General features: G+C 42.4%; 45 protein-coding genes and 1 tRNA gene. 39 read left to right on the top strand and 7 right to left on the bottom strand.

From position 1 onward, the window contains the following. From WBM49_RS01735 to WBM49_RS01720, 4 genes are all read left to right on the top strand, one after another. On the top strand, positions 1-497 hold a 497-nt coding region (locus tag WBM49_RS01735), incomplete at its 5' end, for a DoxX family protein (protein ID WP_424370337.1). Positions 498-503: 6 nt separating this feature from the next. Continuing rightward, positions 504-1,088, top strand: a complete 585-nt coding sequence (locus tag WBM49_RS01730) for a phosphatase PAP2 family protein (RefSeq protein WP_424370336.1) — start codon at positions 504-506, stop codon at positions 1,086-1,088. A 6-nt stretch (positions 1,089-1,094) separates the two neighbouring features. Beyond that, the gene (locus WBM49_RS01725) at positions 1,095-2,762 is read left to right on the top strand and encodes a formate--tetrahydrofolate ligase (protein ID WP_424370335.1); all 1,668 of its coding nucleotides are present in this window, start codon (positions 1,095-1,097) and stop codon (positions 2,760-2,762) included. A gap of 15 nt (positions 2,763-2,777) precedes the next feature. Further along, positions 2,778-5,186 carry a penicillin acylase family protein gene (locus WBM49_RS01720; protein WP_424370334.1) on the top strand — a complete coding sequence of 803 codons (2,409 nt, stop codon included), beginning with the start codon at positions 2,778-2,780 and terminating at the stop codon, positions 5,184-5,186. A gap of 6 nt (positions 5,187-5,192) precedes the next feature. On the opposite strand, the gene gldA is transcribed toward WBM49_RS01720, so the two are convergent. Beyond that, positions 5,193-6,092: a gliding motility-associated ABC transporter ATP-binding subunit GldA gene (gene gldA, locus WBM49_RS01715; protein WP_424370333.1), complete on the bottom strand. Its 900-nt coding sequence runs from the start codon at positions 6,090-6,092 to the stop codon at positions 5,193-5,195. A 404-nt stretch (positions 6,093-6,496) separates the two neighbouring features. Here gldA and WBM49_RS01710 point away from each other — a divergent pair, with 404 nt between their 5' ends. The 5 genes from WBM49_RS01710 to WBM49_RS01690 all read left to right on the top strand — a co-directional run bounded on the left by WBM49_RS01710 (position 6,497) and on the right by WBM49_RS01690 (position 11,168). After that, complete coding sequence (locus tag WBM49_RS01710; protein ID WP_424370339.1) at positions 6,497-7,324, top strand: prephenate dehydratase; 828 nt, start codon at positions 6,497-6,499, stop codon at positions 7,322-7,324. Then, a complete protein-coding gene (locus WBM49_RS01705) occupies positions 7,321-8,478 on the top strand; it encodes a pyridoxal phosphate-dependent aminotransferase (protein ID WP_424370332.1) in 1,158 nt (385 codons plus the stop codon). Before WBM49_RS01710 ends, WBM49_RS01705 begins: the two co-directional genes overlap by 4 nt. After that, on the top strand, positions 8,475-9,335 hold the full coding sequence (locus WBM49_RS01700; RefSeq protein ID WP_424370331.1) for a prephenate dehydrogenase: 861 nt from the start codon (positions 8,475-8,477) through the stop codon (positions 9,333-9,335). Before WBM49_RS01705 ends, WBM49_RS01700 begins: the two co-directional genes overlap by 4 nt. A gap of 7 nt (positions 9,336-9,342) precedes the next feature. Continuing rightward, entirely contained in the window at positions 9,343-10,425 is a 1,083-nt protein-coding gene (locus WBM49_RS01695; RefSeq protein WP_424370330.1) for a chorismate mutase, read from the top strand. Positions 10,426-10,493: 68 nt separating this feature from the next. Next, the gene (locus WBM49_RS01690) at positions 10,494-11,168 is read left to right on the top strand and encodes a head GIN domain-containing protein (protein ID WP_424370329.1); all 675 of its coding nucleotides are present in this window, start codon (positions 10,494-10,496) and stop codon (positions 11,166-11,168) included. A gap of 65 nt (positions 11,169-11,233) precedes the next feature. On the opposite strand, the gene WBM49_RS01685 is transcribed toward WBM49_RS01690, so the two are convergent. Further along, the gene (locus WBM49_RS01685; protein ID WP_424370328.1) at positions 11,234-11,674 is read right to left on the bottom strand and encodes a hypothetical protein; all 441 of its coding nucleotides are present in this window, start codon (positions 11,672-11,674) and stop codon (positions 11,234-11,236) included. Between the two features lie 99 nt (positions 11,675-11,773). Between WBM49_RS01685 and rsgA the strand changes: the two genes are divergently transcribed. The 11 genes from rsgA to dnaG all read left to right on the top strand — a co-directional run bounded on the left by rsgA (position 11,774) and on the right by dnaG (position 22,975). Next, positions 11,774-12,718, top strand: coding sequence for a ribosome small subunit-dependent GTPase A (gene rsgA / locus WBM49_RS01680; protein ID WP_424370327.1), 945 nt, complete (start codon positions 11,774-11,776; stop codon positions 12,716-12,718). Positions 12,719-12,751: 33 nt separating this feature from the next. Then, on the top strand, positions 12,752-13,207 hold the full coding sequence (gene dtd / locus WBM49_RS01675; RefSeq protein WP_424370326.1) for a D-aminoacyl-tRNA deacylase: 456 nt from the start codon (positions 12,752-12,754) through the stop codon (positions 13,205-13,207). After that, on the top strand, positions 13,204-13,530 hold the full coding sequence (locus tag WBM49_RS01670; protein ID WP_424370325.1) for a nucleotide pyrophosphohydrolase: 327 nt from the start codon (positions 13,204-13,206) through the stop codon (positions 13,528-13,530). The genes dtd and WBM49_RS01670 overlap by 4 nt, the downstream gene beginning before the upstream one ends. 74 nt (positions 13,531-13,604) lie before the next feature. Continuing rightward, positions 13,605-14,855: a 3-phosphoshikimate 1-carboxyvinyltransferase gene (locus tag WBM49_RS01665; RefSeq protein WP_424370324.1), complete on the top strand. Its 1,251-nt coding sequence runs from the start codon at positions 13,605-13,607 to the stop codon at positions 14,853-14,855. Positions 14,856-15,017: 162 nt separating this feature from the next. Further along, positions 15,018-16,067 (top strand): tRNA preQ1(34) S-adenosylmethionine ribosyltransferase-isomerase QueA, encoded by a 1,050-nt coding sequence (gene queA, locus WBM49_RS01660; RefSeq protein ID WP_424370323.1) that lies wholly within the window; start codon positions 15,018-15,020, stop codon positions 16,065-16,067. 71 nt (positions 16,068-16,138) lie between these two features. Continuing rightward, positions 16,139-17,182 (top strand): 23S rRNA (adenine(2503)-C(2))-methyltransferase RlmN, encoded by a 1,044-nt coding sequence (gene rlmN, locus WBM49_RS01655; RefSeq protein WP_424370322.1) that lies wholly within the window; start codon positions 16,139-16,141, stop codon positions 17,180-17,182. 126 nt (positions 17,183-17,308) lie between these two features. Beyond that, positions 17,309-18,286 carry a polyprenyl synthetase family protein gene (locus tag WBM49_RS01650; RefSeq protein ID WP_424370321.1) on the top strand — a complete coding sequence of 326 codons (978 nt, stop codon included), beginning with the start codon at positions 17,309-17,311 and terminating at the stop codon, positions 18,284-18,286. A 98-nt stretch (positions 18,287-18,384) separates the two neighbouring features. Then, a complete protein-coding gene (locus tag WBM49_RS01645; RefSeq protein ID WP_424370320.1) occupies positions 18,385-18,948 on the top strand; it encodes an RNA polymerase sigma factor in 564 nt (187 codons plus the stop codon). 11 nt (positions 18,949-18,959) lie between these two features. Continuing rightward, on the top strand, positions 18,960-19,694 hold the full coding sequence (locus WBM49_RS01640; RefSeq protein ID WP_424370319.1) for a hypothetical protein: 735 nt from the start codon (positions 18,960-18,962) through the stop codon (positions 19,692-19,694). A 92-nt stretch (positions 19,695-19,786) separates the two neighbouring features. Continuing rightward, positions 19,787-20,872: a hypothetical protein gene (locus WBM49_RS01635; protein WP_424370318.1), complete on the top strand. Its 1,086-nt coding sequence runs from the start codon at positions 19,787-19,789 to the stop codon at positions 20,870-20,872. A 123-nt stretch (positions 20,873-20,995) separates the two neighbouring features. Continuing rightward, positions 20,996-22,975 carry a DNA primase gene (gene dnaG / locus WBM49_RS01630; protein WP_424370317.1) on the top strand — a complete coding sequence of 660 codons (1,980 nt, stop codon included), beginning with the start codon at positions 20,996-20,998 and terminating at the stop codon, positions 22,973-22,975. Positions 22,976-23,066: 91 nt separating this feature from the next. On the opposite strand, the gene WBM49_RS01625 is transcribed toward dnaG, so the two are convergent. Together WBM49_RS01625 and nadE are read right to left on the bottom strand one after the other, a co-directional pair. Beyond that, the gene (locus WBM49_RS01625; protein WP_424370316.1) at positions 23,067-23,696 is read right to left on the bottom strand and encodes a response regulator; all 630 of its coding nucleotides are present in this window, start codon (positions 23,694-23,696) and stop codon (positions 23,067-23,069) included. Positions 23,697-23,861: 165 nt separating this feature from the next. Further along, on the bottom strand, positions 23,862-24,650 hold the full coding sequence (gene nadE, locus WBM49_RS01620) for an NAD(+) synthase (RefSeq protein WP_424370315.1): 789 nt from the start codon (positions 24,648-24,650) through the stop codon (positions 23,862-23,864). A 94-nt stretch (positions 24,651-24,744) separates the two neighbouring features. Between nadE and gldB the strand changes: the two genes are divergently transcribed. After that, a complete protein-coding gene (gldB, locus tag WBM49_RS01615; protein ID WP_424370314.1) occupies positions 24,745-25,707 on the top strand; it encodes a gliding motility lipoprotein GldB in 963 nt (320 codons plus the stop codon). Positions 25,708-25,711: 4 nt separating this feature from the next. After that, positions 25,712-26,044 carry a gliding motility protein GldC gene (gene gldC, locus WBM49_RS01610; protein ID WP_424370313.1) on the top strand — a complete coding sequence of 111 codons (333 nt, stop codon included), beginning with the start codon at positions 25,712-25,714 and terminating at the stop codon, positions 26,042-26,044. A gap of 20 nt (positions 26,045-26,064) precedes the next feature. Here the strand turns inward: gldC and WBM49_RS01605 are convergent, their stop codons facing one another. Beyond that, positions 26,065-26,778 carry a pirin family protein gene (locus WBM49_RS01605; protein WP_424370312.1) on the bottom strand — a complete coding sequence of 238 codons (714 nt, stop codon included), beginning with the start codon at positions 26,776-26,778 and terminating at the stop codon, positions 26,065-26,067. Positions 26,779-26,884: 106 nt separating this feature from the next. Between WBM49_RS01605 and WBM49_RS01600 the strand changes: the two genes are divergently transcribed. After that, positions 26,885-27,259 carry a GTPase gene (locus WBM49_RS01600; RefSeq protein WP_424370311.1) on the top strand — a complete coding sequence of 125 codons (375 nt, stop codon included), beginning with the start codon at positions 26,885-26,887 and terminating at the stop codon, positions 27,257-27,259. 42 nt (positions 27,260-27,301) lie between these two features. On the opposite strand, the gene yihA is transcribed toward WBM49_RS01600, so the two are convergent. Both yihA and WBM49_RS01590 read right to left on the bottom strand, forming a co-directional pair. Next, positions 27,302-27,919 (bottom strand): ribosome biogenesis GTP-binding protein YihA/YsxC, encoded by a 618-nt coding sequence (yihA, locus tag WBM49_RS01595; protein ID WP_424370310.1) that lies wholly within the window; start codon positions 27,917-27,919, stop codon positions 27,302-27,304. A 12-nt stretch (positions 27,920-27,931) separates the two neighbouring features. After that, positions 27,932-28,696, bottom strand: coding sequence for an alpha/beta fold hydrolase (locus tag WBM49_RS01590; protein ID WP_424370309.1), 765 nt, complete (start codon positions 28,694-28,696; stop codon positions 27,932-27,934). Between the two features lie 265 nt (positions 28,697-28,961). Here WBM49_RS01590 and mraZ point away from each other — a divergent pair, with 265 nt between their 5' ends. The 16 genes from mraZ (at position 28,962) to WBM49_RS01510 (ending at position 45,310) form a co-directional block, all read left to right on the top strand. Beyond that, complete coding sequence (mraZ, locus tag WBM49_RS01585) at positions 28,962-29,426, top strand: division/cell wall cluster transcriptional repressor MraZ (RefSeq protein ID WP_424370308.1); 465 nt, start codon at positions 28,962-28,964, stop codon at positions 29,424-29,426. After that, on the top strand, positions 29,413-30,309 hold the full coding sequence (rsmH, locus tag WBM49_RS01580) for a 16S rRNA (cytosine(1402)-N(4))-methyltransferase RsmH (RefSeq protein ID WP_424370307.1): 897 nt from the start codon (positions 29,413-29,415) through the stop codon (positions 30,307-30,309). Before mraZ ends, rsmH begins: the two co-directional genes overlap by 14 nt. A 16-nt stretch (positions 30,310-30,325) precedes the next feature. Next, on the top strand, positions 30,326-30,646 hold the full coding sequence (locus WBM49_RS01575; RefSeq protein ID WP_424370306.1) for an FtsL-like putative cell division protein: 321 nt from the start codon (positions 30,326-30,328) through the stop codon (positions 30,644-30,646). Beyond that, complete coding sequence (locus tag WBM49_RS01570; protein ID WP_424370305.1) at positions 30,647-32,653, top strand: penicillin-binding protein; 2,007 nt, start codon at positions 30,647-30,649, stop codon at positions 32,651-32,653. After that, positions 32,650-34,113 (top strand): UDP-N-acetylmuramoyl-L-alanyl-D-glutamate--2,6-diaminopimelate ligase, encoded by a 1,464-nt coding sequence (locus tag WBM49_RS01565; RefSeq protein ID WP_424370304.1) that lies wholly within the window; start codon positions 32,650-32,652, stop codon positions 34,111-34,113. Before WBM49_RS01570 ends, WBM49_RS01565 begins: the two co-directional genes overlap by 4 nt. Positions 34,114-34,132: 19 nt before the next feature. Continuing rightward, positions 34,133-35,353, top strand: coding sequence for a phospho-N-acetylmuramoyl-pentapeptide-transferase (gene mraY, locus WBM49_RS01560; protein WP_424370303.1), 1,221 nt, complete (start codon positions 34,133-34,135; stop codon positions 35,351-35,353). Then, on the top strand, positions 35,354-36,688 hold the full coding sequence (gene murD, locus WBM49_RS01555; RefSeq protein ID WP_424370302.1) for a UDP-N-acetylmuramoyl-L-alanine--D-glutamate ligase: 1,335 nt from the start codon (positions 35,354-35,356) through the stop codon (positions 36,686-36,688). Position 36,689: 1 nt separating this feature from the next. Continuing rightward, positions 36,690-37,889, top strand: coding sequence for an FtsW/RodA/SpoVE family cell cycle protein (locus tag WBM49_RS01550; protein WP_424370338.1), 1,200 nt, complete (start codon positions 36,690-36,692; stop codon positions 37,887-37,889). After that, positions 37,876-38,976, top strand: a complete 1,101-nt coding sequence (murG, locus tag WBM49_RS01545) for an undecaprenyldiphospho-muramoylpentapeptide beta-N-acetylglucosaminyltransferase (protein ID WP_424370301.1) — start codon at positions 37,876-37,878, stop codon at positions 38,974-38,976. Before WBM49_RS01550 ends, murG begins: the two co-directional genes overlap by 14 nt. Beyond that, entirely contained in the window at positions 38,969-40,321 is a 1,353-nt protein-coding gene (gene murC, locus WBM49_RS01540; RefSeq protein ID WP_424370300.1) for a UDP-N-acetylmuramate--L-alanine ligase, read from the top strand. The genes murG and murC overlap by 8 nt, the downstream gene beginning before the upstream one ends. Positions 40,322-40,415: 94 nt before the next feature. Then, the gene (locus tag WBM49_RS01535) at positions 40,416-41,030 is read left to right on the top strand and encodes a cell division protein FtsQ/DivIB (protein ID WP_424370299.1); all 615 of its coding nucleotides are present in this window, start codon (positions 40,416-40,418) and stop codon (positions 41,028-41,030) included. Positions 41,031-41,036: 6 nt separating this feature from the next. Continuing rightward, complete coding sequence (gene ftsA / locus WBM49_RS01530) at positions 41,037-42,359, top strand: cell division protein FtsA (protein ID WP_424370298.1); 1,323 nt, start codon at positions 41,037-41,039, stop codon at positions 42,357-42,359. Between the two features lie 38 nt (positions 42,360-42,397). Then, positions 42,398-44,335 carry a cell division protein FtsZ gene (ftsZ, locus tag WBM49_RS01525; RefSeq protein ID WP_424370297.1) on the top strand — a complete coding sequence of 646 codons (1,938 nt, stop codon included), beginning with the start codon at positions 42,398-42,400 and terminating at the stop codon, positions 44,333-44,335. 99 nt (positions 44,336-44,434) lie between these two features. Further along, the gene (locus tag WBM49_RS01520; protein WP_424370296.1) at positions 44,435-44,884 is read left to right on the top strand and encodes a GatB/YqeY domain-containing protein; all 450 of its coding nucleotides are present in this window, start codon (positions 44,435-44,437) and stop codon (positions 44,882-44,884) included. 10 nt (positions 44,885-44,894) lie between these two features. Then, entirely contained in the window at positions 44,895-45,143 is a 249-nt protein-coding gene (locus WBM49_RS01515; RefSeq protein ID WP_424370295.1) for a hypothetical protein, read from the top strand. Positions 45,144-45,236: 93 nt separating this feature from the next. Next, positions 45,237-45,310, top strand: a tRNA-Arg gene (locus WBM49_RS01510). Positions 45,311-45,644 lie beyond the last annotated feature (334 nt).

Raw genomic sequence — 45,644 nt, 5'->3', positions numbered from 1 at the left:
ACATGAAAAAAATACTGAAATGGTACGCCTACGTTAACAAACCAGTAGTGCAGAAGTACGTTTGGGCCGATCTTTTACTTTTTATACCCCGGTTTGTGTGCGGAATGCTGCTGGCCATAGATTTTGGCGCCTCAAAGTTTGGGATGCCCTGGACTGATCCCGAATTGAATCTGGGCCTCTTTGAAGTAGTGTATTGGTTTCCGGAAGATGTAGCCCGGTTTGGAGGAATATTTGCTATGTTCCCCATCTCTTTTGCCTGGATAGCCGGTTTTAGTGAAACAATTGGCGGACTCATGCTTGCCTTGGGAATTAAAACAAGGATCGCAAGTTTTATGATTGTTTGTACCATGCTGGTGGCCATTTTTTTTCAACAAATGAACCAGGGCATTTGGAACATGCTTCCGGCCATGGGATTTCTGTGGGTAGGGCTATACAGTTTGATCAATGGCTGCGGACGATTTGGACTCGATTATCTGATAATAAAGAGAATGAAATAAGACACTATGAATAGGCGAGTCCTCCCCTTTTTTGTTTTCCTGTATTTTTTGGGAGTGACGTTCGCTCATTCTCAAGACGGTAATGCAGGAACGCATGAAAGATGGGAATACGTCCTGGAAGATACTGGAGATGTTTTACAAATAGCCCTGCCTCTTTCTGCAGGCCTGGCAACGATATTTCAAAAGGACTATGAAGGCACCAAACAAATGGCCTTTTCCTACGCCAGTACAATGGCAATTACCTATGCGCTGAAATACACCACTAAAAGGCAACGACCTGAAGGTAGAAATACGTATGACTCCTTTCCCTCCGGTCATACTTCCTCTGCATTTTCCGGGGCCTCTTTTATTCAAAGACGCTATGGGTGGAAATACGGCAAATACGCTTATATTCTGGCTGCATTGGTTGGGGTAAGCAGAATGGAAGGGCCGGATGGTTATCACGATATTTGGGATGTGTTGGGTGGAGCCGCCGTAGGTATTGGAAGCACCTATATATTTACTAAACCATATAAATATCAGAAAATAGAAGTAGGTTTTTCGGCTCGTAAGGATATGAAGCTACTCTCAGTACGATGGAACCTTAATTAATAAATTATGACAGACATACAGATCGCACAAAGCGTCAAAGAAAAACACATTCGAGAAATAGCAGCAGGCTTGAATATTTCGGAGGATCAATTAGAATATTACGGGTCTAACAAGGCAAAGTTACCGCTTGAACTTATAGATGAAGATTCGGTAGAAAAGGGAAATCTTGTCCTTGTTACAGCCATAACACCCACCCCGGCCGGTGAAGGAAAGACCACCACCTCTATAGGTCTGGGAGATGCCCTGAACCTTCGAAAGAAAAAAGCAGTGATTGTGTTGCGCGAGCCTAGCCTGGGACCTGTATTTGGCATTAAAGGTGGGGCCGCAGGGGGAGGCTGGAGTCAGGTGATTCCCATGGTGGATATCAACCTTCATTTTACGGGCGACTTTCATGCTATTGAGAAGGCAAATAATTTATTGGCTGCCCTCATAGACAATAACATTCAGAGTAAAACCCGCAACCTTGGCATAGACCCCAGAACCGTAATTTGGAAGCGTTGTATGGATATGAACGACCGCGGGTTGCGGAATATCATTGCGGCCCTGGGTGGTAAAGCCGGTGGAATTCCACGTGAAACCGGATTTAATATTACCGCCGCCTCTGAGATCATGGCCATCTTATGCCTGTGCAAAAACCTGGAGGACCTGCAGGAGAAATGTGGGAATATCTACGTAGGAGATACCTGGGAGGGAAAACCTGTATATGCAAGAGACCTAAACGCCCAGGGTGCCATGACCGTTTTGCTAAAAGATGCCATTAAGCCAAATTTAGTGCAGACCCTGGAAGGTAACCCGGCTATTATTCACGGCGGACCTTTCGCAAACATAGCACAGGGGACCAATTCTATCCTGGGCACAAAAATGGGCCTCAGTTTAGGCGATTTTGTGGTCACAGAAGCTGGTTTTGGGGCAGATTTGGGAGCAGAAAAATTCTTAAATATTAAATGCAGGCAAGCAGGCCTTTCGCCAAAAACTATTGTCCTTGTAGCCACCATCCGTGCCTTAAAATACCATGGAGGGAAACCCTTGGCAGAGCTCACTCAGGAAGATACAAAGGCCCTTAAAGCCGGGATGCCCAACCTGGAGCGCCATATTAAAAGTTTACAGACTTTTGGGATCCCGGTGGTAATATCGGTCAATGCATTTAGCAGTGATACCGAAGCAGAAAAACAACTAATTCTAGATCATTGTAAAAAACTAAATGTCCCCGCGGCGCTGAGCTATGGATGGGCCGAAGGAGGGAAAGGATGTACGGATCTGGCGGATCTGGTGATAAATGCTGCGGCAACATGCAAGACCAAGTTTGTGCCCAGTTATGATCTTTCGGATCCCATACGAACTAAACTAGAGAAGATTTGCCAAACTATTTACGGGGCCACCAATGTTATCCTATCCAATGTGGCAAATAATCAGATGAAGCGATTTGAACGTATGGGCTATGGAGAATTACCTATCTGTATCGCCAAAACTCAAAAAAGCCTCAGCGATGATGAGAAAAAACTGGGAAGGCCAGAGAATTTTGACATCAGTATTCGCGAATTCGAGATCGCTACCGGAGCAGGATTTATTATTCCCATTGCAGGAAATATTTTGAGGATGCCTGGACTGCCAGCAATCCCTTCCGCCGAAAACATTGCTATGGATAGGGATGGAACCATTTCCGGACTTTTTTAATAAAATAAAACACCTATGAATTTCAGATTTAATAGTGTAAGCACAGGGTTAATTATTGTAATAAACTTATTCATAAGCTCTTGTAAGACAAATACGGACCAGCAAGTTAGACTGGCAGGCCTTCAGGAACCGGTAGAAATTGTCAGGGATAGTTGGGGCATCAATCATATCTATGCAAAGAATGAACACGATCTTTTCTATGCACAGGGATATGCCGCTGCCAAAGACCGGCTATTTCAATTTGAGATCTGGAGAAGGCAGGCAACGGGTACAGTGGCTGAGATCCTGGGTGAACGGGAATTAAAACGGGATATTGGTACCAGGCTCTTTAAATTTCGGGGCGATCTCAATACTGAAATGAACCACTATCACGATAACGGAGCAAACATCATTACCGCTTACACAGAAGGGGTCAATGCCTATATTGAGGAAGCATTGCAGCAACCTGAAAATCTACCTATAGAATTCAAAATGTTAGGGATTACGCCTAAAAAGTGGACCCCGGACGTGGTTATTTCCAGGCATCAGGGGCTTTTGGGGAATATTGGCGCCGAACTGGAGATAGGAATGGCGGTGAATAAAATAGGGGTAGAGGCTGTGAAAGAGCTCTATTGGTTTCACCCCAAAGAACCCATCTTAGAGATAGATTCTGCCATTGATGGCTCCCTTCTCAATGATGAGATATTAGACGTCTACAGAGCGTACAGAAGGCCGGTGTATTTTGACAAAGAGGATGTAGTGCCAGCGTATCGGGGAACCCAGACCAGCACGGCACTACTATTTAATTCCGAAACACAAGAAGATTCATTATCCATAGGGAGCAATAACTGGGTAGTAAGTGGTGCGCTAACCAAGGATGGAAATACGATCATGGCAAATGATCCCCATAGGACCATTGCGGTCCCATCGTTGAGGTATATGGCTCATTTGGTGGCTCCCGGATGGAATGTCATTGGAGGAGGAGAACCCGAGATCCCCGGAATTTCAATAGGACACAATGAATACGGTACCTGGGGACTTACCGTGTTTAGTACAGACGGCGAAGACCTTTATGTATATGATCTCAACCCTGAGAACCTCAATGAATACCAGTACAAGGGAGGATGGGAAGCTATGGAGACAATCACTGAGACCATCCCGATCAAAGATAAAGAACCGAAAAAAATAACACTGAGATACACACGTCATGGCCCGGTTACTTTTATTGATAGTGTACATCATAAAGCATATGCCATTCGATGCGCCTGGCTAGAACCAGGAGGGTCTCCCTATTTGGCGTCGCTACGCATGGACCAGGCGAAAACCTGGGAAGAATTCCGGGAAGCCTGTAACTATAGTAATATTCCGGGAGAGAATATGATCTGGGCAGATAAACAAGGAACCATTGGATGGCAGGCAGTTGGCATTGCTCCAATACGAAAGAATTTTAGTGGGTTGGTACCGGTGCCGGGCGATGGCCGTTATGAATGGGAGGGGTACTTGCCCATAGTAGAAAAACCGCATGACGTAAATCCGCAAAGTGGGTTTATTGCCACCGCCAACCAGAATGTTACACCGGCCTCTTATGATCGTTGGGATGCTATTGGATATTCCTGGTCGGACCCCTATAGAGGTCAACGGGTGGAGGAGGTTTTAAAGGCAGGTACTAAATTCTCGATCGATGAGATGATGGCACTGCAGGTAGACTACCTGTCTGTTCCTGCCAGAATACTGGTCCCAATGTTGGCCAGACTTTCACTGGAAGGGAAGGCAGCCAAGGCACGCGATCTTCTGCTAAACTGGGATCATGAACTTTTACCCAATAGTATAGAAGCAGGTATCTACGTGGCTTTTGAAAGAGAATTAGAAAAGCAGGCAGAGGCAATGTTCATCCCTGAAGATGCAAAGGGAATAGTTTCTGGTATCCAGATGAAAAGAATTTTGGATTGGATGGAGCATCCGGAAGAGAAATTTGGTAAGAATGCCGCTGCGGCCAGAGACAGGTTACTTGTAAGCGCATTTAATACGTCTATCAGTACTCTGGAAAATACCCTGGGACAGGAGATAGAAGATTGGCAATACGGACAAGCAGATTATAAACATACCTATATGAAACATGCCTTAAGTGATGCCGTGGGGAAAGAGTGGGCAGATTCTTTAGATCTGGGTCCGCTTCCAAGAGGTGGCAACGGCTATACCCCGGGATCTACAGGGAACAATAATAGACAGAGCAGTGGTGCTTCCTTTAGGCTTATCGTCTCTACAGGAGATTGGGATACTGCCGTAGGGACCAATGGTCCTGGCCAGTCTGGCAACCCTGCAAGCCCATTTTACAGTAATTTGTTTAAACCCTGGGCAAAGGACCAATACTTCCCTGTTTTTTATTCCAGAGAAAAGATAGATTCGGTATCGGTGCAAACTGTACAATATCTTCCCAGAAGGTAGGGTTCCCTAGGGGGTGCTGGTAAGTTCGGTGAAAAGGCTTTCCAGGTTCTTATTCTTCCGGCTTAATTGAAGGGTTTTAAGTTGGTTGTCATGTGCAAAATCGAAGACAACAGGTCTCATGTCCTTGGTATGACTAAAGGTGATCTCATATACAAAGCCAACGGTATTCTTAACAAAGGTCACATGTGGAAGTTTTTGCAGAAAGGCTTCTTCTACCCGGTAGTCGAACTCCACTTCAATGATCTGTTCCTTTGCCTCCCTGAGATCAGATAATTTCTTATCGGCCACCAGACTTCCTTTATTTATGATGAGTACACGGTCGCAAACAGCTTCTACTTCCTTCATGATATGAGTAGAAAGCAGAATGGTCTTGTCTTTCCCTATCTCTCGGATCAACTTACGGATCTCCAAAAGTTGATTGGGATCCAAACCTGTGGTAGGTTCATCAAGGATAAGTACCTCCGGGTTGTGTAAGAGGGCCGCCGCCAGACCTACACGTTGTCTGTATCCCTTGGAGAGTTGGCCAATTTTCTTGTGAGCTTCCGGACTCAGACCAATTTGATCTAGTACCTCATCTATTCGATGTTTAGGCACCTGGTACACTTCAGCATTGAACTGCAGGTATTCCTTTACGTACATCTCCAGGTATAGCGGATTGTGCTCCGGCAAATAGCCAATACTCTTTTGAACCAACCGAGCTTCCGTTTCCACATGATATCCATTTACCAAAGCCATACCCTCATCGGCTTTTAGATAAGTGGTAAGGATCTTCATCAAAGTAGATTTTCCTGCCCCATTGGGCCCAAGGAAACCTACAATTTCACCTTTTGCAATGCTAAAAGACAGGTCGTTGAGGGCTACTTGCTGCCCGTATGTTTTAGTAAGATGCTCAACCGTTATAGACATATGATCCTTAATTCTGAAGTAAAAATACACATTGTGCCATAAAAAAGACGACTGGCAAAGAAGCTTTATTTCTTCTAAATTAAACAGATCAGAAAAGGTGTTAATGCTGCTATCTTATTTCCATTATTACAGAATCCTCAGTAAAAACAGATCTGAGAAAAAAAATTCGCAGTTATTTCTCAATATTCATCAACATTCAAAAAAATAAATCCATAAAGGCGCATTTTTCAATTTAATAATTACCTTAGCCTGAGGTTTTAAAGATCATGACAAACAATTATTTCTGGAGCGGTTTCTATTTTTACTTCTTTAACAAAAGAGGCAAGGGACTGTTATAGCTAATTGTGAAACGATAACTATAGAAGTCCCGTAGAAAACGGGACTTTTTTTTTGTGACCATTAAAGTGAAAAAAAGGATAGCCATACAGGGAATTCAGGGATCGAACCATCACCAGGTTGCTCGTGAGTATTTTGGTGACAACATAGAGCTGGTAGAGTGTATGTCTTTTCATGGCTTGGTAGACCAATTACTAGATGGTCGTGCAGATAAAGGGGTAATGGCCATCGAGAATTCTATCGCCGGCTCCATAATTCCCAATTACGCCCTGGTCTATGAAAATAACCTGCATATCATAGGGGAGTACTATCTGAATATACATCACAACTTAATGGCGTTAGAAGGTCAAACCCTTGCAGATATAAAAGAGGTCCGTTCACATCCCATGGCCCTGTTACAATGCCGTGAATACCTAAAAACTCAGGTGCATATTAAGATGGTGGAGGATGTGGATACCGCTGAAACGGCAAAGCGTATTCAGGATCAGCAATTAAAGGGAGTAGCGGCTATTGCTCCCGCCGCAGCGGCTGAATTGTTTAAATTGCAGATCATCGCACCCGAAATTCAGACCATAAAAAACAACGCCACCCGCTTTATCATAGTAAAAATAACAAATAAGGAACTACCGAAGGAAGAGATCAACAAAGCGTCCATACGGTTTATTACAGATCACAAAAGGGGTAGTTTGGCAACTGTGTTAAATGTTATGAGCGACTGTTATTTAAATCTGACCAAAATACAGAGTTTACCCATAATAGAGACGCCATGGAAGTACGCCTTTTTTGTAGATGTTACCTTCGATAAGTACGAGTACTTTGAAAAGGCAAAGTCGCTTCTCCGGATAATGTCGGAGGATTTTAAGGTTTTGGGAGAATATAAAAATGTGATGGTATGATTAAGACGGCAGAAAGGCTGACTACCATAGAAGAATACTACTTCTCCAGGAAACTAAGGGAAGTAAGAGGGCTTATGGCCAAAGGCAGGCCAATAATTAATATGGGAATTGGGAGTCCGGATCTATCTCCATCTAAGGAGGTGTTGCAGACAATGCAGAACGCCCTGAATGATCAGGGAGCCCACCAATATCAAAGTTATCAGGGCTTACCAGCCTTGAGGTTAGCAATTGCGGATTTTTATAAGGAAAAGTTTGGTGTCCTTGCAGATCCTGAGCATGAGATTCTGCCTCTTATGGGGTCTAAGGAAGGAATCATGCACATAAGCATGGCCTTTCTGAATCCGGGTGATGAGGTATTGATCCCCAATCCGGGATATCCAACCTATCAGGCGGTCACAAAATTAATTGGTGCAGTACCCCGCAGTTATGATCTTTTAGAAGAAAACAATTGGTTTCCGGATCTTGAGAAGCTGGCCTCTGAAGATCTTTCTAGCGTAAAACTAATGTGGGTAAGCTATCCTCATATGCCAACGGGGGCTACGGCTTCTTTTGAAAAATTGAGAGATTTAATAACCTTTGCCAAAAAGCATTCTATCCTATTGGTCAATGACAATCCATACAGCTTTGTATTAGGGAACCACCCTACCAGCATTCTGGAAATTGAAGGGGCCAAAGAGGTGGCGCTAGAATTGAATTCTTTGAGTAAGACCTTTAATATGGCAGGATGGCGAGTAGGCATGGTGCTTGGCAAAAAAGAACACATTGAGGCAGTTTTAAAGGTAAAAAGCAATATGGATTCCGGGATGTTTTACGGAATACAAAAAGGAGCGATTGCAGCCCTGCAGAGCGGTAAAGCCTGGTTTGAGGAATTAGATGCCGTATACAGGCAGCGAAGAAAGCGAATGTTTCAACTCGTAACTTTATTGCAATGCACCTTTGATCCGGACGCCGTAGGTATGTTTGTATGGGCAAAGTTGCCAAAAGGCTCAAAATCGTCAGAAGAATTCATAGATGAGATACTGCATACCAGGGATATTTTTATTGCCCCGGGCACCATTTTTGGAAGTAACGGAGAAGGATATATACGTTTTTCTCTTTGCGTAACTGCCGAAAAGATTGAAGAGGCAATAGCGCGTTTTAAAAAACAGGGATGAAAATAGGAATCATAGGAATCGGATTAATTGGAGGCTCATTTGCTAAGGACCTTAAAAAGGTGTACACCAGTGTACATATCATTGGGTTGGATGCAAATGAGGCACATCTGGAAACAGCCTTGGAGCTTGGAATTATAGATGCCAAAGGAGATGAGCGTTCAATAAAGGAAGTAGACATTCTATTTCTGACGATTCCTGTAGATGCTGCTGTTAATACCTTGCCGGGAATGCTCGATATCATTGAGGACGAAACCTTAATAATCGATGCCGGTTCTACCAAGGCATTGATCTGTTCAAATGTTAGGTCTCATCCAAAAAGAAGAAATTTTCTGGCTTGTCATCCCATAGCCGGTACAGAATTTTCAGGACCATCGGCGGCCATCGAAGGACTATTTGAAGGCAAGACCAATATCATTTGCGAAGTAGAGAAGACAGCCTTTAAATTACAGGAAAAGGCATTGGAGATCTTTCAGAAGTTGGGAATGCGTATCCGGTATATGAATCCGGAAGCACATGACAAACATATCGCCTATGTATCTCATTTATCGCACATAAGTTCATTTATGCTCGGGAAAACCGTGATCGAAAAGGAAAAAAATGAACGCGATATCTTTGACATGGCAGGGAGTGGTTTTGAAAGTACGGTGCGTCTCGCCAAGAGTTCCCCGGCGATGTGGACGCCCATATTTGATCAGAACAAAGAGAATGTCATTGAAACCCTCGAAGAATACATTCAGAATTTAGAGGCTTTTAAACAAAAGTTGAAAGATGACGATCTCGAAGGTATATTTAAAGACATGCAGGATACAAATAAAATCAAGGAAATATTAAAAGGAATACCCCTCAACAAATTATAAGGACATTATGGAAAATTCGAAGGATTTACGAAACTGGTTAGATAAAATGGAGCTCTCCCACCCTTTGGTGATCGCGGGTCCCTGTAGTGCAGAAACTGAAGCACAGGTACTCCAGATAGCCCATGAATTGAAAGACACGGACGTTAACTACTACCGTGCCGGGATTTGGAAACCACGTACGCGCCCTGGTAATTTCGAAGGGGTAGGGGCCATTGGTTTAAAATGGTTGCAGCAGGTAAAAAAAGAAACCGGATTAAAGACGGCCACCGAGGTAGCTAACAGGGCGCATGTAGACCTTGCCCTGGAACACGACATTGACCTCTTGTGGATAGGAGCCCGCTCTACTGTGAGTCCGTTTATTGTACAGGAAATAGCAGATGCTTTAAAGGGGACAGACAAGGTTGTCTTGATAAAAAACCCCGTAAACCCGGATCTATCCTTGTGGTTAGGCGCAGTAGAAAGACTCTATTCTGCAGATATTAAGAACCTGGGGGTTATCCATCGCGGCTTTTCGACCTATGAGAAATCGAAGTACAGAAATATTCCGGAATGGCAATTGGCCATAGAACTGCAAACCAAGTTCCCCGATCTGCCACTGATCAATGATCCATCTCATATCACAGGGAAAAGGGATATGATCTTTGATGTTTCTCAAACCGCACTGGACCTGAATTTTGACGGACTTATGATTGAGACCCATTTTGATCCGGACAATGCCTGGAGTGATGCTGCACAGCAAGTAACCCCAAAAAGACTGATACAGATCATGAACGATTTAAAAATTAGAAAAGAAACAGACCAGGAAGCAGAATACAACAATAAACTTAGCAACCTAAGGGCACAGATCGATATTATAGATAATCAACTGATTGATATTCTAGGTAAGCGTATGCTTGTTTCTAATGGGATTGGAGAATTAAAGAAACAACGCAATGTGGCCGTACTTCAAACAAATCGATGGAATGCCATTCTCGGGAAAATGATCCTGGAAGGTGAGGCGAAAGGTCTGAGCGAAGAATTTGTCTTAAAAATGTTTAAGGCCATTCACCAGGAATCTATTAACCATCAGGAAAAAATAATTAACGCATAATTATTTTCCTGCATAGTGTAACATTTTAAGTGATCAATTGTCTTTATCAAAACACTAATAAACATCTTATGAAAAAATTACTATTGTTCGCATTTGTACTGGTAGCCGTAAATTCTTTTGCCCAGCGCATTGTAGATAAAGAAGTTGGAGAGTTTAACGAGATAAAGGTCTTTGACCTGATCGAAGTGAACCTGATCAAGGCAGATGAAAATCGTATTTTAATTAAAGGAGACCATGTAGACGACATCCAATTTGTCAATAAGGACGGCGTCTTAAAACTAAGGATGCAACTCGAAAAAAAGTTTCAGGGAGAAGATACGCTGATAGAGGTGTATTACACAGATATTGATATTATTGACGGAAATGAAGGCGCCCAGATCGTATGCAATGAAACTGTGGCGAAAGACGCCATCACCGTGAAGGTGCAGGAAGGGGCCCAGGTGAAAATAGGGATGGACGTTAGGCAATTAGATGCCCGAGCCGTTACAGGTGGTATTATTGAAGCCTCAGGCGTAGCAAAGAATCAGGTGATCGTATTAAATACCGGTGGAATTTTTGAAGGTAGAGATTTAAAAACTGCCTATTCCTCCGTAAAAGTCAGTGCGGGGGGTGAAGCTACCCTCAGTGCTTCTGAAAAAGTTGATATCAATGTAAGAGCCGGTGGGGACGTGATCGTATACGGAAATCCAAAAGAAGTAAACAAGAATACCCTTGCCGGGGGTCGCATTTTCATTAAGGATTAGCTAAATACAAACGGTAAAAAAAGCCCTGATCTGTTTGGATCAGGGCTTTTTTTTGTAATCGGTGATTAGCGCTTAAAAATATAACGCCTAATAAATATCCCCTGTCCGTCTCCTTTGCCGGCTTCACTTTCAACAGCACTGGTGACAAAAGCAAGTTCCCATCCATCAGAGATCATCGTATTGATCATGGATGTAATAATGGCGTCATTGGCCGCGATATTTTGAAACCTGATACCACCAAGGTTGTAAAAGTTGAGTAATTTTGTTTCTTCAAAATTTTTCACTCTGATTTCCCCCCGGTCCGACTTGTTACGAGTATTGTCTTCCTCAGTTTGAACACTGGTAAATTCCTTGTAATCCTTTTCTTCCATCGCGTTTATGATCCTTGATCTTCCCAGACCATTTGGCACGATAGATTCTACACTGGTGATAACTTTAAATTCCTGAGCTTCAAGGCCAAGTATACAAGATGAGACCAAGAGAACAAATAAGATACTTTTTTTCATTTGTGTTAATTTTTAAACGGTTCAATTGTTATTTACACTATAAAGATAACCGTTCGTGTAAAAGTAAAATTGTTTCTTTGTAAGGAGATATGAACAAGTATGAAGGGCACTGTTTATAAGTCTACAGGGAGTTGGTATACGGTAAAAACTCAGAAAGGCGATTTTATTGAATGCAGGATTAAGGGGAAATTCCGTATCAAGGGAATTAAAAGTACCAACCCTATTGCTGTGGGTGATAAAGTGAGCTATGAACTGGAAGAAACCGGAGACACCACCTATGGTGTGATCCACAAGATAGAGGACCGGAAGAATTATATTATCCGAAAATCTGTGAACCTTTCCAAACAAACCCATATTATTGCCGCCAATATAGACAGGGTCTTCCTTATGATCACTTTAAATAACCCGAAGACCTACACTACCTTTATTGACCGTTTTTTGGCTACTTCTGAGGCCTATGATATTGAGACCGTGCTTATTTTTAATAAGATAGATACGTATAATGAGGAGGAACTTGCCGAGATCAAATACCTCGCAGCCTTATATCGAAAGATAGGCTATACCTGCCTGGGGGTTTCTGCAAAAAAAGGGACCAAGGTAGAACAGGTGAAAGAGTTGATGCTGGGCAATACCAGTATGTTCTCAGGAAATTCGGGAGTTGGAAAGACTACCCTAATCAATGCCATTGAACCATCCCTTCAACTGAAGACCGCAGAAATTTCGGAACAACATTATCAGGGACAACACACTACCACTTTTGCGGAAATGTTCGATCTTAGTTTTGATGCCCGTATCATAGATACGCCGGGGATCAAGGGATTTGGCCTGGTAGATATGGCAAAAGAAGAAATTGGCGACTATTTCCCTGAATTTTTTGAGCTAAAACAAGCCTGTAAATTCAATAATTGTATGCATATTGATGAACCCCAATGTGCCGTTAAAGAGGCGCTGGAAAATGATGAAATAGCTTGGAGCAGGTATAAGAGTTATCTGCAAATGGTAAGTGGGGAGGAAGATACCTACCGCTTTGATGAATTTGAGTAAAAAGGGGAGGAGCCGTAAATAGTAATTTTAAGAATGAGAGCAGTCATCCAACGAGTTGCCTGGGCACACGTAACCGCAGAGAGCAGGCGAATTGCAGAAATAGGACAAGGTATGCTGATCCTTCTAGGTATAGAAGATGCCGATGCTGCAGAAGACATCGCCTGGCTAAGTCGTAAAATTGCAAACCTTCGTATCTTTAATGATGAGGATGGGGTGATGAACAAGTCATTGATTGAGATGAACGGAGATGCCATAGTGGTGAGTCAGTTTACCCTGCACGCCAGTACCAAAAAAGGAAACAGACCTTCCTATATCAAGGCTTCCAAACCCGCAGTAGCCATTCCTCTCTATGAGCAATTCGTAGTTCAGTTAGAGAACGATCTCACCAGGAAAGTAGGAACCGGAATCTTTGGCGCGGATATGAAAGTGGAGCTTTTAAATGACGGACCTGTGACCATAATGATAGACACTAAAAACAAAGATCTATGAATATTAATAACGCACAAACTGCTGTAGATGAATGGATCAAAGCCCACGGAGTTCGCTATTTTAACGAACTCACCAATATGGCCCAACTTACCGAAGAGGTTGGGGAGGTTGCCCGTATCATTGCAAGGCGGTATGGGGAACAAAGCGAAAAGCCCTCGGATATGGATAAGGATTTGGGAGAAGAACTGGCCGATGTTCTCTTTGTAGTGCTCTGTCTGGCTAATCAAACAGGGATAGACCTGCAGGCAGCATTCGATAAGAAATTAGATCTCAAGGCCAAGCGCGATCACAAACGGCATCAGGATAACAAAAAGTTGAAATAATCCTATCTTTGATGCTTCAGGAAAGTAATAATCCCTGAAGCTCAGCTGTTCAAAACCCTTAAATCCAATCTGGCTTGAAACTGCACCTCTCTGGTCCACCCACATCCATAGTAAGATCCGCCATAAAGATCACCGGATCAAAGAGTGAATCTAACCGACTCCTCATTCTCCAGGCACTTTACCCCGATCTCCGCATTGAGAATTTATCCAATGCAGATGACGTTAAGGTGATGCGGAACGGGCTTAAAATTTCCAAAGGGGAAGTAGATATCCACCATGCCGGGACGGCCATGCGCTTTCTCACAGCCTATTTCGCCTCCAGGAAAGGGACAGATATTGTCTTAACAGGATCTTCCAGGATGCAGGAACGCCCCATTAAAGTGTTGGTAGATGCCCTGAGAAAACTGGGAGCCGATATTCAATATCAGAATAATGAAGGATACCCGCCTCTGCACATCAAGGGAAGACAACTTACGGCAGAGCGGGTAAGTTTACCGGCAAATATTAGTAGCCAGTATATTTCCGCCTTATTATTGATCGCAGCTAGTTTGCCAAATGGCCTGGTGATAGAACTCCTGGGTAAGATCACTTCGGTTCCCTATATCAACATGACGCTTTCCCTTCTGGAAACGCTTGGTATCCAAACCGCCTTTATCGGGAACACCATTGAGGTGCACCCCACGAAGACCGCAAGATCCACAAAGGTGGTGGTAGAATCTGACTGGAGCTCAGTGTCCTATTTTTACAGTATTGTGGCCCTCAGTGACCCCGGGACCCACCTGGAGATTACATCCTATACCCCAGATAGCCTTCAGGGAGATAGGATATTGGCCCAGATATATACTCATTTTGGGGTGGAAACAGTGTTTAAAGGCAAGGCGCTGCACCTTTTCAAAAGAAGTAAGCTGTCCACGAGAATGGATAAAAATGGCATAGAGCCACTTCTTTCTTTAAACCTAGCGGATGCCCCGGATATTGCACAAACCATTGTAGTTACTTGCTTTGGTTTGGGAATAGGCTGCCACCTTAGCGGCTTACACACCTTAAAGATCAAAGAAACAGATAGGCTAGAGGCTCTCAAAAACGAACTCACCAAATTAGGAGCGAGTGTAATTGTAACTGATAAGGACCTTACGCTGGCCGCAGGAGGAAGTATCAAAAATGAGGTAACCATAGAAACGTATAATGATCACCGCATGGCCATGGCGTTTGCCCCTTTGGCCATGAAAACCTCCCTGTTTATAAATGATGCAGGGGTTGTGTCTAAATCCTATCCCGACTTTTGGAATGACCTAAAAACATTGAATTTTAAGATCTCTTCTTAGGATTCCTTATTTAATCCGTCTTTTACTTGACATCGCCTGTTCCAGGGTCGTATATTTGCAGGCTTAAAAAAAGGGCGTAAAATCAGAAGTATGTCGCGTTTTTATAAAACATGCCTTTGTTTTCTTCTCTTTCAATACATATCAGCCTAAAAGTAAAACTCTATGAAATTATCGCATTTCAATTTTGAACTTCCGAAAGAGCTATTGGCAGAATATCCCTCGGAACACAGGGATGAATCTAAATTAATGGTCATCCATAAGGACACCGGCAAAATTGAACATAAAATGTTTAAGGACCTTATCAATTATTTTGATGAGAATGACGTCATGGTTTTAAATAACACCAAAGTGTTTCCTGCCAGATTATTTGGGAATAAGGAAAAGACCGGTGCGCGGATCGAGGTTTTTCTGCTTCGCGAATTGAATGAAGAGCAACGCCTTTGGGATGTATTGGTAGACCCGGCCAGGAAGATCAGGATAGGGAATAAACTGTATTTTGGTGAAGATGAAAGTCTGGTAGCTGAGGTCATAGATAATACTACTTCCAGAGGACGTACATTGCGTTTCCTGTATGATGGTGCCTATATTGATTTTAGAAGAAAATTACGTGAATTAGGCGAAACGCCTTTACCGAAATACATAAAGCGCTCTGTGGAGCCGGAAGATGAACAGCGGTATCAGACCATTTATGCGAAACACGAAGGTGCAGTGGCAGCACCAACAGCCGGACTCCATTTTTCGAAACACCTTTTGAAACGACTTGAGATCAAAGGGATCAAATTTGCAGAGGTAACCCTGCACGTAGGTTTGGGCACCTTTAATCCTGTTGAGGTAGAGGATCTTTCCAAGCACAAAATGGATAGCGAAGAATTGGTGATCGATGAGAAAGCCACTGAAATAGTGAACAACGCCAAAAACAATAAACGAAGGATCTGTGCGGTGGGAACTACTGCTATGAGAGGCTTGGAAAGTGCTGTTTCTTCGGAGCATATGTTAAACACTTTTGACGGCTGGACAAACAAGTTCATCTTTCCTCCATATGAGTTCAGTATTGCCAATGCCATGGTCACCAACTTTCATTTACCGAAATCGACCCTGTTAATGATGGTCTCAGCATTCTTGGGGCACGATCTTATGAAACGCGCTTACAAGGAAGCCATTATTGAAGGATATCGTTTTTATTCTTATGGCGATGCCATGCTGATCATATAAGTCAAGAAATAATCAAAAGATCCTGCGCCACCTAAATTCGTTTAGAGGAGCAGGATTTCTTATTTTTAACCATGGATACCATCCAAAAGAAAGACATCCGGGCCCTAAACAGGGAACAACTTAAATCCTTCTTCACCGAACGTGGAGATAAGGCTTTTAGGGGAGACCAGGTATTTGAATGGTTATGGAAGAAAGGAGCACATTCCTTTGAGGATATGACCAATCTCTCCAAAGAGACACGTGCGATGCTGATGGATCATTATGTGATTAATCACATTAAGGTAGATAACATGCAGCGCAGTACCGATGGGACCATCAAAAATGCCGTGCGCCTTCACGACGGCTTAATAGTAGAGTCGGTTTTAATCCCCACCGCATCCCGGACCACAGCCTGTGTTTCGAGTCAGGTAGGTTGTAGTTTAGATTGTAAATTTTGTGCCACTTCCAGGCTAAAAAGGATGCGCAACCTCAATCCGGATGAGATCTATGACCAGGTAGTAGCCATTGATCGTCAAAGCAGACTCTATCACGGAAGACCTTTGAGTAATATTGTTTTTATGGGGATGGGGGAACCTTTGATGAACTACAATAACTTATTGAAATCTATTGAGAAGATCACCGGTAACGAAGGCCTGGGAATGTCTCCCAAGCGGATCACGGTCTCTACCTCCGGAGTCCCAAAGATGATTCGAAAAATGGCCGATGACGAAGTAAAATTCAAGCTAGCTGTTTCCCTGCATTCGGCCATAGATAGTGTGCGCACCTCCATCATGCCTTTTAATGCCACTTTTACATTGGAAGAGCTCAGAGAATCTTTGATCTATTGGTATCAGAAGACCAAAAGCAGAATCACCTATGAATATGTTGTCTGGGAAGGGATCAATGATACTCAGAAAGATGTGGATGCGCTGATTAATTTCTGCAAATTTGCGCCCTCCAAGGTAAATTTGATCGAATACAATCCCATAGATGATGGCATTTTCCAACAAGCTGATGATTCGGCACTTAGTCTCTACGTCAATGCCCTGGAAAAGAGTGGAATTACAGTTACCATTCGTCGTTCTCGCGGGAAGGATATTGATGCGGCATGCGGACAATTGGCAAACAAATCCTAGTCCTGCATCGCAAAACGGATTAAGATTTCGTTTTTGAAAGAATATATAGGCAGCTCTCCCCAAGTGCCTTGTAATTTTTACCTAATTTTAGTGCACTAATAAGATCGTTATTTCAAACTCTCTTCATTGAAAATAGTATCTCAAATAAAGGAACCTGTTAGCAAGGAAATGGAGCTCTTTGAGCAGAAGTTCTTTGAATCCATGACTTCTAAAGTGGCCCTTTTAAACAGGATAACCTATTATATTGTAAATAGGAAAGGGAAACAAATGCGACCTATGTTTGTTTTTCTCACTGCCAAACTAGTTAATGACGGAGAAATAAATGAACGCACCTACAGAGGCGCTTCGGTCATAGAATTGATACACACTGCTTCATTGGTCCATGACGATGTAGTGGATGAAAGCTATAAACGCAGAGGATTCTTTTCCATCAATGCCCTATGGAAGAATAAAATAGCGGTTCTGGTGGGCGATTATCTCCTATCAAAAGGTATGTTGCTATCTGTGGAGCATGGCGATTTTGATTTGTTAAAGATCATTTCAGTGGCCATCAGGGAGATCAGCGAAGGGGAATTATTGCAACTGGAAAAAGCCAGGCGGCTAGACATAGATGAAGCGGTTTATTACGAGATCATCAGGCAGAAAACAGCCACTTTGATTGCCGCTTGCTGCAGCCTGGGCGCCTGTTCGGTACAACCAGATACACCACACGTAGAAACCTTTCGCAAATTTGGTGAATTATGTGGGATGGCTTTCCAGATCAAAGACGACCTCTTTGATTACGGGGAAACACAAATTGGCAAGCCTACCGGGATCGATATCAAAGAACAAAAAATGACCCTCCCGTTGATTTATGTTCTGAATAACGTTCCTGAAAAAGACAAACGATGGCTCATCAATTCCGTAAAGAATCATAACAAAGACAAGAAAAGGGTCAAAGAAGTTATACAATTTGTGAAAGATAAAGGAGGATTGGAATACGCCGAATCTAAAATGCATGCCTATCAGGATGAGGCACTCAAACTCCTGGATACCTACCCAGATTCCCCCTACAAGGAGGCCCTGCAGTTAATGGTGAATTATGTGGTAGATCGAAAAAAGTAATGTATCGACCCACATTTTCAAAAAATTATTAATTTTTTTCTGGTTGAGGCAACGTTTTTGATGTTTAGTACGTCTATAACAATAGAAGACCACACTAAATGAAGATCATTTCATTTTATGAAAACGAAAAAGGGATGCTGAAAAAAGCACTCAAAGGGGATAGAAATGCCCAGCGCTTACTGTATGAAAAATTTGCCCCTAAGATGCTGTCTGTTTGCAGGCAGTACATCAAAGATCAGCATTTTGCTGAAGACGTAATGATCTGTGGCTTTGTGAAGGTCTTTAAAAACTTACACAGCTTCCGTAATGAAGGAAGTTTTGAGGGTTGGATACGAAAAATCATGATCCGGGAATCTATCACCTTTCTCAGGAAAAATCAGTTTGTGGTCTTCGATACGGACCAAATGGATGAGGTGGTAGAGGAAAACTTATATCTGGAATCATCCTTACAGGCCACAGAGGTGCAAACCCTGGTGGACTCACTTCCCGAAGGATATAAAATGGTCTTTGTGCTATATGTGGTTGAAGGGTACAAGCATCAGGAAATTGCAGAGATGCTCAACATTTCCGAGAGCACGTCAAAATCGCAGCTCTTTAAGGCGCGAAACTATTTACAGCAAAGAATTAGCAGATTGGCCCTGGCGAAAGAGGTGCGATCTTAAAAAGAAATATCATGGCAAAGAACAGTGTAGAGAAGAAAATAAGAGAAGTATTGCAGGAACGAACAGTTACGCCTTCTGCTAGTGCCTGGAGTAAAGTTGAAGCTCAACTGGGACCTACTTCAACAGCTCCCGGCTTCAAGTTTTGGAGCTATGGGATCGCCGCAGGGTTTATTGGAGTTTTATTTATTTCAATATTCTATTTCACCCAACGCGAGAATGAGGTGCTTCCAACGCAGGAAGTAGTCAGAACTAATGCCACGGAACTGGAGGTTCTTGATGCTGATAAAATACAAGGACCTACATACCTCGGATCTGAGAAAACAGAGGTTATTGTTCAGAAAACCACGGAAGTATTTGACCAACCTTTAGTGGAGATCCCAGCGGAAACTAATAAGATGCTGGCACATGACGCCAGGAATCCGGAGATTAGTGACGAAAGGGTGGTGGAAGACTATGTTTCTTTAGAGAAGGTAGACACAAAAATAGCGGAGGTTATGTCACAGGTATCCCTGTTGGAACAAAGCAAAGGAAGGGTGAGCGATGCCACAGTAGATTCATTATTAAGGGCCGCTCAAAAGGAACTGCTTGGAGAGCAAGTTCTTTGGGAGCCACAAGCCATAGATGCCCTGGCACTTTTGACAGACGTGGAGGACGAACTCAACCTTTCCTTGAGAGATCAGTTATTTGAAAAATTAAAAGATGGCTATGAAAAAGTAAGGTCGGCCATTGCCTATCGCAACGAGTAATCAACATTCATATTAGATTTATTTTCTTCATACAAAGCTATGAGGACAGGAGAAGTTTATTCATCAATCATTCATCAAAAAACACAGACATTATGACAACAGTAGTTAAAGTAGCCCTCGGGATTTTATTATTTTTTCTTGCCCAAAGTTTAAGTGCACAGACAGCGGTACAACAGAAAATTGATTCCCTTCGTCAACAGAAGGAACTGGTTACCCTGCAGGAGAAGGAAGCACTGAAAAAAGAAGTTGAAGCCATCGTAACAAGGCAGAAAAATGGTGAGATCTCCCTGGAGGAAGCGCGCGAATTAAAGCAGGAGGCAGCGAAGAAACGAGCCCTTAACATTGAGAATAAACTGGCCATTCTGGATAACACTATTGCTCTTATGGATCGGAACAACGGAGATGGAAATATAGTGCAGGATACGGTTCCATATCTGGCGAAAATCGAAATAGGATTTGGGCATAAGGACACTGATAATAGTAGGGTATTTGGTATTAAATATTCAAATAAAAAAGAAGGCAGGTCTGTTGTATATGATCGAAGAACCTATTCTGACCTGGTGCTCGCTTTTGGGTTGAACAATGCTATTATAGACGGGCAATCTTTAGGGGATTCTCCTTATGAATTGGGAGGAAGCCGCTTTTTTGAAATTGGGGTAACATGGAGGACAAGGGTCTTTGAAAACTCTAACTTTTTGCGATTTGCCTATGGTCTGTCTTTTCAGTTTAATGGGCTAAATCCAAAGGATAACCAATATTTTGTTACAAATGGTTCTGAGACCACCCTGGAGACCTTTGATGTAGATCTGAGTAAATCAAAATTACGGATGGATAACCTGGTTATTCCCCTCTACCTGGAGTTCGGACCTTCTAAAATGACCAAAACGGAGAGCAAAATAAGGTATTCTTTAAGAAACCAATTCAGGATCGGAATAGGAGGCTATGGTGGATTTAATCTGGGTACCCGTCAAAAATTGAAATATGAGCGCAATGGGGAGCGTGCAAAGGACAAACTTAAACGTGGTTTTAACTCCAGTGATTTGGTCTATGGTCTCGCCGCTTATGTGGGAGTAGATGGGGTACTTCTTTATACCAAATACGATCTGAATCCCATTTTTAAGGATGCTACGATCAATCAGCGAAACATTTCTTTTGGGCTGCGTTTTGACCTCGATTAAGAAAAGAACCAACCCCATTGTTTAGGGTACTTGGATAAGACCGGGATTTCATTCATAAAACAGGGAATAGTTTTTTAAACCGTCCCTGTTTGTGTATTTTTATCCTTCCGTAACTATTGAATCTTGATCGCAAAAAATACTATAGACCAGGTCTACGAAACTGCCCGTGTAGAGGAGGTTATTGGCGATTTTGTCAATCTTAAGAAGTCGGGTTCCAACTACAAAGGCCTAAGTCCTTTTACCGATGAGAGGTCTCCCAGTTTTATGGTTTCGCCTGTAAAGCAGATCTGGAAAGACTTCAGTAGTGGTAAAGGGGGAAATGTGGTGGCTTTTTTAATGGAGCATGAACACTTTACCTATCCGGAGGCCATAAAATATTTGGCCAAAAAATATCAGATCGAGGTAGAGGAAACAGAACAGAGCAACGAACAAAAGGAGCAGGCCAATGAACGGGAGAGCCTCTACCTGGTGTCGGAATTTGCGCAGGGGTATTTTGCAGACATCTTGTGGAACACTCAGCCGGGAAAGGCAATTGGACTCAGCTATTTTAAGGAAAGGGGATTTACGGAAGATACTATTCGCAAATTTGGTCTGGGATATGGGCTAGATGAATGGGATTCCTTTACAACCCACGCGCTGGAGAAGGGTTATCAGCTCAACTTTTTGGAGAAAACAGGGCTCAGCATTGTAAAAGAGGATACGTCACGACCGGGCCAAACCAGAAAATTTGATCGTTTTAAAGGAAGGGTTTTGTTTCCGATCCATTCTTTAAGTGGCAGGATACTGGGCTTTGGAGGCCGAATTCTCAGCAGTGATAAAAAGGCTGCCAAGTATGTGAATTCGCCCGAAAGTGATATCTATCATAAAAGTAAGGTCCTTTACGGGATCTATTTTGCAAAACAAGCCATCGCCAAAGAAGACAACTGTTTTCTCGTGGAGGGGTATACAGACGTTATTCAGCTACATCAGCGGGGAATACATAATGTGGTTGCTTCCAGTGGTACCGCACTGACCCCGGAACAGATCCGGATGATTAATAGGCTTACCAGGAACATCACGGTATTGTTCGATGGGGACGCCGCCGGTTTACGGGCATCTCTTCGAGGTATAGACCTCATTCTGGAACAGGGAATGAATGTGCGAATTTGCACTTTTCCTGAGGGGGAAGATCCGGATAGTTTTGCAAAGAATAACTCCTTCGAAGAAGTAGTGCTGTATCTGGAAGAACAAGCCAAGGATTTTATACAATTCAAGACTTCTCTGCTTGCTGAAGATGCCGCAAATGACCCTATCAAAAAAGCAGATACTATTCGCGATATCGTGGGGAGCATTGCCAAGATTCCGGATCGTATAAAACGCGAACTGTATATTCAGCAGTGTGCTGCTACGATGAATATTTCAGAAGCAGTCTTGTTTAATACCCTGGCTCAGATCAGTAAAAAAGCATACACCGAGGCTAGCAAACAAAACAAGAACGAGCAAAAGGCCTTTGAGGTGATCCGTGAGGTTCCCAGAGAAACCAAGGTAGATGTACAATACGAATTAGAGCGTAAGATCATTGAGATATTGCTGCTCTATGGACGTGAAGAGCAGCAGTTTGAAGACCTGGTACTAAAAGAGAATGAGTCAGGGGATCTTGTCCTGGAACCCGAACGTATTGAAGCAAAAGTGTATGAAAAAATCTACTTGGACCTGCAGGAAGATGAGATCGAAATGACGCACGAGCACTTTAGAAAGATTTATTACAGCCTGATGGAATCTCTCAATGAAAAAGAAGATTTCACCATTGCATCTTTTTTAAATGAGCTAGATCAGGAATTGGTGAATAACATTTCATCCATTTTGATGGAAGAAGAAAAATATACGCTCCATAACTGGGAGAGCAAAGAAATTTATCCCAAAGAAAAAGGCACTTCTGTTGGGCAATTAGTAAGTGAAACCATTCTTACCCTGCGCTGTTTTCTTATCAAGAAAAGAATAGACACCTTGCAACAAGGCACCGAAGATCAGACCGATGATAACCGGGAGGTTTTGGAAGAGATCGTGAATTATTTGCAATTAAATAAATTGTTGAGCAGTAAGTTAAATCGAGTTTTGTCTTAAAAGAGAATTAGACCGTGTAGGCCCATACAGTAGATGATATAAAAAAACCCACTGGAATTTCAGAGGGTTTTTTTAAGTTTGGTTATTGAGATTAGTATAGTTCGAGGGCCTTTGCCTGTTGCAAGAGGTCCACAAGGTTATCTACATTTAATTTTTTCATTAAGCGCGACTTATAAGTACTGACGGTCTTTTCGTTTAAATTAAGTCCCTCGGCAACGTCTTTATTGCGTTTACCACTTGCGAGTAGCTTCAGTACCTCAACTTCCCTTGTAGAAAGTTTCCTGAAAAACCTGCGTTGTTTTTGAGTTCCTTCATCGAAGGCTAAACGCTGTGCCAGTTCATTGGTTATAAACATCTTGCCCTCACCAACTTTTTTCACGGCACTTATCATATAATCTAATTCAGAGGTTTTAGATAGGTATCCAAAAGCACCCGCTCTAATGGTGCTCAAGGCGTACACATCCTCCGATTGACCGCTATAAATAAGCACTTTTACTTCCGGAAATTCTTTCTTGATCTTTCTTAAGGTAGCAATACCATTGATCTCGGGGATGTCCATTTCCAGAATTACAACATCCGGGACGGCCTTAGTTAAAAAGTTGAAAAGTTCATTGGTGGTAGACACATCTCCTAAAACTTCGAAATCTGGAACAGTATTGAGTACTTCTTTAATTCCGAGACGCACAATGGGATGATTGTCAGCGATTAAAATTTTGATCATTAGTCGGTTTTTTCTTGATATTATGCGATGGTTTTACGCACAACCCTAGCATGCAATGTAAGGTTTTAATATCTAATTTCTATGGCAAAACTGTAATTTTTTTATGGTTTTTCTATAGTTTGCCACCAACTAATCGTTTTAAGTACTTGATTATCAGGTAATCGGTTATTTTAGAGTAATAGGAATCTTACAAATAGGTATAGGAATCATCTTATGTTTATTAGCGGAATTATACTTTTTATATATCTGGAAAACCTCGGCCTCTCTGTTTTCGAAGTCGTGCACATGCTTCCCTTTAGCCTCCTGAGCCATGGCCCATTCTAATTCTGGATAGGATGCTCCAATCTGGTCTTCGTCTGTTCTATGATCACCCCATAGTCCATCTGTGGGAGGTGCCATAAGGATCTCCTTGTGTACCCCAAGAAATGAACCTACTTCATAGACCTCTGTTTTGAGCAAGTCTGCAATAGGACTAAGGTCTACACCACCATCCCCGTACTTGGTATAAAATCCGATTCCGAAATCTTCAACCTTGTTACCCGTACCGGCTACCAGATATCGCAGTAAGGCGGCAAAATAATACAAGGTGGTCATCCGTAAACGGGCTCTTGTATTGGCCAGAGACATATGACGTTCATCTTCATTATCTACTGTCGGTAAGGCAGCTACTAATTGATCAAAAACTGGGGTAAGATTAACGGGTTGACTGCTAACGTTTGGATAGTTTTTTTGCAACCATTTAATATGATTAGCTGCCCGTGAAACCTGGTTCTCTCCCTGATGAATTGGCATTTCAATACACAAAAGGTCCAACCCGGTGCGAGCGCATAAGGTAGAGGTCACTGCAGAATCTATGCCGCCGGAGACGCCAATGACAAATCCTTTCATTTTGGCATTGATGGCATACTCCTTTAACCATTCAACAATATGATCTACTACTTTATCTGTTTGCATGTTCCAACTTATTTAATTTGAAATACTGTAACTTTGGCCCCGTAAAAATAACCTCTGCAAACGTAATATTAAAGCAGTTAAAGGATAACTTTTCATGTACAGAAATACAGCATTGATAATTTGCATGCTTTGCCTGCTTAGTTCCTGCAAAAAGGAGAAAGAAATACAAGCCGATATTGCCAAACAGTCGGTAGAATTAAAAGTACTTCGATTCGACAAGGAGTTTGCTGCTGCCACGCCTGATAATTTATCCAATATCAAAAGTAAGTACCCCTATTTCTTTCCGTCCCAGTACACCGATAGCATTTGGATAGCCAAAATACAAGACAGCTTACAAATAGAATTAAGGGAGGCGGTAGACAGTGCTTTTTATGATTTTAAAGAAGAACAGGAAGAGATCACCATGCTCTTAAAACATATTGTGTATTACTTCCCTACCTATACTATTCCAACCGTGGTTACCCTAACCACAGAGGTAGATTATGAGAACAGGATCATCCTTACAGATTCCCTTTTACTGATAGGGTTAGACAATTATCTGGGACAAGATCATCGGTTTTATAAAGGAATTGATCGTTATATTTCCAAGGGGCTAGACAAGCAGTATCTGGAAAGCGATATTGTAAGTGCTTTGTCCAAAAAAGTTATCTCTTTTCCACGAGACAGGTCATTTTTGGCGCAGATGGTATATTACGGGAAAGAACTTTATCTGAAAGACCTTTTGATCCCCTGGCAAACCGATGGGCAAAAAATTGGTTATGATACGGACCAACTTAGCTGGGCTCAGGCCAATGAAGAGCAAATTTGGCGCTACTTCGTGGAGCGCGAACTTTTGTACAGCACAGACCCTAAGTTAGGTCCGCGTTTTCTCGATCCGGCACCCTTTTCCAAATTCAGGTTAGAACTAGATAATGAATCGCCCGGAAGGCTGGGGAGATATATTGGTTGGCAGATCGTCAGAGCCTTTATGGAAAAAACCGAACTCCCTGTGGAGCAATTATGGAATTTACCGGCAGAGACCATTTTTAAACAAGCAAACTATAAACCTAAGAAATAAGACTATGGCCCAGCAAAATACTTCAGAAATAACCTTACGGATTGCCCTGGACGAAAATAGGATCCCTGAACAATTAACCTGGTCTGCACAGGATGGCGGGATAGATAACGAAGATGCCAAAGCCATGTTGCTGTCTGTTTGGGACAGTAAGAACAAGGAATCGCTGAAAATAGATCTGTGGACCAAGGACATGCCTGTAGACGAAATGAAGATCTTCTTTCATCAAACGCTGGTCTCCCTGTCTGATACCTTTATGAAGGCCACACAAGATGAAAAGATGACGGCAACCATGAAGGATTTTTGTGAGTATTTTGCGGAAAAACTGGAATTGAAATAGTTTCTTTTTCTGCTCCTCATTCAATTTGCCATGGGCACTTCCATGAGCAGGATCTTGCTGCTGGCGTTTATTTCAAAGGTGACGGTGTCAGCTTCCCAAATTCCTAACCCATCTCGTCTGTTTAGTATTTCATCTCCCACCTGGCAAGTACCTTCGAGCAAAAAGACATACAGGCCATTCTCCTTATTCTTTAGGGTGTAACTCACGGAGTTACCTTCAGAAAATTCTCCCAGGTGAAACCAGGCTTGCTGATGGATCCAGATTCCGTCATCGCCGGGGTCCGGAGAAATGATCTGCAGAAATTGGTCTTTAAGCTTGTCTTTTTCTAGCGTAATCTGGTCATAGCGGGGCGTAACATTTAATTTATTGGGAAGTACCCAGATCTGCAGAAACTTTACTTTTTGATCCCGGTTCTTATTCCGTTCGCTGTGACTAACGCCTGTACCTGCGCTCATAGTCTGAATATCACCTTCCCTGATCACGGCGGTATTTCCCATACTGTCACTGTGTTCAAGATCTCCCTCCAGGGGAATAGAAATGATCTCCATATTCTTGTGCGGATGTTTTCCAAACCCCATGCCGGGAGCAACTTCATCATCATTCAGCACGCGTAAGACCCCAAAATTCATGCGGGAAGGGTCGTAATAATTCGCAAAACTAAAGGTGTGATAGCTTTTGAGCCATCCGTGATCTGCCTGGCCTCTGCTGGAAGCCCTGTGTATTATTTTTTGCATGAATGTGTCATTTATTTTAACCTTTGGTCGTAAGGAAGCCAACTTCCTTTCGTCTATCTTTGTAATGATCCTCCAAAGTTTTAAGACCACCTAAAAATCGGAAAGAATGGCCACAGATGCAATAGAGAAATTGATATTTATCTACAATGCGGATACTGGCCTAAAGAATGGCTTGTTCGATATTGCGCATAAGATATTTAATCCCAGTACCTATGAATGCCGTCTGTGTGAACTAACATTCGGAACGTTCAGAGAAAAAAGGCTTTGGAAGAATTTTCGTTTGGAACATACCGTTCAAATGGAGTTTTTGCATAAAGATGAGTTCCTTAAGACTTACGCCTCTAAATTTATGCCTGCTTATACCTTTCCAATTATTCTGGAAGCTACCGCGCATGATCTGGAGATCTTTATGACCACTAAGGAGCTCAAGGCAATGTCCGATACTCAAGACCTTATAGCAGCCATCAATCAAAAGTTTTGAATTACATTATTTTACAAAAGTAGATGAACCTCCCTGTGGAGATCAGTGGGTTTGTTCCTGATAGAAATCCTTATTGATCTGGTCTATATAGGCGAGTATCTCATCCCTGCCCAGGGATTGGGTGGAGGAGGTGATAAAATGAGGAGGGGCCTCTTCCCAGACACCATTGGTCATGGCAGAAAGATAAGCCGTTGCCTCTCTTTGAATGGCCTTGGGTTTAAGCTTATCAGCTTTTGTGAAAATAATGGAAAAGGGGATAGCCTGTTCCCCTAGCCATTCCATGAATTTAAGATCGATGGGTTGGGGATCATGGCGTATGTCTACCAGCACAAAGGCGCTGAGTAGCTGTTTTCGTTCCAGGAAGTAATCGGCAATGTATTTTTGAAAAGTCTTTTTGTCTTTTTTGGAGACCCGTGCATAACCATATCCCGGTAAATCTACCAGGAACCAATTATTATTGATCTTAAAATGATTGATAAGCTGTGTTTTTCCGGGTCTTCCCGATGTTTTGGCCAGGGATTTACGATCAGTCAACATATTGATAAGGGAAGACTTCCCCACATTAGACCTGCCTATAAAGGCGTATTCCGGAATTGGATCTGCCGGGCATTGGGCAACATTGGTATTGCTAACTACAAAGTCGGCCGACTTAATTTTCATGACGTAGTACCCTTAGAAATTTCGTTTCTCCAGCCATTTTTCGAGCACCTCATTGAATTCATTAGGGTGCTCCATCATGGGTGCGTGCCCACATTCATTGATCCAGAAAAGGTCCGAATCGGGGAGGAGTTCATGAAATTCCTTGGCGACATTAGGAGGTGTCACAGAATCGTTTTCACCCCAAATGATGCAGGTGGGTGTATGCATGTGGGGCAGGTCTTTGGACATATTATGACGAATGGCACTTTTGGCAATTGCCAGTGTCTTTACAAGTTTCATGCGGTCATTTACCGTTGCGAAAACTTCATCTACAATTTCTTTGGTTGCCACGGCAGGGTCGTAAAAAACGTCCTGTGCCTTCTTTTTTATAAACTCATAGTCGCCACGTTTTGGATATCCATCTCCCATGGCACTTTCGTAGAGCCCTGAACTACCGGTAATTACCAGGGCTTTAACCATATTGGGATAGAGCTTTGTATGCAACAGGCCTATATGGCCACCAAGGGAATTACCCAGCAAGATTACGTCTTTCAGGCCTTTGTGTTCAATAAAGCGTTCCAGGAATTTTGCAAAATTCTTGACATTGGTCTTAAGCATGGGCATGCTGTAAATAGGCAGTTCCGGGACCAACACCTTATAACCTAACTGAGGAAAATGGTTGGTGACCCCTTCAAAATTACTTAAACCGCCCATCAGGCCGTGAAGTATGATCATTGGCGTTCCTTCACCTACCTCGATATATCTGTATTTACCGTCGGTTCTAATGTTTTTCTCCATACAGGACAGCTTCAGTTGTCAGTTGGCAAATATAGGCATTATCCTCTTATGCCGCCATTTAATTGAGTGTTCGCCCGTTGATTTTCTGCCCCAGGGCATTTATTATCCCTTTACCTATAGATGCGGAGATATTTTTTCAAACCAGTGGAATTGCTTTTTCTGAGTCCAAAAGTTGTAAAATTTATGAACAAAGTGGTAATTTGTGGTAAATAGTGGTAATAATTTCTATATATTTGAGTTTATATAGAAGACCAACCAGATTTAAATGATCAGTTTCATTGGAACATATGATTGTAAGGCCGATGTAAAGGGCAGGGTGATGATCCCTGTGACCCTAAAGAATCAGATGGCCCCTGTGATCAACAAGGGCTTCGTTATAAAGCGTTCTGTGTTTCAGCCATGTTTGGAACTGTATCCAATGGAAGAATGGCATTTGCTGATGCAGAAGATGAACAAGAAGAACCGCTTTAAGAAAAAGAACAACGATTTTATAAGGAGGTTTTCGGCTGGTGTAAAACCGGTAGAGATCGACGGTACCGGCCGTTTACTCATTCCAAAAAACCTAATCGCCATTGCGGGGATAACTAAGGAAGTGGTCTTGAGTTCAGCCATTAATATAATTGAGATCTGGGATAAGGATAGCTATGAGAAAGTATTGGATGAAACCGCTGAGAATTTTGCGGAATTAGCGGAAGAGGTAATGGGTGATGATGGTGATGAAGTATCATAAGCCTGTATTGTTGAAGGAGTCTGTTAAAGGACTTGCCATAAAGGAAAATGGCACCTATGTAGATATCACCTTCGGAGGTGGAGGGCATTCCGCAGAAATATTAAGGCAGTTGGGAAGCGAAGGCAGACTGGTTGCATTTGACCAGGATGAGGAAGCGATCGATAATGAAATAGATGATGAACGATTTACGCTGATCAATGAGAATTTTCGATTTGTTGGTCAGTTTTTGAAGTTCTATGGCATAAAAAAGGTAGATGGGATCCTCGCAGATTTTGGGGTTTCTTCACATCAGTTCGACAGCGCCGAACGGGGGTTTTCTACTCGTTTTGAAGCTGAACTGGATATGAGGATGACCAGGCGCAACGAGCTATCGGCTTTTGAAGTGATCAACCAATACGAACACAAGCAACTTAGAAGAGTGCTGTTTGAGTACGGGGAGCTAAGAAACGCAGAGGCCATGGCCAGTGAAATTATTGCAGCTCGGGAAAAAGAACCAATCAAAACTTCATCGGCATTGAAGGAGGCGTTAAAAAGGTTTTTACCAACCCATAAGGAGCATAAGATATTGGCTCAGATCTTTCAGGCCATCAGAATAGAAGTGAATCAGGAGTTGGAGGCAATAAAGGAGTTTTTGATACAAACACCTCAGTTGCTAAATAAAGGTGGAAGACTAAGCATTATAAGTTACCATTCATTAGAAGATCGTTTGGTAAAACGCTTTATACAAATGGGAAAGTTTGAAGGAGAGGTGGAAAAGGATTTTTACGGTACACCACTCACTCCTTTTAAAAAAGCAGGGAATTTGATAGTACCGGGAAAAGAGGAAATAAAACTGAACAACAGGGCACGCAGTGCAAAACTAAGAATCGCAGAACGCATTTAAAGAGTATAGCAGCAATATGAAAAACGGATTTGTAGCCATCTTAAAAGGAAAGTTCCTTGTTAGTGGTGATGCCCCAAAAAATTGGCTCTTTTTGATCTTCGCCTCGTTTTTGGCAACCGTTATGATTGCCAGTTCGCATAGTGCAGACCGAAAAGTGCACCGCCTGGCCGCCTTAAATGAGGAGGTAAAGGAATTGCGAAGTGAATTTGTAGATATGCGATCTGATGTGCAGAGATTAAAACTAGAATCTACTATACGTCTTACGGTGGCAGAAGAAGGATTGCTTCCTTCCGAAACCCCGCCTCAAAAAATCAAAGTAAAATCTGAGAATCCGTAAATGGCCTTTGAAAGCAAACATATCTTAACCAGGTTATATCTCGTTGCGGGAGGCTTATTTCTTTTTGCAGGCCTCGTTCTGTTTAAACTTGTCTCAATTCAAATGGTCCATGGAGATAAGTATAAGGCTTTGGCCCTTCAGCGCACCGAGAAGATGTTTACCATTCCTCCTAATAGAGGTAATCTGTATTCTGATGATGGCAGTTTGTTAGCCACTTCCGTTTCAAAATATACCATTCGCTTTGATGCTGTAACGGTCAAAGACGAAGACTTTAAAAAGTTTGTGAATCCACTTGCCGATAAACTGTCAGGATTGCTTCACAAGCCCTCCTCTCATTTTGAAAAACTGCTTCGAAAGGCAAAAGCCAATAAGAACAGATATGCTTTAATTGCCAGAAATCTTGACTATTCCCAGTATATGAGCATCAAGGGTTTCCCGCTTTTTAATATGGGTCCTTATCGCGGCGGATTAATCGTAGATCAGAAAACGGTCCGTGAACATCCTTTGGGCAAGATCGCAGAACGCAGTGTGGGCTATGAGCGCTTTGATGAAAATGGCTATGCCACCCGGGTGGGACTCGAAGGCGCTTTTGGGCAGTATTTGAGAGGGAAGGAAGGAAAGCGACTAAAACAAAAGATCGCCAAAGGGCAATGGAAACCCATTGGCCTGGATAATATCATTGAGCCCCAGGATGGCTATGATGTCATTTCTACTATAGACATTAATATTCAGGATATCGCACACCATGCCCTGTTGGGTCAGCTGGAAAAGTACAAGGCAGATCACGGATGTGTCATTGTAATGGAAACCAAAACGGGTGAAATAAAGGCTATCTCAAATTTAGGTAGGACAGAAGACAACAAATATTATGAGCGATTAAATTACGCCATCGGAGAATCGCATGAGCCTGGTTCAACCTTTAAACTAATGTCGCTTGTAGCTGCTCTGGAAGATAAAGTGGTTGATACCAGTACGGTTATTGATACCGAAAAAGGAAAATGGCGATTGTACGACAGGACAGTGCGCGATTCTAAACATGGGGGTTATGGCAAGATCTCGGTAGCCACTGCTTTTGAAGTTTCCTCAAATACGGCCTTTGCCAAAATGATTCACAATAATTACAAGGAGAATCCTCAAATGTTTGTGAACAGATTAATGCAGATGGATCTTCATAAGGAATTAGTTCTGCCAATTAAAGGTGAAGGGAAGCCGGTGATACGCAATCCAGGAGACAAAGGCTGGTCTGGGATCTCTCTGGCATGGATGTCTCACGGATATGAAGTTTCGTTAACTCCCTTGCAAACCCTGGCTTTTTACAATGCCATTGCAAATGATGGGGAATTGCTCAGACCCAGATTGATCAAAGAAGTAAAAGAATGGAACACTTCCATCCGTAAGTTTAAGAAAGAAGTCATCAATCCTGCAATTTGTTCCAAAGAAACGGCTCTTCAAGTACAGCAACTATTAAAGAATGTTGTAGAGAAAGAACACGGAACCGGACATCGGCTTTACGCTGCCAACTTTTCTATGGCCGGTAAAACAGGTACAGCCCAAAAGAACTACGTAGGGAAGGATCCGGACAAACTTAGATATATCTCAACCTTCGCAGGCTATTTCCCTGCAGACGACCCTAAATATTCTTGCATTGTGGTGATTCATGAACCCGATAAAAGCGTTGGCTATTACGGTGCTGATGTGTCAGGTCCGGTATTTAAATCCATTGCGCATAAGATCTATTCTAACAATCCTCTGATAGATGAGGTGGCCTCTTTAGAGCCCTTTAATCTGGTTTTGGAGGAGGCGTATGAAGACTATTTTGAGGAAGCTAGTAAAACGATCACTACCATGCCCAATTTGGAAGGTATGAGCGGAATGGACGCTATTTCTATCCTTGAAAATCTTGGCTTACAGGTGGAAATAAAAGGAAACGGCAAGGTTAAAAAACAATCTATCACCCAGGGTACGGCATTGAGCCAGGTATCTAAAATTGTATTGGATCTATCATGACATCCCTCAAGGACATATTATATGGAGTAGGATTAACAGCGGTTAGTGGTACCACGGCGAAGTTGGTAAACAACATCTGCTTTGATTCGCGCGCGGTAGCTCTAGATGACGTGTTTGTTGCCATAAAAGGAACACAGTCAGATGGTCATGTTTACATAAAAAAGGCTATTGAACTTGGTGCAAATGCTATTGTTTGTGAAAAAATGCCGGAAGAACTTATCAATGAGATCACTTACATAGAAGTAGAAGATTCTAAAAAGGCCCTGGCCATTATGGCGTCTAATTTTTATGGAAATCCGTCTAGGAACTTGCAATTGGTGGGAGTTACAGGGACCAATGGTAAAACAACAGTTAGCAGTCTTTTGTATCAATTGTTTAAAAAAGCAGGGTATAAGGTAGGCTTGCTTTCAACGATCAGGATCATGGTAGATGAGAAGGAATATCCTACCCTCCATACAACCCCGGATGCACTGACCATTAACAAATACCTCGCCATGATGAATGAGGAAGGGGTAGAGTTTTGCTTTATGGAGGCCAGTTCCCATGGTATTGATCAGAAAAGGACCAGTGGCCTTCTTTTTGCGGGTGCCATTTTTACCAACCTCACCCACGATCATTTAGACTATCACAATTCATTTGCAGAATACAGGGATGCTAAAAAGAAATTGTTTGACGACTTGCCAAAAACTGCTTTTGCCATTTCAAATATAGATGATAAGAATGGCCTGGTAATGCTGCAGAATACCAGGGCAAAAAAATATACCTATGCCCTAAAATCATATGCAGACTACAGAGCTCAGATCCTTGAGAATCAGTTTAGTGGTCAATTACTAAAAATTGAAAACAACGAACTCTGGACCAAATTGATAGGTCACTTCAATGCGTATAATATTTTGGCCATATACGCCACCGCAGATCTGTTGGGTCTTGAAAAATTTGAAATTTTAAAATTATTAAGTGAATTGGAAAATGTGGATGGCAGGTTCCAATATTTTATATCAAAACAACGCATAACGGCTATTGTTGATTATGCCCATACGCCGGACGCCTTAAAAAATGTGCTGGATACAATCAGCGCATTGAGGACTGGAAATGAAAACGTCATCACCGTAGTGGGGTGTGGTGGTGATCGTGACAAGTCTAAGCGTCCGGTAATGGGGCATATCGCTACGTCCATGAGCAACAAGGTCATTTTTACTTCCGACAATCCAAGGACCGAATCTCCTGATACTATTATATCGGAAATGGAAGCAGGGGTAGAGCCACAACATGCTAAGAAGGTATTGGCCATAGAGAACAGGGAACAAGCTATTAAAACCGCTTGCCAGCTGGCAGATGCACAGGATATAATCTTGTTGGCCGGAAAAGGCCATGAAACCTATCAGGAAACCAATGGTACAAGGATAGAATTTGATGATTTTAAGATCGTCAGAAAGGTCCTTGAAGATTTAAATAAATAAGAGCACTAAGAGACACCATATGTTGTACTACTTATTTGAGTACTTAGAGAAGCAATACCAGTTCCCCGGCGCTACCCTGTTCCAGTTCCTTACGTTCCGGGCAGCAATGGCAGTATTGCTTTCCTTGATTCTTGCAACAACTCTTGGGAAACGGATCATACTTTTTCTTCGTCACAAACAGATTGGGGAGACCGTGCGCGACCTTGGATTGGAAGGGCAAAAACAAAAGCAAGGTACCCCAACCATGGGAGGACTTATTATTATAATGTCTACTCTGGTGCCTGTGCTGCTATTTGCACGTATCGACAACATTTATATCATCCTGCTGATCATAACCACTATATGGATGGGCATTATCGGTTTTATAGATGACTACATCAAGATCTTTAAAAAAAATAAAAAAGGCCTGAAAGGGAGGTTTAAGATCCTGGGGCAGGTAGTGCTTGGCCTTGTGGTAGGTGCCACGCTCTTTTTTCATCCGGAGGTGACCATGAAAGAAAAAAATAAATCTACCATCACAGAGAAATTTGAGGTGAGAGATGTGGAAGGAAAAGAGCACAAATCAACCAAAACCAACATTCCGTTTTTTAAGAACAACGAATTTGACTATGGAGATCTGATTGGTTGGATGGGAGAAGGGGCGCAATCGTATGCCTGGTTGATCTTTATTCCTATTGTGATTTTCATTGTAACCGCAGTTTCTAATGGAGCTAATCTTACAGATGGTATTGACGGGCTGGCGGCGGGTACTTCGGCTATAATTGTTCTAACCCTGGGCATTTTTGCCTGGGTGTCCGGGAACATCATATTTTCCAATTACCTCGATATTTTCTATATCCCCAGAGCAGGGGAATTGGTGGTCTTTATTTCTGCTTTTGTGGGGTCTCTCGTGGGCTTCTTGTGGTATAATGCTTATCCGGCTCAAGTATTCATGGGAGATACCGGGAGTTTAACCATAGGTGGTGTCATAGCAGTGATCGCTATCATAGTCCGCAAGGAATTACTCATCCCCTTATTATGTGGGATCTTTTTTGCAGAGTCATTATCCGTAATGATCCAGGTAAGTTATTTCAAATTCACGAAACAAAAATACGGAGAAGGTAGACGAATATTTTTGATGTCGCCCCTTCACCACCATTACCAAAAGAAAGGATATCACGAAAGCAAGATAGTCACCAGATTTTGGATCATTGGGATCCTTTTGGCAATTGTCACCATAGTAACCTTAAAAGTGAGGTAAATGGAGCGGTTGGTGATTCTGGGAGGAGGAGAAAGTGGCGCAGGTACGGCCATCCTGGGGAAACAAAAAGGATATGAGGTTTTTGTCTCGGACAACGGAAAAATAAAAGAAACCTATAAAGACGTTCTTACACATTTTGGAATTGATTGGGAAGAAGGTGGCCATTCTGAGGAGAAGATCCTGAATGCCAACTTGGTCATGAAAAGTCCGGGAATCCCTGATAAGGTGCCGCTGGTACAAAAACTATTAGCCATGAATGTCCCCGTGTTATCGGAGATAGAATTTGCTGCCAGATATACCAAGGCTACTATCATCGGAATTACAGGAAGCAATGGAAAAACCACCACCACTATGTTAGTGCACCATATAATGAAAGAAGCGGGATATTCCGTGGGCATGGCCGGAAATATTGGAGACAGTTTTGCAAAAATGGTGGCCGAATCCTCGTTCGAGTATTATGTATTGGAGATCAGCAGTTTCCAACTAGACGGGATTAACAAATTCAAACCGCATATTGGGATACTAACCAATATCACACCAGATCATCTGGACAGGTATGAGTATGATTTTGAGAAGTATATAGCTTCCAAATTCAGGATAACCATGAACCAGACGGCGGAAGACTATTTCATTTACGATGAAGACGATGAAGTAATTGCACGCCATTTGGAGACGCACCCAATTAAAGCCAGAAAGCTGCCATTTTCGTTAGAAAATGATGGGAAACAAGGAACATTTATAAGAGACAAACAATTTATAATTAAGACAGACCAAGGAATTATGGAAATGAGATCAGATTCATTAGCATTAGAGGGAAATCACAACCTGAAGAACACTATGGCAGCCATTACGGCAGCTAAACTGGTGGGGATTCGCAAGGAAGTGATCCGTGAGAGTATTCAAAATTTCCAGGGTGCTGCCCATAGACTGGAAAAGGTGTTGAAGATACACCATGTTCAGTATATCAATGATTCTAAAGCAACCAATGTAAATGCAACCTATTATGCACTAGACAGCATGTCTACCCCTACAGTCTGGATCGTTGGTGGAGTGGATAAAGGGAATGATTACAAGGTGCTTATGCCCTTGGTGCGCGAGAAAGTAAAAGCCATCATTTGTCTGGGAATGGACAATACCGAACTCAAGCATGTCTTTGGTAGTGTGGTAGATATATTCGTTGAGACCTATGCTATGAGTGAGGCGGTGAAAGTGGCATACAAAATAGCCGAACGCGGAGATACCGTCTTGCTTTCTCCTGCCTGTGCGAGTTTCGACCTTTTTAAAAACTATGAGGACAGGGGAAATCAATTTAAAGAAGCAATAAAAAACTTATAATATTTTGAGGTTCTTACAACACATACAAGGAGATAAGGTTATTTGGGCAGTAGTAGCACTGTTGGCCTTATTCTCATTTTTACCGGTCTATAGTGCCAGTAGTAATTTGGTGTATGTGGTTGGCAATGGCACTCCCATAGGCTATTTGGTAAAACATGGCTTATTACTTTTCCTGGGTTTTGGCATTATATACGGTATCCATAAGATCCCTGCACACTATTTTAAGGGGTTGGCTATCATAGCTATGCCCGTGGTGATTGCTCTCCTGGTCTATACCCTGGCTCAGGGAACTACCATTGAAGGGGCCAATGCCAGTAGGTGGATCCGCTTGCCATTGGTAGGGTTCACTTTTCAAACCTCCACCCTGGCATCTGTGGTTCTAATGATCTACATTGCTCGTTATCTCTCAAAGATCAAGGACAAGACGATCACCTTTAAGGAAAGCATTCTGCCCTTATGGGCACCGGTATTTCTGATTGTACTTCTTATTTTACCAGCAAATTTTTCGACAGCCGCCATCCTCTTTTTTATGGTCTTGTTATTGTGTTTTTTGGGCGGATATCCCTTAAAATATTTATCTGCCATGGTAGGATCAGGCCTAGTGGGTCTTGTCTTTTTTGTGCTTATCGCAAAAGCAGCACCAGATCTTTTTCCCAATAGAGTGGATACGTGGATGAGCAGAATTGAAAGTTTCTGGGATCCGGCTGATACGGAAGCTGATTATCAAATAGAAAAAGCGAAAATAGCAATTGCCAGCGGAGGACTGATAGGTAACGGGGCAGGGAAAAGTGTTATGAAGAACTTTTTACCCCAGAGTTCCTCAGATTTTATTTATGCAATTATCGTAGAGGAATATGGATTAATAGGCGGTTTTGTGCTGATGTTTTTTTACCTCTTGTTACTATTTCGAATTATCGTGGTAGCAAATGCCAATGATTCGGTCTTTGGAAAATTACTGATAGTTGGGGTTGGTTTGCCAATTGTATTTCAGGCGCTGATTAATATGGCGGTGGCAGTAGAACTATTCCCCGTTACAGGTCAGACACTTCCTCTTATCAGCAGTGGGGGCACCTCTATCTGGATGACCTGCCTGGCGATAGGCATTGTGTTGAGTGCAAGTATCAAGAGATCAAAAGCAGGAATTGATGGGCAGGAAATAGATGAAAATAACCCTTTAGAAGTCTTAAGTGGACAATTATAGGTTTATACTCTCGGGAGGAGGAACAGGCGGTCATATTTACCCGGCGATCGCCATAGCGAATGAATTAAAACGCAGGTTCCCGAAGGCAGAAATATTGTTTGTAGGAGCATCAGACCGGATGGAAATGGAAAAAGTGCCTCAAGCAGGGTACGAGATCAAAGGATTATGGATCAGTGGATTACAAAGGAGACTAAGTTGGAAGAATCTGATGTTTCCCATAAAAGTGATAAGTAGTTTGATTAAGGCGAGAAACATTGTAAACACTTTTAAACCGCATGTGGCAATTGGTACAGGGGGCTATGCCAGTGGGCCGGTTCTTCGCATAGCTTCTGGGAAAGGTATTCCTTGTGTGTTGCAGGAACAAAATTCCTATGCCGGGATCACCAATAAAATATTAGCCTCCAGGGTGAGCAGAATTTGTGTTGCTTACGATGGAATGGACAAGTTCTTTCCAAAAGAAAAGATTGTAAAAACAGGAAATCCGGTAAGAGCCTCTTTAATTAGATTGCCAGAAACAGGAACATCTTCCTATGCTTATTTTGATCTTAGGCCAGACAAGAATACAGTATTGGTCCTTGGAGGAAGTTTAGGAGCGAGAAGGATCAATGAGCTTATTGAAGATCAATTAACAGCTTTCTCAAAACTAGGACTTCAACTCATATGGCAGTGTGGTTCTTTATACTATGAAAAATACAGGCAATTTGGTTCCGAAAGGGTATTTGTAACAGGATACCTGAACCAAATGGAGCATGCCTACAGGGTTGCAGACATCATCATTTCAAGATCAGGAGCTGGTTCGGTCTCCGAACTTTGCCTGGTAGGCAAACCGGTTATTTTTATCCCATCGCCCAATGTAGCAGAAGATCATCAAACAAAGAATGCACAAGCGTTGGTAGAAAGAGGAGCTGCCTTAATGATACAGGAAAGGGATCTTGCATCAGAATTCAAAAAACAATTTGAAGAACTCTTTCATTCCAAAGAAATAAAGGAACAACTAGGCAAGAATATAAAGGAATTAGCCCTGCCAAAGGCTACAGAACATATAGTAGATGAGATCGTACAAATAATAGAGGGGAAAGATGACTAAGGAATGGTTCCATAAGGTGTATTTTATTGGTATCGGCGGTATCGGAATGTCTGCTTTGGCCAGATATTATTCCTTCCTTGGTATGGATGTAGGGGGCTATGATAAAACCCAAACACCTTTGACCATTGAATTGGAAGCATTGGGTATGATGATCCATTACCAGGATGATGTGTCCCAAATTCTATCTCAATTTCGTATTCCGGAAGAGACCCTTGTGGTCTATACTCCGGCCGTGCCAAAGAACCATACAGAGTATAACTATTTTACGAGCCACGGCTTTACGGTCAAAAAAAGATCTGAAGTATTGGGAATGATCACTAACAATACCTTCTGTTTTGCGATTGCCGGTACTCATGGTAAAACAACTACCTCTAGTATTCTGGCACATTTATTAAAAGAAACGGGAACCTCGGTAACCGCATTTTTAGGCGGAATATCCGAGGATTTTAACAGCAACTTCCTATGGGAAGGAAATGAGTTCTCGGTGGTTGAAGCCGATGAGTTCGACAGATCCTTTCTTCAGCTTACACCCAATGTAGCTTGCATTACCTCTATGGATGCCGATCATTTGGATATTTATGGAGACAATGAGAAGCTGCAGGAATCCTTTAGGGCATTTGCTGCCAAACTAAAGCCTGATGGAAAATTGTTTGTACGAAATGGATTGCCTTTACAAGGAATTACCTACGGGATTGAGGACGATTCAGATTTTTGCATACGAAATATAAGAATTGAACATGGCACCTACATATTCGATTTGGGAACTCCCGACACTACCCTGAAGGGAGTGAAATTCAACAAGCCTGGCAGGCATAACCTGCTCAATGGGCTGGTAGCTTTTGCGATGGCGATCCAAGCCGGTCCCCCGCTGGATCGCCTTGCGGAGGCCCTGGAAACTTTTAAAGGGGTTCAGCGTAGATTTTCCTATAAGATAAAAGAGGAGCATCTGATCTTTATAGATGACTACGCACATCATCCTGCAGAAATAGATGCCATTTTTGAAGCAATACAGGAGATGCACCCTAATAGAACAGTGCTTACCGTCTTTCAGCCTCATTTGTATTCAAGAACCCGGGATTTCATAGAAGAATTTGCCCGTAGCCTGTCAAGATTCGACAGTATCATTTTATTAGAAATATACCCTGCTCGAGAAGAGCCCATACCGGGGGTAAACTCGCAGTGGTTGTTGGATATGATCACAAATCCGCATAAAAAATTAGTCGCTAAATCGGATTTGGTGGCAGAGATCAAGGCACAAAAACCACAGGTACTGGTAACGCTGGGTGCGGGAGACATTGGCCTGGAAGTTAACAAACTTAAAAAAGCACTGGAATATGAAAATTAATTGGAATTATCTTAAGTTAATTGCACTAATATGTTGTATAACAGCATTATATGCATTTTCAAATAAAAGAAGCCTCCAAAAACCCGTACAGGAAATGGAGATAATATTTGAAGGAGACAACAATTTATACCTATCTCAGGACATGGTTAATAAATTGTTAATACAAAATTATGGAAGTGTCCTTAATGTGGGCAAAGAAAAATTAGTTTTGAATACTATAGAAGAGGTCATTGAGGCCAATGATATGGTAAAAAGCGCCCAAGTATATCTTACTATCAATGGTAAACTTACATCTAAAATTTTCCAAAGGCAGCCCATAGGACGTGTAGAGGGAAGTACAAAATTTTACCTGGACGAGGATGGAAAATCTATGCCTTTATCCAAGATGCATTCTGCCAGAGTGCCTATTATTACGGGTGAGATCACAGGTAAAAGCCTTGATGATGTGTTTGAAATATTGAAGTTTATAAATCAGGACGACTTTTTGAGAAAGAATGTTATTGGGATACATATCAAAGCGGAAGAGCGCTACCAATTGAAATTTAGAGTCGAAGATTTTATCGTTGACCTGGGCAATGTGGAAGACCTGGAGAGTAAGTTTAAAAACTTCAAGGCATTTTATGCAAAAGCAATGAAAGACAAATCATTACGGGAGTACGCCGTAGTCAGTTTAGAATTTGATAATCAGGTAGTGTGCACCAAAATATAAAGAACTATGGAACAAGGTAATTATTCAGTTGGCCTAGATATTGGAACCACCAAAATTGTAGCCATCATTGGGAAGGAAAACGAATATGGCAAGATTGAAGTACTTGGAATAGGTCGTTCAAAAAGTTTGGGTGTACATCGTGGGGTGGTTAACAATATTACCCAAACCATCAAATCTATTCAGCAAGCCGTGGAACAGGCAGAGGCTAACTCTGGTTTAAAAATAGGTTCCGTCGTGGTAGGTATTGCTGGCCAGCATATCCGCAGTTTACAACATAGCGATTATATCACAAGGGCCAATTCAGAAGAGGTAATCAACGAAGACGATCTTGAAAAACTATGTAATCAGGTGTACAAGTTGGTGATGCTACCCGGAGAGGAGATCATTCATGTGTTACCCCAGGAATACAAGGTAGACGGGCAGGCCGAAATAAAACAACCTATAGGGATGTACGGTGGGAGACTGGAAGCTAATTTTCACGTAGTAGTGGGGCAGGTTTCCTCAATTAAAAATATAGGGCGTTGTATAAAAAGTGCCGGCCTTGATCTGTATAATATTACCCTGGAACCCCTGGCATCCTCTGAAGCGGTATTAAGTCAGGAAGAAAAAGAAGCGGGCGTGGCCCTGATCGATATTGGCGGGGGTACCACAGATCTTGCGATTTTTAAAGATGGGATCATCAGACACACAGCCGTTATCCCTTTTGGTGGAAATGTGATTACCGAGGATATCAAGGAAGGATGTTCCATCATAGAAAAGCAGGCAGAATTACTAAAGATGAAATTTGGTTCGGCCTGGCCAGGGGAGAATAAAGACAATGAGATCGTATCCATCCCAGGCTTAAGAGGGCGGGAACCTAAAGAGATTACGCTTAAAAATTTATCCAAGATCATTCATGCCCGAGTGGTAGAGATCGTAGAGCAAGTCTATGTGGAGATCAAGAATTACGGGCATGAAGAACAGAAGAAAAAGCTTATTGCCGGAATAGTATTAACGGGTGGGGGTAGCCAACTTAAGCACCTTAAACAGCTAGTAGAATACATTACCGGAATGGATACCAGAATAGGATATCCCAACGAACATCTGGCAGGTGATTCGGATGCGGAAATAGCCAGTCCGTTATATGCCACCGCCGTAGGACTTTTAATGAATGCTGTTGAGAACAAGGACAAACGCAGATTGAAAACGCTCGAAGATGAACAAGAGCGTGAAATGGTTCTGGAAGGTCATGAAGAAGGGCATACTGCCAAGGCAATGAAAAGAGAAAGAAAATCCGTTTTCGACCGATGGTCGGAGAAGCTAAAGGATTTCTTAGATAACGCAGAATAAATAATAAGCATAGCACATTAACCAGTAACAAGAACAACATGAGCAAGAACACCGAATTTGAAAGTATTTCCTTTGACCTCCCCAAGAATCAAAGTAATGTAATAAAAGTGATCGGCGTTGGAGGCGGTGGTAGCAATGCCATTAATTATATGTTCCAGGCGGGAATCAACGGGGTAGATTTTGTAATCTGCAATACCGATTCTCAGGCACTTCAAAATAGTGCGGTACCTAATAAAATTCAATTAGGCGTTTCCCTTACAGAAGGATTAGGGGCCGGGGCAAATCCCGATGTGGGAGAACAGGCTGCCGTAGAAAGTATGGAAGAAATTAAAACCATGCTCGATACTACTACAAAAATGATCTTTATCACAGCCGGAATGGGCGGGGGCACAGGTACTGGTGCGGCTCCTGTTATTGCAAAACTGGCTAAGGAAATGGATATTCTAACCGTTGGAATTGTAACCATGCCTTTTCAGTTTGAAGGGAAAATGCGCTGTCAACAAGCTCAAAAAGGGATAGAACGCCTTAGAGATCATGTAGATTCCCTTATCATTATCAACAATAACAAACTACGCGAGGTGTATGGAAACCTTGGGTTTAAAGCGGGATTCTCTAAAGCAGATGAAGTACTTGCCACAGCAGCCAGGGGTATTGCAGAGGTTATTACGCATCACTACACACAAAATATAGATTTACGAGATGCCAAGACGGTGCTTTCCAATAGTGGAACGGCCATCATGGGATCTTCCATGGCATCGGGTTCTTCAAGAGCCACAGAAGCTATTATGACGGCACTAGATTCACCCTTATTGAATGACAACAAGATAACAGGAGCTAAGAATGTACTTCTGCTGATTGTTTCTGGTACTAAGGAGATCACTATCGATGAGATAGGGGAGATCAATGATCATATTCAGATAGAAGCGGGTCATGGTGCTAACATCATTATGGGTGTTGGGGAAGATGAGGCACTGGGGGAAGCCATTGCGGTTACTGTGATAGCTACGGGTTTTAATGTGGATCAACAAGATGAGATCGTCAACACGGAATCAAAGAAGATTATCCATACCCTGGAGGATGAGCAAAAAGCAGTTCACAACCTAACTGAGACTCCTGCTGTGGTATATGAGTTGGAGGAAGAAGAGGAAGACTTTGAGCCCATTGTGAAACACACCCTGGAGATTGAAGATGAAATGGATCTGATCCCTACCACCAATTTTATCCGAAATTTCAATGTTTTCTACGATGAAGTGGTGGCCACTGATATCAATGAGAACGATTTTGTGATCCTTGATTCCAAAAATGCTCTTTTCGATATTGAAGTTGTAGATCCGGTGACCCTATCGAACAAAGACGACAAAAAAGAACAGATCGCTTTTAGATTCGATATGCCTATTACGCAGAATGATGTGATAGAAGATGAGGTAGAAGACGAGAAAGAACATGTAATCACTTTTTCTCTGGATGAGGAGATCAATGACATGGATGTCACTGAACATATAGAAGTTATCCCGGTGCTGGAATACAATAAGGAGGGTGAAACACGCTATAGTTTGGACGATTATATGGATCTGGAATCCCAATTGACAGGTGCCCGTTCTAAGGCAGAAGACTATGATCCGAAGATTGTAGAAGAGGAACTGATCTTTGAGCAGAAAACAGTGAGTGCCTTTGAAAAGGCTAGTGAGGGGAATGGACAAGGAGAAATAGATCCAATGAGTTCACCAATCGAAGAATTGCTGAAGGCAAGAGCTGATGAAAGAAGGAGAAAATTAAAAGACTTCAACTATAAGTTTCAGAATAGCCTTAGCCATATCGAAGAGATAGAGAAGGAGCCAGCATATAAGCGTCAGGGGATCAATTTAAACGAAAATCCCAGGGAAGGAAAGGTATCCAGAACAACATTAGGGGAGGATAGCAATGATGAGATACAATTGCGTTCTAACAATTCTTTTTTGCATGATAATGTAGATTAGTTAGTTTTTTTGTACGGTTTTTAACCTAGCCAAAACCCGAGTCGATCCTCATCGTTTCGGGTTTATTTTTTTATCTTCGTGAGGTTAAAATTAGAAGCTATGAGCTTACAAGATAAGGTAATGCACGAAATGAAGTCTGCCATGAAGGCCAAGGATACAGTGGCGTTAGAATCGCTACGGGCCATTAAATCGGCATTGTTAATGGCACAAACAGAAAAAGGTGGTGCCATTACTTTGTCTGAAGAAGACGAGGTAAAAATGGTACAGCGATTGGTAAAGCAACGGAAAGACAGCGCGGCCATTTTTATAGAACAGGGCAGGGAAGATCTTGCAGCAACAGAACTATCACAGATCGCCGTCATTGAAAAATTCTTACCGGAACAACTCAGTGAAGAGGCAGTTGAAAAGGTTGTAATGGCAACTATAAACAAAGTTGGGGCAAGTGGGATGAAGGATATGGGCAAGGTAATGGGCCTAGTTTCCAAAGAGCTGGCAGGCCAGGCAGATGGGAAGACCATATCGAATATCGTACGAAAGAACCTAAACTAATACCTGGTTAGTGGATACTCCTGAACTCAGGAAATTGGTTGAGACTGCTATTGGAAGAACCGAAAAACGGATTACTCAGTACCGGAGTCTCTCCGAACCTGTAGCTCCGGATAATGCCATTGGGCGGGTTTCCCGGATGGATGCCATCAATAATAAAGGGGTCATGGAGGCCGCTTTACGTAAATCGGAAGAGCAGTGGAAAGGCTTACGCCTCAATTTAGCAAGATTAGGGGACAGACGACTTTGGAAAGAGTATTAAATGCGGGCAAAAGATATCCGTTGCGAGTATTTTATTGGCACCAGAAAGTTCTTTTTGCGTAAATTGCGCTCGCTAAGAAAAGGAATAACAAATGGCTGCGTAGTTCAACTGGATAGAATATCAGATTTCGGCTCTGAGGGTTGGGGGTTCGAATCCCTCCGCGGTCACTCATAAACCAAAAAAAGAGTAGAAGAAAAGCGAGTTTCAAAAATGAAGCTCGCTTCTTTTTTGAAATAAAGCGAAGTCTTCCTTTTTTTGGTTTTCAACGCGGAGCGTTGAGGGAACACCGAACGGAGGTGAGGTAATCCTAGCGGAGCGTTGAGGGAACACCGAACGGAGGTGAGGTAATCCTATTGCGGAGCGTTGAGGGAGCACCGAGAGTAGTGAGGTAATCCTAGTGGAGCGTTGAGGGAACACCGAAGGACGTGAGGTAATCCTTTGCGGAGCGTTGAGGGGACACCGAACGAGGTGAGGTAATCCTATTGCGGAGCGTTGAGGGAG

Source organism: Muriicola sp. (assembly GCF_049669965.1).
In the GTDB taxonomy this organism is placed as follows: Bacteria; Bacteroidota; Bacteroidia; order Flavobacteriales; family Flavobacteriaceae; genus Muriicola.
Note: the sequence above shows the minus strand (reverse complement) of the source record. Positions and strands in the feature narration are given on the sequence as shown.

Bases quoted from the DNA above. Each gene is read 5' to 3' on its own strand.
- mraY (WP_424370303.1), top strand. From the start codon at position 34,133: ATGTTGTACTACTTATTTGAGTACTTAGAGAAGCAATACCAGTTCCCC.
- WBM49_RS01570 (WP_424370305.1), top strand. From the start codon at position 30,647: ATGGCCTTTGAAAGCAAACATATCTTAACCAGGTTATATCTCGTTGCG.
- WBM49_RS01565 (WP_424370304.1), top strand. From the start codon at position 32,650: ATGACATCCCTCAAGGACATATTATATGGAGTAGGATTAACAGCGGTT.
- gldB (WP_424370314.1), top strand. From the start codon at position 24,745: ATGTACAGAAATACAGCATTGATAATTTGCATGCTTTGCCTGCTTAGT.
- gldA (WP_424370333.1), bottom strand. From the start codon at position 6,092: ATGTCTATAACGGTTGAGCATCTTACTAAAACATACGGGCAGCAAGTA.
- rlmN (WP_424370322.1), top strand. From the start codon at position 16,139: ATGGATACCATCCAAAAGAAAGACATCCGGGCCCTAAACAGGGAACAA.
- WBM49_RS01625 (WP_424370316.1), bottom strand. From the start codon at position 23,696: ATGATCAAAATTTTAATCGCTGACAATCATCCCATTGTGCGTCTCGGA.
- WBM49_RS01535 (WP_424370299.1), top strand. From the start codon at position 40,416: ATGGAGATAATATTTGAAGGAGACAACAATTTATACCTATCTCAGGAC.
- mraZ (WP_424370308.1), top strand. From the start codon at position 28,962: ATGATCAGTTTCATTGGAACATATGATTGTAAGGCCGATGTAAAGGGC.
- murD (WP_424370302.1), top strand. From the start codon at position 35,354: ATGGAGCGGTTGGTGATTCTGGGAGGAGGAGAAAGTGGCGCAGGTACG.
- nadE (WP_424370315.1), bottom strand. From the start codon at position 24,650: ATGCAAACAGATAAAGTAGTAGATCATATTGTTGAATGGTTAAAGGAG.
- rsgA (WP_424370327.1), top strand. From the start codon at position 11,774: ATGAAGGGCACTGTTTATAAGTCTACAGGGAGTTGGTATACGGTAAAA.
- WBM49_RS01640 (WP_424370319.1), top strand. From the start codon at position 18,960: ATGGCAAAGAACAGTGTAGAGAAGAAAATAAGAGAAGTATTGCAGGAA.
- dtd (WP_424370326.1), top strand. From the start codon at position 12,752: ATGAGAGCAGTCATCCAACGAGTTGCCTGGGCACACGTAACCGCAGAG.
- WBM49_RS01685 (WP_424370328.1), bottom strand. From the start codon at position 11,674: ATGAAAAAAAGTATCTTATTTGTTCTCTTGGTCTCATCTTGTATACTT.
- queA (WP_424370323.1), top strand. From the start codon at position 15,018: ATGAAATTATCGCATTTCAATTTTGAACTTCCGAAAGAGCTATTGGCA.
- rsmH (WP_424370307.1), top strand. From the start codon at position 29,413: ATGAAGTATCATAAGCCTGTATTGTTGAAGGAGTCTGTTAAAGGACTT.
- WBM49_RS01725 (WP_424370335.1), top strand. From the start codon at position 1,095: ATGACAGACATACAGATCGCACAAAGCGTCAAAGAAAAACACATTCGA.
- WBM49_RS01705 (WP_424370332.1), top strand. From the start codon at position 7,321: ATGATTAAGACGGCAGAAAGGCTGACTACCATAGAAGAATACTACTTC.
- ftsZ (WP_424370297.1), top strand. From the start codon at position 42,398: ATGAGCAAGAACACCGAATTTGAAAGTATTTCCTTTGACCTCCCCAAG.
- WBM49_RS01690 (WP_424370329.1), top strand. From the start codon at position 10,494: ATGAAAAAATTACTATTGTTCGCATTTGTACTGGTAGCCGTAAATTCT.
- WBM49_RS01520 (WP_424370296.1), top strand. From the start codon at position 44,435: ATGAGCTTACAAGATAAGGTAATGCACGAAATGAAGTCTGCCATGAAG.
- gldC (WP_424370313.1), top strand. From the start codon at position 25,712: ATGGCCCAGCAAAATACTTCAGAAATAACCTTACGGATTGCCCTGGAC.
- WBM49_RS01605 (WP_424370312.1), bottom strand. From the start codon at position 26,778: ATGCAAAAAATAATACACAGGGCTTCCAGCAGAGGCCAGGCAGATCAC.
- WBM49_RS01645 (WP_424370320.1), top strand. From the start codon at position 18,385: ATGAAGATCATTTCATTTTATGAAAACGAAAAAGGGATGCTGAAAAAA.
- WBM49_RS01700 (WP_424370331.1), top strand. From the start codon at position 8,475: ATGAAAATAGGAATCATAGGAATCGGATTAATTGGAGGCTCATTTGCT.
- ftsA (WP_424370298.1), top strand. From the start codon at position 41,037: ATGGAACAAGGTAATTATTCAGTTGGCCTAGATATTGGAACCACCAAA.
- yihA (WP_424370310.1), bottom strand. From the start codon at position 27,919: ATGAAAATTAAGTCGGCCGACTTTGTAGTTAGCAATACCAATGTTGCC.
- WBM49_RS01720 (WP_424370334.1), top strand. From the start codon at position 2,778: ATGAATTTCAGATTTAATAGTGTAAGCACAGGGTTAATTATTGTAATA.
- WBM49_RS01600 (WP_424370311.1), top strand. From the start codon at position 26,885: ATGGCCACAGATGCAATAGAGAAATTGATATTTATCTACAATGCGGAT.
- WBM49_RS01695 (WP_424370330.1), top strand. From the start codon at position 9,343: ATGGAAAATTCGAAGGATTTACGAAACTGGTTAGATAAAATGGAGCTC.
- murC (WP_424370300.1), top strand. From the start codon at position 38,969: ATGACTAAGGAATGGTTCCATAAGGTGTATTTTATTGGTATCGGCGGT.
- WBM49_RS01670 (WP_424370325.1), top strand. From the start codon at position 13,204: ATGAATATTAATAACGCACAAACTGCTGTAGATGAATGGATCAAAGCC.
- WBM49_RS01590 (WP_424370309.1), bottom strand. From the start codon at position 28,696: ATGGAGAAAAACATTAGAACCGACGGTAAATACAGATATATCGAGGTA.
- WBM49_RS01575 (WP_424370306.1), top strand. From the start codon at position 30,326: ATGAAAAACGGATTTGTAGCCATCTTAAAAGGAAAGTTCCTTGTTAGT.
- WBM49_RS01635 (WP_424370318.1), top strand. From the start codon at position 19,787: ATGACAACAGTAGTTAAAGTAGCCCTCGGGATTTTATTATTTTTTCTT.
- WBM49_RS01730 (WP_424370336.1), top strand. From the start codon at position 504: ATGAATAGGCGAGTCCTCCCCTTTTTTGTTTTCCTGTATTTTTTGGGA.